The sequence below is a fragment of the Streptomyces sp. NPDC057445 genome (assembly GCF_042802855.1).
GTDB lineage: Bacteria > Actinomycetota > Actinomycetes > Streptomycetales > Streptomycetaceae > Streptomyces.
In genome coordinates, this window is sequence record NZ_JBHVDH010000002.1 from 533,209 (window position 1) to 590,879 (window position 57,671).

46 protein-coding genes, 1 tRNA gene and 4 pseudogenes (1 of these 51 running past the window's edge) are annotated in these 57,671 nt (G+C 71.0%); 26 read left to right on the forward strand and 25 right to left on the reverse strand.

The features are described from left to right. Positions 1-194 precede the first annotated feature (194 nt). Both ACFU5O_RS07195 and ACFU5O_RS07200 read left to right on the forward strand, forming a co-directional pair. Positions 195-338 carry a hypothetical protein gene (locus ACFU5O_RS07195; protein WP_384237410.1) on the forward strand — a complete coding sequence of 48 codons (144 nt, stop codon included), beginning with the start codon at positions 195-197 and terminating at the stop codon, positions 336-338. 5 nt (positions 339-343) lie between these two features. Then, a complete protein-coding gene (locus ACFU5O_RS07200) occupies positions 344-709 on the forward strand; it encodes a hypothetical protein (RefSeq protein ID WP_384237412.1) in 366 nt (121 codons plus the stop codon). 171 nt (positions 710-880) lie between these two features. On the opposite strand, the gene ACFU5O_RS07205 is transcribed toward ACFU5O_RS07200, so the two are convergent. The 3 genes from ACFU5O_RS07205 to ACFU5O_RS07215 form a co-directional block, all read right to left on the reverse strand. Then, a complete protein-coding gene (locus ACFU5O_RS07205) occupies positions 881-2,125 on the reverse strand; it encodes a VWA-like domain-containing protein (protein ID WP_384237415.1) in 1,245 nt (414 codons plus the stop codon). A gap of 131 nt (positions 2,126-2,256) precedes the next feature. Further along, positions 2,257-3,561: an AAA family ATPase gene (locus ACFU5O_RS07210; protein ID WP_384237417.1), complete on the reverse strand. Its 1,305-nt coding sequence runs from the start codon at positions 3,559-3,561 to the stop codon at positions 2,257-2,259. 111 nt (positions 3,562-3,672) lie between these two features. After that, a complete protein-coding gene (locus ACFU5O_RS07215; RefSeq protein WP_384237419.1) occupies positions 3,673-5,169 on the reverse strand; it encodes a hypothetical protein in 1,497 nt (498 codons plus the stop codon). 162 nt (positions 5,170-5,331) lie between these two features. On the opposite strand from ACFU5O_RS07215, the pseudogene ACFU5O_RS07220 reads away from it, so the two are divergent. Beyond that, a pseudogene (locus ACFU5O_RS07220) lies at positions 5,332-5,427 on the forward strand (IS5/IS1182 family transposase); the annotation flags it as partial. A 142-nt stretch (positions 5,428-5,569) separates the two neighbouring features. Next, positions 5,570-6,778: an MFS transporter gene (locus ACFU5O_RS07225; protein WP_384237421.1), complete on the forward strand. Its 1,209-nt coding sequence runs from the start codon at positions 5,570-5,572 to the stop codon at positions 6,776-6,778. Positions 6,779-6,916: 138 nt separating this feature from the next. Here the strand turns inward: ACFU5O_RS07225 and ACFU5O_RS07230 are convergent, their stop codons facing one another. The 3 genes from ACFU5O_RS07230 to ACFU5O_RS07240 form a co-directional block, all read right to left on the reverse strand. Then, positions 6,917-8,176 carry an RNA polymerase sigma factor gene (locus tag ACFU5O_RS07230; protein ID WP_384237797.1) on the reverse strand — a complete coding sequence of 420 codons (1,260 nt, stop codon included), beginning with the start codon at positions 8,174-8,176 and terminating at the stop codon, positions 6,917-6,919. Between the two features lie 3 nt (positions 8,177-8,179). Then, complete coding sequence (locus ACFU5O_RS07235) at positions 8,180-8,584, reverse strand: YciI family protein (RefSeq protein WP_384237423.1); 405 nt, start codon at positions 8,582-8,584, stop codon at positions 8,180-8,182. A 190-nt stretch (positions 8,585-8,774) separates the two neighbouring features. Further along, complete coding sequence (locus ACFU5O_RS07240) at positions 8,775-9,206, reverse strand: SRPBCC domain-containing protein (RefSeq protein ID WP_384237426.1); 432 nt, start codon at positions 9,204-9,206, stop codon at positions 8,775-8,777. Positions 9,207-9,460: 254 nt separating this feature from the next. On the opposite strand from ACFU5O_RS07240, the gene ACFU5O_RS07245 reads away from it, so the two are divergent. The 4 genes and pseudogenes from ACFU5O_RS07245 to ACFU5O_RS07260 all read left to right on the forward strand — a co-directional run bounded on the left by ACFU5O_RS07245 (position 9,461) and on the right by ACFU5O_RS07260 (position 13,797). Continuing rightward, complete coding sequence (locus ACFU5O_RS07245; RefSeq protein WP_384237428.1) at positions 9,461-10,687, forward strand: cytochrome P450; 1,227 nt, start codon at positions 9,461-9,463, stop codon at positions 10,685-10,687. Between the two features lie 24 nt (positions 10,688-10,711). After that, positions 10,712-11,431: a (Fe-S)-binding protein gene (locus ACFU5O_RS07250; RefSeq protein ID WP_384237430.1), complete on the forward strand. Its 720-nt coding sequence runs from the start codon at positions 10,712-10,714 to the stop codon at positions 11,429-11,431. Then, a pseudogene (locus ACFU5O_RS07255) lies at positions 11,428-12,849 on the forward strand (LutB/LldF family L-lactate oxidation iron-sulfur protein); the annotation flags it as partial. The gene ACFU5O_RS07250 and the pseudogene ACFU5O_RS07255, both read left to right, overlap by 4 nt. A 603-nt stretch (positions 12,850-13,452) precedes the next feature. Then, complete coding sequence (locus tag ACFU5O_RS07260; protein WP_384237799.1) at positions 13,453-13,797, forward strand: lactate utilization protein C; 345 nt, start codon at positions 13,453-13,455, stop codon at positions 13,795-13,797. On the opposite strand, the gene ACFU5O_RS07265 is transcribed toward ACFU5O_RS07260, so the two are convergent. Further along, complete coding sequence (locus ACFU5O_RS07265; RefSeq protein ID WP_384237432.1) at positions 13,787-14,275, reverse strand: DUF309 domain-containing protein; 489 nt, start codon at positions 14,273-14,275, stop codon at positions 13,787-13,789. The two genes, ACFU5O_RS07260 and ACFU5O_RS07265, sit on opposite strands and share 11 nt — an antisense overlap. A 108-nt stretch (positions 14,276-14,383) precedes the next feature. Between ACFU5O_RS07265 and ACFU5O_RS07270 the strand changes: the two genes are divergently transcribed. The 6 genes from ACFU5O_RS07270 to ACFU5O_RS07295 all read left to right on the forward strand — a co-directional run bounded on the left by ACFU5O_RS07270 (position 14,384) and on the right by ACFU5O_RS07295 (position 20,816). After that, the gene (locus tag ACFU5O_RS07270) at positions 14,384-17,038 is read left to right on the forward strand and encodes an ATP-binding protein (protein WP_384237434.1); all 2,655 of its coding nucleotides are present in this window, start codon (positions 14,384-14,386) and stop codon (positions 17,036-17,038) included. A 53-nt stretch (positions 17,039-17,091) separates the two neighbouring features. Beyond that, positions 17,092-17,165, forward strand: a tRNA-Pro gene (locus tag ACFU5O_RS07275). A 437-nt stretch (positions 17,166-17,602) separates the two neighbouring features. After that, positions 17,603-17,962, forward strand: a complete 360-nt coding sequence (locus tag ACFU5O_RS07280; protein ID WP_384237437.1) for a hypothetical protein — start codon at positions 17,603-17,605, stop codon at positions 17,960-17,962. A gap of 152 nt (positions 17,963-18,114) precedes the next feature. Then, on the forward strand, positions 18,115-18,765 hold the full coding sequence (locus ACFU5O_RS07285) for a TetR/AcrR family transcriptional regulator (protein WP_384237440.1): 651 nt from the start codon (positions 18,115-18,117) through the stop codon (positions 18,763-18,765). After that, the gene (locus tag ACFU5O_RS07290) at positions 18,755-20,416 is read left to right on the forward strand and encodes an acyl-CoA dehydrogenase family protein (RefSeq protein WP_384237442.1); all 1,662 of its coding nucleotides are present in this window, start codon (positions 18,755-18,757) and stop codon (positions 20,414-20,416) included. The genes ACFU5O_RS07285 and ACFU5O_RS07290 overlap by 11 nt, the downstream gene beginning before the upstream one ends. A gap of 103 nt (positions 20,417-20,519) precedes the next feature. Continuing rightward, positions 20,520-20,816, forward strand: coding sequence for a DUF1876 domain-containing protein (locus ACFU5O_RS07295; protein WP_384237445.1), 297 nt, complete (start codon positions 20,520-20,522; stop codon positions 20,814-20,816). Between the two features lie 105 nt (positions 20,817-20,921). Here the strand turns inward: ACFU5O_RS07295 and ACFU5O_RS07300 are convergent, their stop codons facing one another. The 3 genes from ACFU5O_RS07300 to ACFU5O_RS07310 all read right to left on the reverse strand — a co-directional run bounded on the left by ACFU5O_RS07300 (position 20,922) and on the right by ACFU5O_RS07310 (position 23,418). Beyond that, a complete protein-coding gene (locus tag ACFU5O_RS07300; RefSeq protein WP_384237448.1) occupies positions 20,922-21,383 on the reverse strand; it encodes a Crp/Fnr family transcriptional regulator in 462 nt (153 codons plus the stop codon). 94 nt (positions 21,384-21,477) lie between these two features. Continuing rightward, positions 21,478-22,242 (reverse strand): hypothetical protein, encoded by a 765-nt coding sequence (locus tag ACFU5O_RS07305; protein WP_384237450.1) that lies wholly within the window; start codon positions 22,240-22,242, stop codon positions 21,478-21,480. Between the two features lie 285 nt (positions 22,243-22,527). Further along, entirely contained in the window at positions 22,528-23,418 is an 891-nt protein-coding gene (locus ACFU5O_RS07310; RefSeq protein WP_384237452.1) for a LysR family transcriptional regulator, read from the reverse strand. A 140-nt stretch (positions 23,419-23,558) separates the two neighbouring features. Between ACFU5O_RS07310 and ACFU5O_RS07315 the strand changes: the two genes are divergently transcribed. After that, complete coding sequence (locus tag ACFU5O_RS07315; RefSeq protein ID WP_384237454.1) at positions 23,559-24,500, forward strand: DMT family transporter; 942 nt, start codon at positions 23,559-23,561, stop codon at positions 24,498-24,500. Here ACFU5O_RS07315 and ACFU5O_RS07320 read toward each other — a convergent pair. Continuing rightward, positions 24,478-24,918, reverse strand: coding sequence for a hypothetical protein (locus ACFU5O_RS07320; protein ID WP_384237456.1), 441 nt, complete (start codon positions 24,916-24,918; stop codon positions 24,478-24,480). The genes ACFU5O_RS07315 and ACFU5O_RS07320 overlap by 23 nt on opposite strands. Before the next feature lie 142 nt (positions 24,919-25,060). Between ACFU5O_RS07320 and ACFU5O_RS07325 the strand changes: the two genes are divergently transcribed. The 3 genes from ACFU5O_RS07325 (at position 25,061) to ACFU5O_RS07335 (ending at position 29,153) form a co-directional block, all read left to right on the forward strand. Beyond that, positions 25,061-25,459: an STAS domain-containing protein gene (locus tag ACFU5O_RS07325; RefSeq protein WP_384237457.1), complete on the forward strand. Its 399-nt coding sequence runs from the start codon at positions 25,061-25,063 to the stop codon at positions 25,457-25,459. Between the two features lie 2 nt (positions 25,460-25,461). Continuing rightward, positions 25,462-26,022: an ATP-binding protein gene (locus ACFU5O_RS07330; protein WP_384237460.1), complete on the forward strand. Its 561-nt coding sequence runs from the start codon at positions 25,462-25,464 to the stop codon at positions 26,020-26,022. 107 nt (positions 26,023-26,129) lie between these two features. Then, positions 26,130-29,153 (forward strand): HAMP domain-containing protein, encoded by a 3,024-nt coding sequence (locus ACFU5O_RS07335; RefSeq protein WP_384237462.1) that lies wholly within the window; start codon positions 26,130-26,132, stop codon positions 29,151-29,153. A gap of 14 nt (positions 29,154-29,167) precedes the next feature. On the opposite strand, the gene ACFU5O_RS07340 is transcribed toward ACFU5O_RS07335, so the two are convergent. From ACFU5O_RS07340 to ACFU5O_RS07350, 3 genes are all read right to left on the reverse strand, one after another. Next, positions 29,168-31,447, reverse strand: coding sequence for a SpoIIE family protein phosphatase (locus ACFU5O_RS07340; RefSeq protein ID WP_384237464.1), 2,280 nt, complete (start codon positions 31,445-31,447; stop codon positions 29,168-29,170). 38 nt (positions 31,448-31,485) lie between these two features. Continuing rightward, positions 31,486-31,731: a DUF6381 family protein gene (locus ACFU5O_RS07345; protein ID WP_384237466.1), complete on the reverse strand. Its 246-nt coding sequence runs from the start codon at positions 31,729-31,731 to the stop codon at positions 31,486-31,488. A gap of 90 nt (positions 31,732-31,821) precedes the next feature. Further along, on the reverse strand, positions 31,822-32,031 hold the full coding sequence (locus ACFU5O_RS07350) for a DUF6381 family protein (protein WP_384237468.1): 210 nt from the start codon (positions 32,029-32,031) through the stop codon (positions 31,822-31,824). A gap of 84 nt (positions 32,032-32,115) precedes the next feature. Here ACFU5O_RS07350 and ACFU5O_RS07355 point away from each other — a divergent pair, with 84 nt between their 5' ends. Then, positions 32,116-32,535, forward strand: coding sequence for a CBS domain-containing protein (locus ACFU5O_RS07355; RefSeq protein ID WP_384237470.1), 420 nt, complete (start codon positions 32,116-32,118; stop codon positions 32,533-32,535). Positions 32,536-32,616: 81 nt separating this feature from the next. Here the strand turns inward: ACFU5O_RS07355 and ACFU5O_RS07360 are convergent, their stop codons facing one another. From ACFU5O_RS07360 to ACFU5O_RS07375, 4 genes and pseudogenes are all read right to left on the reverse strand, one after another. Continuing rightward, on the reverse strand, positions 32,617-32,967 hold the full coding sequence (locus tag ACFU5O_RS07360) for a PRC-barrel domain containing protein (RefSeq protein WP_384237473.1): 351 nt from the start codon (positions 32,965-32,967) through the stop codon (positions 32,617-32,619). Between the two features lie 390 nt (positions 32,968-33,357). Then, positions 33,358-34,239, reverse strand: a pseudogene (locus ACFU5O_RS07365) (SigB/SigF/SigG family RNA polymerase sigma factor); the annotation flags it as partial. Positions 34,240-34,377: 138 nt separating this feature from the next. Further along, positions 34,378-34,572, reverse strand: a complete 195-nt coding sequence (locus ACFU5O_RS07370; protein WP_384237474.1) for a hypothetical protein — start codon at positions 34,570-34,572, stop codon at positions 34,378-34,380. 188 nt (positions 34,573-34,760) lie between these two features. Continuing rightward, positions 34,761-35,183, reverse strand: coding sequence for a DUF350 domain-containing protein (locus ACFU5O_RS07375; protein ID WP_384237476.1), 423 nt, complete (start codon positions 35,181-35,183; stop codon positions 34,761-34,763). 190 nt (positions 35,184-35,373) lie between these two features. On the opposite strand from ACFU5O_RS07375, the gene ACFU5O_RS07380 reads away from it, so the two are divergent. Next, entirely contained in the window at positions 35,374-35,901 is a 528-nt protein-coding gene (locus ACFU5O_RS07380) for a DoxX family protein (protein ID WP_384237478.1), read from the forward strand. Between the two features lie 70 nt (positions 35,902-35,971). Here ACFU5O_RS07380 and ACFU5O_RS07385 read toward each other — a convergent pair whose 3' ends face one another. The 6 genes from ACFU5O_RS07385 to ACFU5O_RS07410 all read right to left on the reverse strand — a co-directional run bounded on the left by ACFU5O_RS07385 (position 35,972) and on the right by ACFU5O_RS07410 (position 42,266). After that, positions 35,972-37,216: a PP2C family protein-serine/threonine phosphatase gene (locus ACFU5O_RS07385; RefSeq protein WP_384237479.1), complete on the reverse strand. Its 1,245-nt coding sequence runs from the start codon at positions 37,214-37,216 to the stop codon at positions 35,972-35,974. A gap of 90 nt (positions 37,217-37,306) precedes the next feature. After that, positions 37,307-37,897 (reverse strand): ATP/GTP-binding protein, encoded by a 591-nt coding sequence (locus ACFU5O_RS07390; RefSeq protein WP_384237481.1) that lies wholly within the window; start codon positions 37,895-37,897, stop codon positions 37,307-37,309. Beyond that, positions 37,884-38,156, reverse strand: a complete 273-nt coding sequence (locus ACFU5O_RS07395) for a DUF742 domain-containing protein (RefSeq protein ID WP_384237482.1) — start codon at positions 38,154-38,156, stop codon at positions 37,884-37,886. Before ACFU5O_RS07395 ends, ACFU5O_RS07390 begins: the two co-directional genes overlap by 14 nt. 92 nt (positions 38,157-38,248) lie before the next feature. Beyond that, positions 38,249-38,653, reverse strand: coding sequence for a roadblock/LC7 domain-containing protein (locus tag ACFU5O_RS07400; RefSeq protein WP_384237484.1), 405 nt, complete (start codon positions 38,651-38,653; stop codon positions 38,249-38,251). Next, the gene (locus ACFU5O_RS07405; RefSeq protein WP_384237487.1) at positions 38,650-40,956 is read right to left on the reverse strand and encodes a nitrate- and nitrite sensing domain-containing protein; all 2,307 of its coding nucleotides are present in this window, start codon (positions 40,954-40,956) and stop codon (positions 38,650-38,652) included. The genes ACFU5O_RS07400 and ACFU5O_RS07405 overlap by 4 nt, the downstream gene beginning before the upstream one ends. A 515-nt stretch (positions 40,957-41,471) precedes the next feature. Further along, positions 41,472-42,266, reverse strand: coding sequence for an SDR family NAD(P)-dependent oxidoreductase (locus tag ACFU5O_RS07410; protein ID WP_384237489.1), 795 nt, complete (start codon positions 42,264-42,266; stop codon positions 41,472-41,474). A gap of 444 nt (positions 42,267-42,710) precedes the next feature. Between ACFU5O_RS07410 and ACFU5O_RS07415 the strand changes: the two genes are divergently transcribed. The 6 genes and pseudogenes from ACFU5O_RS07415 to ACFU5O_RS07440 form a co-directional block, all read left to right on the forward strand. After that, the gene (locus ACFU5O_RS07415) at positions 42,711-44,078 is read left to right on the forward strand and encodes a pyridoxal phosphate-dependent decarboxylase family protein (protein ID WP_384237491.1); all 1,368 of its coding nucleotides are present in this window, start codon (positions 42,711-42,713) and stop codon (positions 44,076-44,078) included. Between the two features lie 339 nt (positions 44,079-44,417). Further along, the gene (locus ACFU5O_RS07420; protein WP_384237493.1) at positions 44,418-54,956 is read left to right on the forward strand and encodes a LamG-like jellyroll fold domain-containing protein; all 10,539 of its coding nucleotides are present in this window, start codon (positions 44,418-44,420) and stop codon (positions 54,954-54,956) included. Then, positions 54,953-55,558 (forward strand): SMI1/KNR4 family protein, encoded by a 606-nt coding sequence (locus ACFU5O_RS07425; protein ID WP_384237495.1) that lies wholly within the window; start codon positions 54,953-54,955, stop codon positions 55,556-55,558. Before ACFU5O_RS07420 ends, ACFU5O_RS07425 begins: the two co-directional genes overlap by 4 nt. A gap of 230 nt (positions 55,559-55,788) precedes the next feature. After that, the gene (locus ACFU5O_RS07430; RefSeq protein ID WP_384237496.1) at positions 55,789-55,995 is read left to right on the forward strand and encodes a hypothetical protein; all 207 of its coding nucleotides are present in this window, start codon (positions 55,789-55,791) and stop codon (positions 55,993-55,995) included. Positions 55,996-56,001: 6 nt separating this feature from the next. Then, positions 56,002-56,124 (forward strand): hypothetical protein, encoded by a 123-nt coding sequence (locus ACFU5O_RS07435; protein WP_384237497.1) that lies wholly within the window; start codon positions 56,002-56,004, stop codon positions 56,122-56,124. Positions 56,125-56,262: 138 nt separating this feature from the next. Continuing rightward, positions 56,263-56,493 (forward strand): annotated as a pseudogene (locus ACFU5O_RS07440) (TIGR02679 domain-containing protein); the annotation flags it as partial. A 58-nt stretch (positions 56,494-56,551) separates the two neighbouring features. On the opposite strand, the gene ACFU5O_RS07445 reads toward ACFU5O_RS07440, so the two are convergent. Beyond that, positions 56,552-57,671, reverse strand: partial view of an N-6 DNA methylase gene (locus ACFU5O_RS07445; RefSeq protein ID WP_384237499.1) — the 3' portion only. 866 nt of this gene lie beyond the right edge of the window; 1,120 of the gene's 1,986 nt are visible here — the last part of the coding sequence; its start codon lies beyond the right edge, outside the window; it ends in the stop codon at positions 56,552-56,554.

A 57,671-nucleotide genomic window follows, 5' to 3' on the forward strand; every position in this document is an offset into this window, starting at 1 on the left:
CCGGGGGGCCGGGCCCCCCCGCCCCGCCGCCGCCGGGCGCTCTTACAGCCCCTGCCACCCCGGCTTGTTCGTGTACGTGTGCCAGGGGCGGTGTGCAGCCCGCCCCTGGCGCCTCTGCGTCCCGGCCCGCCGCCGGAGCCAGGTGGTGCGAAAATGCGAAAGGGGGTCATCCGCTTCGGGATCGGGAGGCCACGATGGATGTCCTCGTGCTGATCGGACGCATTCTCTTCGCGCTGATCTTCCTCTTCTCCGGGGTGGGCCATCTCACCCGGAGCAGGGCGATGGGCTCCTACGCCCCGCCAAGGGGATCCCGGCTCCCGTCGCCGCGACCGTTCTGAGCGGGGTGCTGCTGCTGGCCGGAGGCCTCAGCGTCGCGCTGGGCATCTGGGCGGATCTGGGGGCACTGCTGATCGCCGTCTTCTGCTTGCCGACCGCCGTTCTCATGCACGGCTTCTGGAAGGAGACCGACCCGGGGACCCGCCAGACGGAACAGGTCATGTTCCTGAAGGACGTGGCGCTGGGCGGCGCCGCACTCGCGCTGCTCGCGTTCTTCTCGTACGCCGGTCACGACCTCGACCATCACCGGGCCGCTCTTCGGCATCTCCTGACGGCCCTGCGCCTCAAGCGTTCATCCGGGCCCGCACGAGTGCCCCTCCCGCAGCCGTCCGGTAGTACAGCACCGGGCGTCCGGCGAGCCGCCGCGGGATGAGACCTGCTTTGTACTCCACCTTGAGGTGGCGGCCGACGGACGCCAGGCCCTGCCCGGCGAGGGCCACCAGCTGTGTCGTGCTCTTCGGTGTGCCGAGGAGTGGCGACCGGCCAGGTAGCTGGTCGCGCGGGCCGTGTGCGACGGGTGGCGATGGCGCGCCACTGTGCTGTCTCAGCTGATGGTGACGACACGCGCCCAGGGCGGCGGGGTGTCCGGGGCGTAGTCGGGGTTCTCCTCGTTCGCGACGCGGGCGGGACGGGGGAAGAGGCCGACGACGGTGCGGCAGGGCGGCTGCGCGGACGGCCACGGCGTCTGACCGTCCGTCAGGGCGACGATCACATCCGGGCGTGGCCGGGAGCGGAGCGCCCGTTCGAATCCGGAGCGCAGGTCCGTTCCCCCGCCGCCGACCAGTTCGATGTTCTCGGCACGACAGAGCGGGACGGCGACCCCCGCCGCCGCGTCGCAGGAGATCACCGAGACCAGGTCGCGCCGCCCGCCCACCGCCCGCGAGATCGCCGCCACCTCCAGCAGCGCGCTGCCCAGCTCGGCGTCGCTCACCGACCCGGAGGTGTCGATCACGACACAGACCCGGGGCGGCGTACGGCGCAGGCTCGGCAGCAGTACCCCGGGGACACCGGCCGAGCGCCGGGACGGACGACGGTAGCTGTGGTCCTCGCCCAGCCCCGGCGCACCCGCCGCAGAGCGGACCGCCGCCCCCAGCAACTGCCGCCACGGCTGCGGCGGATGGAACGCCTCGTCCGCCCATCGGCGCCACCCCTCCGGCGCGTCGCCCGGTCGGCCCTTGATCCCCTCGGCGACCCTGAATCGGACCGCGTCCCGTTGCTGCCTGCTCAGCCCGTGTGCCCCGTCGGGCCCCAGCTCCCATGGCCGGTTCTGCCCGTCGGCGCCACTGCCGCAGTCCAGCCAGGCCAGGTCCCCGGCGAGCCCGGACATCGACGCCGTCCGCAGGTACTCCTCCATCAGCAGCCCGGCGGGCAGCCGCAACAGCGACGGCAGCACCGCCCCGGCAGGCAGGGGCAGACCGTCACCGTAGATGTCGTCGTTGATCTCGAAGTCGGCGGCGATGTTCCGCCGCAGCCTCCCCCAGCCTTCGGCCGGGGGGACCCCCGTCTCGCCTCGCTCGCCGGGCCCGTGCTTTTCGTGCTCCCGCGCATACCGCTCGCCCCGTCCGTGGTGGTCCCGGAGCAGATGGGAGACCTCGTGCACCCAGACGCCCGCCAGCTCCTCCAGCGGGGTGCGCGCCACGAAGCCGGGGGAGACGTAGCAGCGCCAGTGCGCGTCCACCGCCATCGTCGGCACCGACCGGTCCTCCACCACGTGCAGCGCGAAGAGCGCGCCGGCCAGATAGGGACGTACCTTTACCGCGTGCAGCCGGGCGGCAAGCAACTTCTCCATGTCCAGCGGGAGTCCGGGCCGACCGTCCGGCCCGCCGGAGCCGGCCGGCGGCCTCCGCATGGTGGGTCGCACCCGGCGCGGCGGAGCGGGGCGGGACATCGGGTGCGGCTTCGGCCGCTTCGCGGGGATCGTCATCGGCGTGCCGCCGTCACACGCCCGGCGTCGGCCGCCGCCGCGGCCCGCTCCACCGACCGGTCCGCCCGTCGGGAGAGACCGACCACCCCCGCCAACCGCTCCACCGCCTCCGGAACTTCCCAGTCGTCGCGCCTCAGCGCGGCCAGCGCTGTCGCCGGGGCGACCAGCAGGTCTGGGACGCCCGTCTCCAGCGCCCGGACCAGCACCGCCCAGCCCGCCTCCCACCGTTCCCGCTCCGGCCGTGCCCCGACGGCAGCCACCACCGCCTCCAACGCCGCCTGACGCAGATCGCCCCGCACCGGCAGCTCGGCGGAGGCCGGATCGGCCAGCAGCGACTCCGGGTCGGGCAGCTCCATCCGGTCCAGATGGGCCAGGAGTTCGAGCCCCGGCCCGTCGCCCACCGCGCCCCGAACCAGCAGCGCCAGCACCTCCCGGGAGACGGAGGCCGCCGTGCCGAAGGCCAGCAGGGTCAACGCGGCCTCCCAGCTCCGGGGCGAAGGCCAGGCTCCGCCGCGCCGCGTCTCTGTGCTCGGCAGCCGGTGGATCAGCGTCGGCCGGGCTTCCAGGAAGCCGCAGACCGCGCGCCGGGCGAAAGCCACCGCCTCCGGCAGCCGCTCCGGCACCAGCCGGGGCAGCTCCGCCCGGGGCCAGACCCCGCCCAGCCCGCGCACCACCACCTCCCGGTCGTGCACCCAGTACAGATGCACGAACCGGTTGGCCAGCGGTGGGCTCAGCTCCCACCCGTCCGCCGCCGACGCGCGCGGATTGGCGGCGGCCACGATCCGCACCCCCGCCGGCAGTTGCAGCGCACCGACCCTCCGCTCCAGGACGACCCGGAGCAGTGCGGCCTGGACAGCCGGGGTGGCGGTGGAGAGCTCGTCCAGGAAAAGCAGCCCCCGCCCGGCCCGCACGAGCTCCACAGCCCACTGCGGCGGCGCCATCGGCACCCCCTGCACCGCCGGGTCGTCGCCCACGATGGGCAGCCCGGAGAAGTCGGACGGCTCGTGGACGCTGGCGATCACGGTCGTCAGCGGCAGGTCCAGGGAGGTGGCGAGCTGCGTCAGGGCCGCGGTCTTGCCGATGCCCGGCTCGCCCCAGAGCAGCACGGGGAGGTCGGCCGCGACGGCCAGGGTGAGCGCTTCCAGCTGTTCGTCGGGGCGCGACTCGGTGGTCGTCGTCCGCAGGAGGGACAGGAGGCCGTCGGCCAGGGCGAGGTGGGTGCCGGTCGCGCATGTCCCGGCGGTGGGTGCCGGCGTGCCGGCGGTCGGGGCCGGGGCGGGCAGGAGGGTGTTGGAGGTCATGGGCATCACCTGGGTGGGATAAGGGAACGGGAGGGCCCGTCCGGGATGTCGTGGGTGCCCGCGGCGCGGAATGCGCGGTGCGGGAAAGGGACTTCGGTGTGGGGCAGCCGGTCAGCTGGTCAGGCCGGTGCGGGGCCGGGCACGGCTGCTCCGCTTGCGGCGCACGGCGGGAGGCGTACGGCGGTCGAGCCGGGGACGGTAGCCCGCTTCCGCGTGCCTCACGCCCGGGGCGTTCCCGCCTCCTGCCGCACCGGCACCGGGGTGCGCGGCGACCAGCCCCGAGCGGAAGAGCCCGTGGTCGATGCGCCGCGCCGCGGCCGACTCCAGTTCCTCCCGGAGCGGCCCGTCGCGCAGGACCGCACCGGGACCGAGCAGCCCCACGACCATGGCCAGCGCCCCGGCGAGGTCACCGTGGCCGAGCCGCTCCCGGACCGCAGGCAGTGCCTCCGGGTTGCGGTGCACCGCGTCGATCGCCCGCAGGCAGGGCAGCGCCGGCCCGCCGAGCGCCACCAGCAGCTCCTCCCGGCGCAGTTGGGCCGGGTCGTGATCGATCGCCGTGAGCACCCCGTCCCTCAGCGCGATCCGGTGGACCTCGCCCCGGCACTCCACCCGGTGCGGATCGCCGGGCTCGGGGGCGGGTCCGGCCACCGGTGCCGAGCTGGATGCCGCCAGTGCTACGGCGACGAGCGGATGCAGCCGCTCGGGCGCGACCAGCCCGGCCCGCAGCAGCTCCAGATCCGGAAGGACCCGGGCCGCCGCCTCCGGTAGCACCGGAAGCGCCGCAACCTCCTGCGGCGCCAGCGCGTCTCGCAGCGGCCGGAAAGTCGGGGCATGGCTGTCGTCGGGGGCGACGAGTTCGAGCACGGCGCGGCTCCGTGTACCGAGCCGCACGGTGAAGGCCCCGCGAGGGCGCCCCTCTGCCCGCAACAGCAACTCCGCCTCGGCGGCCCAACTTTTCTCCGCCCACGGGGAATCGTGGACGGTGGGATCGGGCCGATCGGCCCGATCCGGCAGGACCGGCCGACCAGGTGCGTGGGGCCGGTCGGGAGGCGCCATGGACGGTGCCCCGCCCGCACCGCACCGTCGCGCCAGTTCGCCGCTCCGCCCGGAATCCCAGAGATGCCGGTGCAGGTCGAGCCGGAAACGCCGGTCGGGATGCGGGTGCGGGTGGTACCCGGGGGCGCCGTTCCCGGTCTCCCACAGGGCCAGGGACATCCGCTGTCCGGCGTCCGCCCGGGCCGGCGGTGTCCGCACCACCAGCTGCAGCGGCGTGGCGCCGGAACTCCGGTAACGGGCCAGAGAAATGGTGAGGCCAGGCCGGAGCCGCCCGTCAGGGGCGATCCGGGGCATGTGCCAGCGGAGCAGATCTGGCGCCAGCCGGCGCAGATCTGCACGGAGGTGGGTGGCCAGATCGGTGCCGTGGCGGTCGCGCACGGCGCGCAGATCGAGATCAACGTCGATCCGGGCGGCGGCGCAGGCCCCCGCCCAGTCACCGACCGCACGCCGTGCGGTCGCGGTCTCGATCATGGACGGTGGCACGGCGTACTCGCGCACGCGCTGCCACATCAACAGGTGGGCCGGAATCTCGTTCGCGAAGTGATGTGCCATCAGCACTCACCTTGTGCGAACGATTCCCCCGATCCGTACGAGGAGAAGTTCTTCATCTCCAGCATCGTAACCCACCCCGTGGACGATCAGTCAGCCCCTCTGGGCAGTTCGTTCGCCATCAGCTGGCCGTTGGTCAGGGTATGCCGTTGACTGACGCCCGGTGCCTCCCGCGCGATCCGCGAACACCTGCGCAAGCGTGGCATCCGGGCGGTGATCCCGGTCCCGGCGGACCATCAAGGTCACCGGCAGCCCCGGGGAAGCCCGCCTCGGTCTCGGCGAGGGGCGAGAGGGCGAAGCGACTGCCCGCGAGCGTGTCCGCGCTGATCTGCCACCAGCCCATCGTTTCGCCTCCCCGCGAAACAGTGACGCCCTCCGGCGGGAATCTCCGAGACTGCTCGGCATGCGCACCTACCGAGAGCTGTTCCAGGCACCGGAGTTCACCCCGCTCTTCCTCAACACCACGACACAGATAGCCGCTTCGACGGTGAGCGGGCTGGCCATGGGCACGCTGATGTACTCGGCGACCGGCTCGCCCCTGCTCTCCGCCCTGGCCATGTTCGGTCCCTCGCTCGCCCAGGTGGTCGGTGCGACGACACTGCTGTCGGCGGCCGACCGGCTGCCGCCACGCGCCGCGCTGACCGGGATGGCGCTGCTCTTCGCGCTGGGAACCGCTGCTCTGGCCGTTCCCGGACTGCCGGTGTGGGTGTCCTTCGCGATCCTGCTCGGTCTGGGGACGATCGCGGCCGTGGGCGGCGGTGTGCGCGGCGGACTGCTCAACGAGATTCTCAGGACGGACGGCTATTTGCTCGGCCGTTCGGTCCTCAACATGTCCGTCGGCACGATGCAGATTCTCGGATACGGAGCCGGGGGCGTGCTGGTCGGCGTGCTCTCGCCGCGCGGCACACTGCTCACGGGAGCCGCGCTCTACATCGCCGCGGCCGCCGTCGCCCGGTTCGGTCTCCGGCGGCGGCCACCACGGGCCGCCGGACGGCCGTCGGTCGCGGAGACCTGGCGGAACAACGCGCTGCTGTGGTCGTCCGCACCGCGCCGCTACGTCTATCTCGCGCTGTGGCTGCCCAACGGGCTGATCGTCGGCTGCGAGGCGCTCTTCGTCGCGCACGCGCCCGGACACGCGGGGCTGCTGTTCGCCTCGGCGGCGTTCGGCATGCTGATCGGGGACACGCTGGTCGGGCGCTTCGTCCCCCGGCGCCGGCGGGAGCGTCTGGGCGCCCCGCTGCGCCTGATGCTCGCCGCGCCGTATCTGATCTTCGCGCTGCGTCCGGCGCTGCCGCTCGCCGTGGTGGCCGTGGCGCTGGCCTCTATCGGGTACGCGGCCACCCTGTTGCTCCAGGAGCGTCTGATGGCACTGACGCCGCATGAGCTGAGCGGACATGCCCTCGGGCTGCACACCTCCGGCATGCTCGCCATGCAGGGCATCTCCGCGGCGATCGCCGGCGCCGTGGCCCAGTACACCTCGACCGCGACGGCGATGGCGGTGATGGCCGCGGCATCGGTCGCGGTCACACTGGCCCTGGCACCGGGACTGGTCTCCCGCCCCTCAGGCCGTGAAACCCCGGCTCCTTCGTCGCCGCGCTCCACCGCGCACTGAACGCGTCCGACCGGTCCGGTGCCGGTCCGGACCGGTGCGGTGCCGGTGCGGTGCCGGTCCGGTTCGCGTGCCGGTCCGGACATGCCTTCGCGGTGCCGCGCCGTCGGCCGCCGGTGCTCGGCGCTCGGTGCTCACTGCTCAGTGCTCAGTGGCGCCACCGAGCCGGGCCGCACGTATCGTCAGATAGTGCCGTTCCGGAAGGCTCGGCGTACGGTTCGCAGCGGCGCGGTAGTTCTCGGCGGCGGCATCCCGCTCACCGGCCATCTCGAGCAGATGAGCGCGCACCACATACAGCCGATGATGCCCCGTCAGCCGCGGGTCGGCCTCCAGGCTGTCCACCATGCGCAGACCCGCTTCCGGGCCATGGACCATCGCCACCGCGACCGCACGGTTGAGCGAATAGACCGGGTTGTCCGAGAGCTGTTCCAGCACCCCGTACAACGCCAGGATCTGCGGCCAGTCGGTCTCCTCCACGGTGCCGGCCTCGTCGTGCAATGCGGCGACTGCGGCCTGCACCTGATACGGGCCGAGCCTGCCCCGTGGCAGGACTCCCGTGATGAGCGCGATGCCCTCACCGATGGCCTCGGCGTCCCATCTGCTCCGGTCCTGCTCGGCCAGCGGGACCAGCTCGCCGCCCGGGCCGGTACGCGCCGCACTTCTGGCGTGGGTGAGCAGCATCAGCGCGAGCAGGCCGGCCACCTCGCTGTCCTCGGGGAGCATCCGGTGCAGCGCCCTGGCCAGCCGGATCGCCTCCACGGACAGCTCGACGCGCTGAAGCTCCCGGCCGGCCCCGGCCGCGTACCCCTCGCTGAAGATGAGGTAGAGGACGTGCAGCACGGCGTCGAGCCTGCGCCCCCGGTCACCGGCGTCCGGCATCCGGAACGGCACGCCGGAGGACCTGATGCGCTGCTTCGCCCTGCTGATCCGCTGAGCCATGGTGGCGTCCGGCACCATGAAGGCACGGGCGATCTCGGTCGTGGTGAGCCCGCCCACCGATCGCAGGGTGAGGGCGATCGCCGCCGACGGCGTCAGTGCGGGGTGACAGCACATGAACAGCAGGGTGAGCGTGTCGTCCTGACCGCCGGCCTCATCACTGTCGGCGGCGGGCGCCGTCCGCCGGTCCGTGCCCTCGCGCACCGCCGCGAGATCCTCCCGACGCCGCCTGGCCTGCTCGCTGCGCACCTGCTCGGTCATCCGCCGGCTCGCGACCTGGATCAGCCAGCCCCGCGGATTGCGCGGCAGACCCTCCTGCGGCCACTGCCTCGCGGCTGCCAGCAGCGCCTCCTGCACGGCGTCCTCTGCGGTGTCGAAGTCCCCGAAGCGCCGGGTGAGGACGCCGACGACCTGCGGCGCCAGCTCACGCAGCAGGTCCTCGGCGGTCCGGTCGGCCCCGGTCAGTGCTCACACGTCCTCGGTCGGCGCCGACATCACCTGGCGCACCTCGATCGGCATGTTCAGCGGAGCGCCGCCGGGGCCGGGAGCGGCGGAGACGAACGCGGCCAGCTCCACGGCCCGTTCGGGCGTCTCGCAGTCGACGATCCAGTAGCCGGCGAGGAACTCCTTGGTCTCCGGGAACGGTCCCTCGGTGACGACAGGGGCGCCTCCGTCCGCCCCGGCCCGCACGATCCTGGCCGCGTCCGGCATCGCGAGGCCCTGTCCGTCGACCCACTCCCCGGCTTCGGCGATCTTCTTGTTGGCGTCCCCCATGAACGCGATGTGTGCCTGGACCTCCTCGGGAGTCCAGGTGTCGATCCGCGGGAAGTCGACGGTGGTCTCGCTGAACTGCATCAGCAGCATGTACTTCATGGTCCGCTCCTTGTTCCGAGGGCGCCCCGGTGACGCTCTCACGGGTAGGTAGAAGCACGCGCCGCGATCTCGACATCTCCGCCGGAATTCCCGGCAAGATTTTTCCGGCCGCGGAACACGGCCGGTCCGGGCCGCGGCGAACAGGGCCCGGGTCCGCGGGCGTCCTCTGTACGTCCCCCGTACGGGGAGCTCAGCCCCCCACCGGGAAAGCCAGCGGCCGTCCCGTCTCGACCAGGCTCTTCAGGCTGGACAGCAGCATCGGCCAGCCCGGTTTGACGATCTTGAGGAACTCGCCGTCCGGATCCAGCCCGCCGTGCACCACATTGAGCCGCGTGACCTCACCCATCGCCTCGAGCTCGAACGAGACCACGGACTGCCGGCCGCCGTTCAGGTCCGGCTCCCCGGTCTGGCTCCAGTCGTAGACCAGTCGCTGCCCGGGCACCGCCTGCTGCACGCTGCCCTCGCCGTCCGGCGAGCGCGTGGTCAGTACGGAGCCCGCCTGCCAGTCGGTCTCGAACGTCATCCCGAGGCGCCAGCGCGGAACCATCGCCGGATCGGTCAGAGCGGTCCAGACCTCCTGGGGCGTGGCGCGAACGTACACGTCAAAGTCAAGGCTCGTCATCGAGACTCCAGCGGCGGCCTGGGTTGATCGGCGCCCCAGCGTGCCACGGGGACACGCGACCTCCCCCTTCCCCGCGCGGGACATGCCGGAGCGGTCACGCGACCAGAGGGAGCGGGCTGTGCCGTACCGGGGCGCGGCGAGCGGGGGCTCGCCGACGCCGTACGCCCCCGGCGCGGCCTTCCCCCGGCGCGCCGCCTCGGGCACCATGGCCGGACCTGACCGTGCCCCGACCGCCACTGTCCGGGAGGCGCCGCGTGGAGTACCCGTCGACCGACCACGACAGGCTCGACGAACTGCAGCGCGACCCCTATCGCCTCTATGCGCGGGCCCGCGGCGCGGAGGGCCTCCTTTACGTCCCCGAGCTGGCGGCATGGCTGGTCGCTCGCGACGAGGACGTACGGGAAGTGCTGCTCAGGGCGGACGAGTTCTCCTCCGCCCAGGCGCTGCGGCCCGATGTCGTACCGTCGCCCGCGGCCCTGGACATCCTCTCGCGAGGCTTCGGCAAGCGCCCCACTGTCGTCTCCACCGACGGCGCCGCCCACCGCCGCCATCGCGCCCCGCTGAACCGCGGCCTGTCCGCCGCGCGGGTGGCCGCGCTCGTTCCGTACGCCGCCGAGCGCGCCGCCGCACTCGTCGACGGCTTCGCGGCCGACGGCCGGACCGAGCTCATGGAGTCGTACGCGCGCCGACTGCCGGGCGCGGTCGTCGGGAAGCTGATCGGGCTCGATCCGCGGGACGTCCCGGCCGCGGTCCACGGTGGCCATCGGGCAGAGCAACTGCTGTTCCGTCCGATGCCCGAGAGCGAGCAGGTCGCCGCCGCGCAGGACGTCGTGGCGCTTCAGCGCCTGCTCGACCGGTACATACGCGAGCGCCGTGAGAGCCCGCGCGACGACCTCTGCTCCGCGCTCGTCGCCGCGCTCGCCCCCGGCACCGGCGAACTCACGCTCGACGAGCGCCATGAACTCGTCTCGAACTTGCAGAACGTGCTCATCGCGGGCCATCTGACGACGACCGCGCTCATCGGCAGCACCCTTCTCCATCTGCTCCGCCACCGGGCCCGGTGGGAGCTGGTCCGCCGCAGGCCCGAACTGATCCCCGCCGCCGTGGAGGAAGCCGCCCGCTACGACAGCGCGGTGCAGGGCTTCCGACGCACGACGACCCGGCCCGTCACCGTCGCCGGTACCGAGCTGCCGGCCGGTGCCACCGTCTTCGTCGCCTACGGCTCCGCCAACCGCGACGATCAGCGCCATGAACGCGCGTCCGAGTTCGACATCACCCGCGACCCCGCGAGCCGGCACATCGCCTTCGGACACGGTGCCCACGGCTGCCCGGGTTCGCAGCTCGCCCGCGAGCAGCTGCGTCTGACCGTCGAACTGTTCAGCAGCAGGTTCCCCGAGCTGCGGATCGCGGACGACCGGCAGGTCAGGATGCGTCCCTCGCTGATTCACCGCTCTCCCGAGGCGCTTCACCTGGTGTGGTGATCCACCGCGGCATATCCTCCGCCCATGCGCGTCGCCCTCTTCGTCACCTGTGTCAACGACGCCGTGTATCCGTCCACAGGAGTGGCCACCGTCCGCCTCCTGGAACGGTTGGGTGTCGACGTCGACTTCCCGGCCGGACAGACGTGCTGCGGACAGCCCCAGTTCAACACCGGATACCGTCACGATGCGGAACCCCTGGTGCGGCGCACGGCAGACGTCTTCGACGGGTACGAATACGTCGTCACGCCCTCCGGCTCCTGTGCCGCGATGGTCCGCCACCACTATCCACGCCTCGGTGACGCGCGGGCCGCGTCGCTCGCGTCCCGCACGTACGAACTCACCGAGTTCCTCGTCGACGTCCTCGGCGTCACCGACGTCGGCGCGTACTTCCCGCACAGGGTCACCTACCACCCGTCCTGCCACGGACTGCGGCTGCTCGGGCTGGGGGAGCGGCCCAGGCGGCTCCTGGAGGCGGTCAAGGGGCTCGAGCTCGTCGAGCTGCCGGGCGCGGACGAGTGCTGCGGCTTCGGCGGCACCTTCGCCGTCAAGAACGCGGACGTCTCCACCGCGATGGGCCGGGACAAGGTGCAAGGCGCCGTGTCGACCGGGGCCGACGTGCTGTGCGGCGGCGACAATTCCTGTCTGATGCACCTCGGAGGCATCCTGCGCCGCGAGGAGGCACCACTGCGCGCGCTCCACATCGCCGAGATCCTTGCCGGGACGGAAGAGGAGGCGCGGGCATGAGCAGGACCTTCGTCGGCATGCCGTCCTTCCCCGAGGCGGCACGCGAGGCCGTGCACAACGAGACCCTGCGTGCCAACCTGCGGCACGCCACCCACACGATCCGGGACAAGAGAGCCGTCGCGGTCGCCGAACTCTCCGACTGGGCACGGCTGCGCGAGGCCGGCAAGCGGATCAAGGACCTTGCACTTCGTCATCTCGACCGCCATCTGGCGCAGTTGGAGGAGCGGGTCACTGCCGCGGGCGGCACCGTGCACTGGGCGGCCGACGCGGGCGAGGCCAACCGGATCGTCGCGGAGCTGGTGAAGGCCACCGGCGAGCGGGAGGTCGTCAAGGTCAAGTCCATGGCCACACAGGAGATCGGCCTCAACGAAGCGCTGGAGGCCGAGGGCATCCGGGCGTACGAGACCGACCTCGCCGAACTCATCGTGCAGCTCGGCGACGACCGTCCGTCCCACATCCTCGTTCCCGCGATCCACCGCAACCGCGCCGAGATCCGTGACATTTTCCGCGACCGTATGGCCGCCTGGGGCCGTCCCGCTCCGGACGGGCTCACCGACACGCCCGCCGACCTCGCGGAGGCGGCCCGGCTTCATCTCCGCGAGAAGTTCCTGCGCGCCAAGGTCGCCGTCTCCGGCGCCAACTTCATGGTCGCGGAGACCGGCACGCTCGTCGTGTTCGAGTCCGAGGGCAACGGACGGATGTGCCTGACACTGCCCGAGACGCTGATCTCCGTCGTCGGGATCGAGAAGGTCGTGCCCACATGGCGGGACCTGGAGGTCTTCCTCCAGACCCTGCCGCGCTCCTCCACGGCCGAACGGATGAACCCGTACACGAGCATGTGGACAGGGGCATCGGATCCGGCCGCGGCGGACGGCCCCCGCAGCTTCCACCTGGTCCTCCTCGACAACGGCCGCACCCGCGCCCTCGCCGACCAGGTCGGCCGCCAGGCGCTGCGCTGCATCCGCTGCTCGGCCTGTCTCAATGTGTGCCCCGTGTACGAGCGCGCCGGCGGCCATGCGTACGGCTCCGTCTACCCCGGCCCCATCGGCGCGATCCTCAGCCCCCAGCTGCGCGGCACGGCGAGCGACATCGACGCCTCGCTGCCCTACGCCTCGTCGCTGTGCGGCGCCTGCTACGACGTCTGCCCGGTCGCCATCGACATCCCCGAGGTGCTGGTGCATCTGCGCGAGCGCGTCGCGGAACAGGGCGGCAGGGGGCATCGCCTGGAGAAGGCCGCGATCAAGGCGGCGGGCTGGCTCCTGGACCATCCGTCCGCCTTCGCCGCGGGCGAGCGGCTCGCCTCCCGGACCCGCGGCGTCCACCCCGCGAACCCACCGGGCGCCCGGGCCTGGACGGACACGCGTGCCCTTCCCCAACTCCCTGCGGAACCCTTCCGCGACTGGTGGAAGAAGCATCGCCCCACCACCACGACGCCTGCCCGGCCTCCCGGCGAGGGATCCGCCACCGGTACCGCGGCCACGGAGCCCGCCGGACCGGAAACGGGCTCCGTGCCTCGTGGCCCAGGATCCGGACAAGGCACCGAGCCTTCGGCCCGGCCGGGGGCGGCCGGGCCCGGTCCCGCCGGGATCCCGGACGGCGCGGGTGCCGGTCCCGCGCCCGGTGGCGAATCGGCGGTGGACTCGGTCGAGGGTCGGGAGCCCGGACACCCCTCGGGGGCGGTGGACCGGACGGACACGGACCTGCCGGGCGGGGGTACCCACGCGAGCGGCCCCGGCCACGCCTCCCGGCAGCGGATCCTCGCCCGGATCAGGGACGCCCTTTCCGGTGCGCCCGAAGCGCCGGCTGTCCGTCGGGACTATCTTCAGGCCCACACCTCTGACGACCCGGAAGCGTTGCTGGACCTGCTGCACGAGAACCTCGCCGACTACCGCGCTTTCGTTCACCGCACCGCTCCGGACGCACTCCCCGAGCTGCTGGGGCACCTCCTGGCCGTGCGCGGGTCGCGCAGTGTGCTCGTACCGCCGGGGCTGCCGACGCACTGGCTGGAGTCGGCGGACGTCATGCGGGTGGCGGACCGGGCCGGGACGGCACCGGCGGAGCTCGACGCCGTCGACAGCGTGGTCACAGGCTGCGCGCTCGCCATCGCGGAGACCGGCACGATCGTGCTGGACGGCGGCCCGGACCAGGGCCGGCGCCGGATCACGCTCGTCCCCGACCATCACATCTGCGTCGTCCGTGCCCCCGGGCAGGTCGTCGCCTCGGTGCCGCAGGCGTTGCCCCGGCTGGATCCCGTGCGACCGCTGACCTGGATCTCCGGGCCGTCGGCGACGAGCGACATCGAGCTCGACCGGGTCGAGGGCGTCCACGGTCCGCGGACCCTGGAGGTGGTCCTCGTCACCGGCTGACGCCCAGCCGGGGCGCCCGCCCCGCCGCCGGGACCGTCGCTGCGTCCCGCCGCAGCTCCTCGGCCAGCTCCTGCGCCCACCGGGTGAGCCCGCCCACGTCGATGCCGTGCGGTGTCGACGAGGCGTACGTGGCCACCGACTGCGCGCCGCGCGTCAGCAGCGCGGCGCCGCCCGTCGGGTTGCCGCGGGCGGCGTGCGTCAGGCCCACCGCGAGCTGCGCGAGCCCCCGCCACAGCTCGCGCTCGTCGTCGGGCCCGGACTTCCAGGCGTCCTCCAGCACTTCGTGAGCATGGAAGGGCATGCCTGCGTCCAGCAGCCGCTGCGCCTCCACGAGGGTCTCCTCCGGTGTACGGACGACACCTTCCGGCTGCCGGGCGATGCCTTCCTGCCCGTACGGAAGGGGGCGCCCGAGCCCGTCGCGGGGGCGCGCGCTGCGGGCTCTGCCCTCGGTGTCGCGGTCTCTCGGCGTCCTGTTCACGACCCGATTGTCACCCGCCCGGCGGGGACTGTCAGAACGGTGTCCGCCGCCGTCGCCGCAGGACTACTCTCAGCTGCCTGACTTCTCGTGGGGAGGGGAGGGCCGCTCATGCCGTCCCGGGCGGAACATCAGCTGGACGCCATGTTGTTGGAGCGTGAGCCGGAGCTCGCCGCGGCCGCACGCGCCGTCGACGGGCTGTGCTCTGAGCGCGCCGACGGAGGACTGTTGGTCTACAGCGGAGCGGCCGGTCTCGGCAAGACGGCGCTTCTCACCGCGGTGCGGGGCATCGCGACCGCCCGCGGCTGCACGGTCCACACCGCTCGGGGCGCCGCGACCACGACCGCGGTCCCGTTCCATGTCGTTCGGCAGCTGTTGCAGCCCGCGCTCGACGGGATCGCTTCCGAGGAGGCGAGGGAGCTGTTGGGCGCGTGGTACGACATCACCGCACCCGCCCTCGGACTCGCACCGCCGTCCGCCCCGCAGGCCGATCCGCAGGGTGTGCTCGACGGCCTCGACGGGGTCGTCACCGCGCTCGCGGGCCGGCTGCGCGAGCGGCCCCTCGTGCTCGTCATCGACGACGCCCACTGGGCCGACGGCGAATCGCTCGACTGGCTCGCGTCCTTCACGACGCGTCTCGGCGCGCTCCCGCTCCTGGTCGTCCTCGCGCACCGCCCCAGGGAGGCGACCGAGGCGTCGGCAGCCCTCCTCGACACCGCGGGCGCCGCGGCGCGTCTGCGTGTCGTGCTGCACGAGCTCACGCCCGGGGCCGTGGCCGCGCTCGTCCGCGACACCGTCGGCGACGCCGCGGACGACTCGTTCTGCCGCGAGGTCTGGGCAGTGACCAACGGCAATCCGTACGAAGCGGTCGAACTCATCGCGAAGGTGCAGGACCACGCGCTCGAACCCGTCGGGTCCTCCGCCCGGGCGCTGCGCACCCTGGGCGCGACCGCCCGCGGCAGCGGCCTCGTCTCCCGCCTGGAGGGCCTGGGCGCCGACGCCACCAGGTTCGCCTGGGCGGCGGCCGTCCTCGGTACCGAGATCTCGATGGAACTGGCCGCGTCCCTGGCGGGGATGACACCGGACCGGGCCGCCGAGTGCGCGGAGCGGCTGCGTGAGGCACGTATCGTCACCGGACCCGACCCGCTGGAGTTCGTCCACCCGCTCATCGCCACCGCCGTCCACCGTGCGATCCCGCCCGCCATGCGCACCGCCATGCACGGACGCGCCGCCTGGGCCGTCACCCGCGCCGGCCTCGGCCCGTCGGCAGCCTCCCGCCATCTCCTCGAAGTCCACCCCGACGACGACGAGGAAGTGGTCCAGCAACTGCGGGAGGCCGCAGGCGACCATCTCGCCGTCGGCGCACCCGAAGCCGCCCGCCGCTGCCTCGAACGGGCACTGCTGGAGCCGCCGCGCGGCGCGATACGCGCGCAGGTCCTCTATGAACTGGGCTGCGCCACCCTGCTCACCTCACCGCCCACCACGATCCGCCATCTGCGTCAGGCCCTGAAGTTCTCCGGACTCGACAGCGGCCTCCGCGTCGACGCCACCTACCGGCTCGCCCAGGCACTCGCCCACAACAACCAGCTGGGCGAAGCGGCCGCGACTCTCGGCGCCGAAGCGGCCGACACCCCACCCGGCCCGGCCCGGATGCGGCTGCAGGCCGCCCACTTCCTGTGGGAGGGGATGCAGGCGGTCGAGAACGACGGGCCGCTGCGGTCGCACAGGCTCGCCGAGCTCGCCGACGGACTCCGGGGCAGGGACAACGCCGAGCGTGCCCTGCTCACCATCCGGGCCTTCGACGCGATGCTCAGGGGCGAGGACGCGGAACTGGTCGTCGACCTCTGCGACCGGGCCCTGATCGACGGACGTCCCGCCCCCGGTCTTGGCTGGACCGACACGGAATGGGGGTTCGAGCCGCCTGCTCTGGCCGGCATCAGCTATGTCTTCGCCGACCGGCTCGACCGTGCAGAGGCCCTGTTCACCGAGGCGGTGAGGGCCTACGAGATCTCGGGCTGGAGCGGAGCCCATCTCGCGTTCGCGCACACCCTGCTCGGCCTTGTCCAGCGCCGCCGCGGGAATCTCGTGCGGGCCGAGGCATTCCTGCGCGAGGGACTCCGCCTCGCCGACCGCATGGGCCGGGACCTGCCGCTGCACTGGATCTCGGCGTGTCTGCTCATCGACACGCTCCTCGCCCGCGGGGACACCGACGGCGCCGCGGCGACCGCCGAGCGCTACACGTTCCGCCCGCCCTACCCCACTGCCATCGTGATGCCCGACGGCCCGTCCGTACGCGGCCGGCTGCTGCTTGCCACGGGGCGTACCAAGGAGGCCGTCGCCGAACTCGAGGCCACCGGGCGGGCCCTGGAGAGCCGTGGCCGCCACAACGGGATCTGGGCACCCTGGGCCTGTGACCTCGCCCGCGCCGTCGCCGGCGAATCCCCGGCCCGCGCCGCACAACTGACCACGCGCGCCCGCGCCCACGCCGAGCGCTTCGGCACCGGAACAGCCATCGGTGAAGCGCTCCGCTGTGCTGCCTCACTCGCTCCGGAGGCCGAGGCGGTTCCTCTCCTCGCCCGGGCGGTCCGCCATCTTGAGGCATCGCCGTCCGCATACGAACACGCCATGGCCCGCCACGAGTACGGCGTGGCCCTCCGCTCCCCGCAGGAGCTCTCCCGCGCCGTCACCCTCGCCACCACCTGTGGTGCCGACGCACTGGCGGAGCGCGCCCGGCATGCCCGTGCGTCCATCCTGGACGCGGAGTGAGGTAATGTTCTCCTGCGCGCACGGACGGGGCCCGACCCCGACAATACGCGCATCGGGACGTGGCGCAGCTTGGTAGCGCACTTGACTGGGGGTCAAGGGGTCGCAGGTTCAAATCCTGTCGTCCCGACTTTGCGAAGTCGCAGTTCAGGGTCGTGTCAGATTTCTGGCACGACCCTTTGTCCTTCCACAAGCGCTTCCGGGCCGATTCGGGGGCGGCGTCACGGCATGCTCCGGAACTTCACGCGCTGTAGCTCGCGGGAATTTCATTTGGACTCAAAAGTGAGTTTCGCCGTGGTGCCGGGAAATCGGCTCGGCCGGCATGCGCTGCTTGTATCGGCCACGGAAAGCTGTGGGGGTGCCTTCCCCTTGCTGAGGCCCAACCGCGGTGCGAACGCCCGAAATTGACGGTATCGTCCCTCTCTCTTTGACATCGCACCCATTCGGGTGGAGGGTGGAAATGCCCGGAAAGTCCAACTTTCGATAATTGTTCGGGGGTGCATGAAGATGCGCCGCAGGATCGTTGCCGCAGTGTCCGCAGGGGCTGCAGGGCTTGCGCTCGGCGTCATGCCCGTCAGTAGTGCGTTCGCCAACGACAGCAGGGACGACTACAGCTGTTCGGACTTCGGGGATCGGGGGGGCAGTCGCGACTGCGATGACAACTACTACGACTTCAGGAGCTTCTTCGGCGACAACGGTCGTGGTGACAACGGCTACAACGACGGCTTCGGCTATAACGACAACGGCTACAACGACAACGGCTACGGGGGCAATGGCTACAACGACAACGGCTACGGAGGCAACGGCTACGGGGACAACGGCTACGGAGGCAACGGCGACAACGGTCGCGGAGGCGATGGCGGCAACGGCTACGGAGGCGATGGCGGCAACGGCTACGGAGGCAACGGCGGCAACGGGCGCCACTGACTCGCGAACCGGTCGTTCCGGAGTGACTGGCCACGGGCCCGGGTGAACCGGGCCCGTTTCCTGTTTCCGTGCGGGAGGTGAACCGTCAGGCGCAGAAGGTCCACGGCAGCCGCCCTCTGGCGTGAAGGGTTGAACGGTGGTTCACTCCTTCCATGGCCTACAGAAAAACCGCCGCGGTCCATGACCGGCTGACAGCCGCCCGCGAGCGGCTCGTGGACGAGGCGATCGCCGTCGTCGCCGAAGTGGGCTGGGCGCAGGCGTCCGTGACGGCCGTCGCCGCGGCGGCCGGGATGTCGGTGGGCTCGGTGTATCAGCACTTTCCGTCAAAGGCAGCCCTTGCCGTGGAGGTGTTCCGGCGTGCCGCCGGGCGGGAGGCCGATGTGCTGGGCTCTGTGCTGCGGGACAGCGGCGGGGATCCGCTCGAGCGGCTCACACATGCCGTGACCGTCTTCGCCCGACGCGCCCTGGAACGCCGGGGCGTGGCGTACGCGCTGCTCGCCGCGCCGTCCGAACCCGCGGTCGAGGCCGAGCGGCTGGAGTTCCGGCGGCGCTACCGGAGCATGTTCGCCGCGGTGGTCCGGGAGGGCATCGCGGCAGGGCTGCTGCCCGAGCAGGACGCGGAGGTCACCGCGGCGGCGCTCACCGGTGCGATCGGCGAGGTGCTCGTCGATCCGCTGTCGGGACCTGCCGAAGGCGCGGACGGCGACCGGCTGGTCGCCGAGCTGGCCGCCATGTCCCTGCGCTGCGCGGGCGCCCTGCCCGCCACCCCGCCCCGTGAGTTGGAGGACTCCGATGCGCAGTAATCCCGTACGCACCCATGAGGTGACCAACCAGGTGCCGCCGCTCACGGGCCACGACGTGGCCGACGACCCCGTGCTGCTGGAGGGCGTACGGAACGAGGGCGCCGGGTGGTACGAGGAGGACCTGCACCGACTCGGACTGCTCGCGGGCTCGGACGAGGTACGGCGCTGGGGCGAAGAGGCCAACGCCTACGAGCCGGTCCTGCGCACCCATGACCGGTACGGCAACCGCGTCGACGAGGTCGACTTCCACCCCTCGTACCACGCGCTCATGGACGTGGCCATCCGCGAGGGCCTCGGCGGCACGGCCTGGGCGGAGGACAAGCCCGGCGCCCATGTCGCACGTGCGGCCGGACTGATGGTCTGGGGCTTCGCCGACCAGAGCCATCTGTGCCCGGTCTCCATGACATATGCCGTCGTCCCCGCGCTGCGGCACGCCCCGGAGCAGGCGGCGGCGTTCGAGCCGCTGCTCACGGGCAGGGTGTACGACCCGGGGCTGCGTGCCCCCGAGGGCAAGCGCGGGCTGCTCGCCGGGATGGGCATGACCGAGAAGCAGGGCGGCTCTGACGTACGCGCCAACACCACCGCCGCGACCCCGGGGCCCGACGGCACCTGGCGGCTGCGCGGCCACAAGTGGTTCACCAGCGCGCCGATGAACGATCTCTTTCTCGTGCTCGCCCAGGCATCCGGCTCCGACGGACCAGGGGGCCTGTCGTGCTTCCTCGTGCCCCGGGTGCTTCCGGACGGCAGCCGCAACACCTTCCGGATCCAGCGGCTCAAGGACAAGCTCGGCAACCGCGGGAACGCAAGCAGCGAGCCGGAGTTCGACGACACCGTGGCCTGGCTCGTCGGGCCCGAGGGGCGCGGTGTCAGGACGATCATCGAGATGGTCACCATGACCCGGCTGGACTGCATCCTCAGCTCGGCCTCCGGGATGCGCACCGCGCTCACCCTCGCCGCGCATCATGTGCGCCATCGCTCGGCGTTCGGAGCGAAGCTCGTCGACCAGCCGCTGATGCGCAATGTCGTCGCGGATCTGGCCCTCGAGTCCGAGGCCGCAACCACACTGGCCCTGCGTGTGGCCGGCGCGGTCGACCGGGCGCAGCAGGGCGACCGCCAGGAGCAGAGCTTCCTGCGGCTGGCCACGGCCGTGGCCAAGTACTGGGTGTGCAAGCGCCAGCCGACGATGGTCGCGGAGGCCCTGGAGTGCCTGGGCGGCAACGGCTTCGTCGAGGAGTCGGGCATGCCCCGGCTCTACCGGGACGCCCCGCTCAACGGCATCTGGGAGGGCTCCGGAAATGTCAGCGCCCTGGACGTCCTGCGCGCACTGACCCGCGAGCCGGAGTCCCTGGGGGCCTTCGAGGCCGAGATCGCCGCGGCAGCCGGAGGGGACTCCCGGCTCGACGGCGCCTGGCGGCGGCTCCGCGACGAGCTGCGGACGGGGGAGGACGCCCAGCTGCGTGCCCGATGGCTGGTCGAGCGGATGGCGCTGGTGCTCCAGGGCTCGCTCCTCGTCCGTCACGCCCCCGCCTCGGTCGCCGACGCCTTCTGTGCCTCGCGGCTGGGCGGGGAGCACGGGCTCGCCTTCGGGACGCTGCCGACCGGCGTCGACCGGGCGGGGATCCTCGCCCGGGTCCCCGGCGCCGGCGCCTGAGCGGCCTCGGGACGCGGACGGCGCCGCGCGGAGGGATCCTGATGGCAGGGTCCCTCCGCGGCGGCGCACCGTCCCGCGGGGCCCGTGGTCGAGGAGGTACGCCATGACGCGGACGCTGGAGTGGCAGGTCGGCCTGGTCCTCGTCGAGGAGGACGGTACGACGCGGGTCCGGGCCGTCCTGGACACCGGTGACACGACGTACACCGGCCGGGGAGTCGCCCGGTGCAACCCGCAGGACGTCGACGTCCCGGAGATCGGCGACGAACTCGCGGCGAGCCGTGCCATGAAGGACCTCGCGACCCAGCTGATGCGAGTGGCGAACCGTGATCTGGACAGTGTGGGCGCCGGACCGGAGGGCGGGACCGGGGCCCCCTACGGGTGGCCGGAGGCCGCGACGTAGCCGGTCGCAGGGCCGGACGGCGACAATCCGGAAGCCGTCCGTGCCGTCGTACGGTCCGGTCGCCGTCGGTACGGACGGTCCGGTCGCCGTCGTACGGTCCGGTCGTCAGAGCGTGAGGCCGCTGCCGTACGGAGCGTACAGATCCAGCAGCCGGATACGCGCCGCGTGGAGCCGGTGCGCGAGCACTCCGCCCACCCACTGCCCGATCGCGGAACCGAGCGTCGGGTCGGCCTCCATCATCATCCGGACGCTGCGGGCGTCGAACTGCTGGGCGCGTACCGGCGTCATCGCCTGGGCACCCAGCTGCCACACGAACGGCGGGAACAGCCATGACCAGCCCACGAGTTCACCGAAACCCAAGCTCTCTATGACGGCGGGCCGCCGCCCGGGGACAGCCATGTGCAGGGTGATGGTGCCGGACTTGATGATCCAGAAGCGGTCGGCGAGGCGGCCCTCCTCGAAGACGCGCGTCCCCTCGGGGAACTTGACCTCTTCGGCGATCTCCAGCAGCCGGGCGCGGTGCTCTGCCGACAGTGCGGCCGTCATACGGATGGAAGAGCTGCTCATCGCTGGGCCTCCGTTTCGAGCGCCGGCTCACCTCAAGCGTCGCACGTCGGAACGCGTTGTGCGTTGCCCGGACGGGAGGCCGGTACGGGTCGTCTCAGGACGCCCCGGCCGCCCCGCCCCCCGTCAGCCGGACCGTGCCGAGGATCTTCCGTACCGTCTCGTCCGGCACCTCCTCCTTCACGTCCTTCGCGCCGACGAAGGTCCAGGACACGATGTCGCCCTCGGCGTCCTTGAAGGCGAACGTCGTCGCCTTGCCGTCCGTGTCGCACTTGCCCTTCCTCGGCACGCCCGACGACTCGGCGGTCGCCACGCTGCCCCTGAGCCCCGATGCCGTGGTGTATGCCTCCACCGCTCCGGCCGTCACCTTCGCCCTGTCCGGTTGGGCGTATGCGCCGTAGACCCAGAGGGACGCGCTGTCGCGAGCCGCCTCCTCCGTGTTCCCGGCGCCCCGCTCACCGCGTGAGCCCGCGGAGGCGAGGGCCGTGTCCTCCTTGGCGCCGTCCATGTCCTGATCGGACCGGCACCACTGTTCCTTGAGCATCGCGGGGGCCGAGAAACCGATCAGCGGCTTCTCCTCCGGGTCACTGTCGTCCGCGACGAAGCTCGCCCAGTTCACCGACTTCAGCGCCCACTCGGGCGGCACGTCGAAGGAGATGCCGCGCTTGGGATTCGTCACGGTCTTCCAGCCGGGCACCGTCGGGTGCCTCCCGTCGCCCGAAGCGCGTGCGTCCTCAGCGGCGTTGGGCGAGCCGGTGGGAGCCGGTGGTGCCACCGTGTCGTTCCTGTCGCCACCGAGGACGAGGAATCCCGTCACACCCGCGGCGACGACGAGGGCGGTGGCCGCGGCGACGGCGACCACCGCGGCGGTTCCGTGGCCCTCACGCCGTGCCGGCGACGCCGCCGTGGCGCCTGCCGGTGCCTGCCGGTGCCTGCCAGGGGGGTGTCCCGGAGGCCCCGGCTGCGGCGGACGCACGGACGGCTGGGGCTGCTGACAGGGACCCGGTTGCCGGTACGGATTCGCCTGCGGTTCCTGAGGGTTGTTCTGTTCCGGCCACATGCGAAGCCACACTAGGTGGGTGCATTTCCGGCGCGAGAACGGGGTACGGCGGCCCGCCGCTCCGCCACTCGGGCGTGCACCCGTCGCCTACCGGGCGGCCGCGTCCTTGAGTGCTTCGAGCAGTACGCGCAGCGCGGGCCGGGCCGGCGCGCTCTCCCGTACGGCCGCGTGGATGGCACGTACCGGCTCCGGCCGTCGCACTTTGCGGACGATCACGCCCGGATGCTGGGTCCGAAGCCCGATCAGCGGGATCAGGGCGATGCCGAGACCGGCCGCCACGAAGCCCTGTGCGGTGGCGTAGTCCTCGCTGTCCACCACGAACTGCGGGCTGAAGCCGGCGGCGGCGCACGCGTCGAGCACGGCGTCGAGACACGGCCCCGGCCGTTCGCTGCCGACCCAGCGCTCGTCGGCGAGTTCGCTCAGGTCGAGGTTCCGTCTCGCGGCCAGCGGGTGTCCCTTGGGCAGGACGGCGCGATACGGGTCGTCCAGCAGATGCTCCAGGCGTACACCGCCGCCGGGCGGGCCGTGCGGGCGGACGACGAGGGCCACATCGGCCCTGCCCTCCTCGACCTCCGGCAGGGGATCGTCGGGGTCGATCAGCTTCAGGTCCACCTGGACGCCGGGGTGGTCGCGGCGCAGGCCGGCGAGCGCCGGGGCCACGAGGGGGGCGCCGACCGTGGCGAAATAGCGGACCGACAGCCGTCCCGTACGCCCTTCCCGCAGATCGGCCAGCGCCGTCTCGGCCTCGTTCACCTGGCGGCTGATGGCGGCGGCGTGCTCGGTGAGCAGCAGCCCGGCCGCCGTGGGCCGTACGCCCCGGCCGACGCGTTCGAGCAGCGCCGTGCCCGCCTCCTTCTCCAGGGCAGCCACCTGCTGACTGATGGCCGACGGCGTGTACCCGAGCCGGCCGGCAGCCGCTGTCACCGAGCCGGTGGTGACGACCGCCCGCAGAACCTGCATGCGCCTCACATCAAGCATGTAGTTCAGCTTAATCGTTCGTGCAGAACTTTTCGCTTGTCCTGTCGAATTTCGTGGGTGACCGTTGGCGATACGAGTACGACGACAAGAGGGCGGGGAGTGATCACATGCACAGCGGTGGCCGGGGAACATGGGGAAGGATGGGGGTACTCGCCCTGCTCTGGGGATCGGGCTTCCTCTGGATCAAACTGGCCCTGAGCCACGGTCTGACACCGCAGCAGATCACGGTGGTCCGCTGCGTTCTCGGTGCCGCCGTCCTGCTGGCGCTCGCGTGGTGGGGCGGCCAGCGGCTGCCGCGCGACCTGGCGATCTGGGGCCGGCTCGTCGTGGCCGCCTTCTTCTGCAACGCCCTGCCGTTCCTGCTCTTCGGCATCGGCGAGCAGACCGTCGACTCGGGCGTCGCGGGCGTGCTCAACGCGACAACTCCGCTGTGGTCGCTGGTCATCGGCGCAGTGCTCGGCACGGAACGCGGCGACGCGCTCCACCCCGTCCGCCTCGGCGGTCTTCTGCTCGGCTTCGGCGGCACCGTGCTGATCTTCGCCCCCTGGGAGCAGACCGGACTGCTCACCGGGGGCGCCGTCGCGCTCCTGGCGGCTGCCGTCAGCTACGCCGTCGCCTTCGCCTACATGGACCGGGCACTCACCGGCAGCGGCACCCCGCCGGTCGCGCTGTCCGCCGCCCAGCTCATGACCGCGAGCGCCCTGAGCGCGCTCGCCCTGCCCGTCGGCGGAGGACCGGCACCGGTACATGTCGACGCGACCGCCCTGATCGCCGTCACCGTCCTGGGGATCCTCGGCACCGGAGTGACGTTCCACCTCAACTACCGCCTGATCGCCGACGAGGGAGCCACGAGCGCCGCCACCGTCGGCTATCTCCTGCCGGTCGTCTCGGTCGCGCTCGGGGCCCTCGTACTCGACGAACGGATCGGCCTGCGGGGACTGGCGGGCATAGTGGCCGTCCTCGTCGGCGTCGCCATGACGCGCAAGCACGGGTCACGGAGCGGAAGGGGCCGGCCGGGCCCGGGACGCCAGGACGGCGGGACACGGCGGTCCCGGCATGTCAGTGCGGCCAGTCCTTCGTGATCTCGAGGGTGTACGTCACCCGGCCGAGCTCCCGGCCGTCCCCGTCGACGAAGGTGCCGGTGCAGACGTACATGTCCCGGGCCAGATGCCCGGTCGCCAGGTGCACCGGCGGCAGGACGACCTCGTACGGGCCGCCGTACCGGTAGTCGCCCAGATGGGTCTCCGTGTGCACCACGGTCACGCCCTGCCGCATGTGTTCGTCGATGAACTTGAGCCCCTGGACATCGTTCCTGGACGGAACACGGAACATCAGCCGCAACCGGAACTCCGCGCCCTCCTTGAGGCTCACCGGTGTGAGCGGGACCGGGCCCTCGTCCGGATCCTCCAGGTCGCCGGGCGGCACCGTCACGGCGATGTCCGGTCGTCCCTCCACCTGGATCGTCACAGCCAGCAGCTCGAACTCGCGGGGTGCATTCATCTGGTACGCCAGCTTTCGCCGCTCATGGGAAGGAAGGGCAGGTGATTCAGCCTAGTCACCGGGTCCTGCCGGAAGCGGGGAGCGGGACCCGGTGTCATAGTCGGGGGTGTCACCGGGGGCCGGAGGGAGCAGGAGACCGGGCATGGGGTCAGCACGGGACGGATGGCCGGGGCACACCGGCGGAGACGAGCGGCTGGGCGTCGAGGTACGGCCGGGGCCCGAGCCCGGCATCGTGGTGGTCGCCGTCAGCGGCGAGCTCGACCACGACACGGCCGAGCCGCTGCGCACGGCCCTCGACGAGGGCATCACCGGCGGTGCGCGACGGATCCTGGTCGACTGCTCCGATCTGCTGTTCTGCGACTCCACCGGTCTGAACGTGCTGCTGCGCGCCCGCCTCGCGGCGCAGGACACCGACGCCCGGGTCGAGCTGGCGGCGCTGCGGCCCCAGGTCGCCCGGATGTTCGCCATCACGGGCGCCGAGGCGGTCTTCCCCCGGTACGCGAGCCTCGCTGAGGCCCTCGCGGAGCCACGGCGGGAATAGTCGTGAGCGCGGCCCTTCCGGCAGGGGGTCAGACCCGCCGGCTCCTGCTCTCCGCCTCCAGAGGCGTCGTCGGGCGCTGCCGTGACTTCAGTCGCGCGGCGCTCGCGGACTGGGGGTGGCTGCCCGACAGCGGACCGCACGAGGATCCGTACGTCTGGAGCGGCCCCGCGGGCGAGCCCGCGGACCTCGAGCAGGCCGACGACCTCGAGCAGCTCGCCGACTTCGGCGGGATCGGCGGCGACGACGAGGCCGACGAGCGGCTGGCTGTCTCCGAGGACGTCCTCATGGTGGTCTCCGAGTTGGTCACCAACGCCTGTCTGCACGCGGAGGGGCCGCAGGAACTGGTTCTGCACTGCACGGCGGAGCGGCTCCGTATCGAAGTCAGCGATCCCAGCCCCGTACCGCCCCGCCCGCGGCCCCATGCCGATCCGGCGAAACCCGGCGGCCACGGTCTCGTCGTGCTCGGACGTCTCGCCCGTTCCTGGGGCTCGGAGCCGCGCGGCACCGGCAAGACCGTCTGGGCGGAGATCGCGGCGCCGCGCCACCCCCACGAGGGGGCCTGACGGCTCGGGGACGCCGTAGGCGACGCCATCCGGGGTGTCGCCCGGGAGAGCCCGTGCGAGAGTCGAGAGTGAACAGAAGACGCCGAACGAGCGACACGAGGTCGGCGATGGACGCATCCGGTCACTCACGGGACCATCCGGACCACCCGGACCCCTCGCTGGCGCACCCCCCGGCAGAGGTCCGGGAACGCGCCGCGGCAGACGCCCGGCCACCGGCCGAACTGAGCGAAGAAGGCCTCAGAAAGCTGCTGGCGGGGCTCACGGCCGTGCGCGACGGAGACTTCTCCGCACGGCTCCCGGACGACGCCGGGGGCATCATGGGCGAGATCGCGGGGGTCTACAACGGCATGGTCGACCAGCTCTCCCTCGTGACCTCGGAAGTCACCAGGGTCGCCAGGGAGGTCGGCGCAGAGGGCCGGCTCGGCGGCCACGCCCGGGTCAAGGGCGTCGGCGGCGTCTGGCAGGAGCTCACCACCGGCGTGAACACCATGGCCGACAACCTCACCTCCCAGGTGCGGTCGATCTCCCAGGTCGCATCGGCCGTCGCCCGCGGTGACCTCACCCAGAAGATCCGGGTGGACGCCCGCGGCGAGATCCAGGAGCTCAAGGAAACCATCAACACGATGGTGGAACGGCTCTCCTCCTTCGCCGAGGAGGTCACCCGGGTCGCCCGTGAGGTCGGCACCGAGGGAAACCTCGGCGGCCAGGCCACCGTACGAGGCGTGTCGGGCACCTGGAAGGACCTGACCGACAACGTCAACTCCATGGCCACCAACCTCACCAACCAGGTCCGCAACATCGCCCAGGTCACCACCGCCGTGGCCAAGGGCGATCTCACCCGCAAGATCGACGTGGACGCGCGTGGCGAGATCCTCGAACTCAAGACCACCATCAACACGATGGTCGAGCAGTTGTCGTCGTTCGCCGCCGAGGTCACCCGGGTCGCGAGGGAGGTCGGCAGCGAGGGCCGGCTCGGGGGCCAGGCGGAGGTCGAAGGCGTCTCGGGCACCTGGAAACGGCTCACCCAGAACGTCAACGAGCTCGCCGGCAACCTCACCCGGCAGGTCCGCGCCATCGCGGAGGTGACCAGCGCCGTGGCCGAGGGCGATCTGACCCGGTCCATCGCCGTCGAGGCCCCGGGCGAGGTCGGCGACCTCAAGGACAACATCAACTCGATGGTCGAGTCGCTGCGCGCCACCACCCGCGCCAACGAGGAGCAGGACTGGCTCAAGACCAACCTCGCCCGGATCTCCGGACTGATGCAGTCCAGCAATGACCTCACCGAGGTCGCCTCGGTCATCATGAACGAGGTGCCACCGCTGGTCTCGGCCCAGTACGGGGCCTTCTTCCTCACCGAGGAGGCGGCCGACGGCAGCGGACCCGAACTCGTCATGACCGCCGCCTACGGCATCCCCGCCCAGCCGTCGGACCGCGGCCCCGCCCGCTTCCGCCTCGGGGAGTCCCTGGTCGGTCAGGCCGCGCTCAGCCGCCGCACCGTCGCGGTCGACGATCTGCCTCCCGGATTCGTCACGGTCTCCTCCGGCATCGGATCCACCGATCCGGAGGCCCTGATCGTGCTGCCGATCGTGGTCGAGGACCAGGTGCTCGGCGCCGTGGAGCTCGCGGCGCTGCGCCCCTTCACCTCTATTCACCGGGACTTCCTCGACCAGTTCATCGAGACGGTGGGCGTCAACGTCAGCTCGCTCATCGCCCATGCCCGTACCGACGAACTGCTGGACCAGTCCCAGCGGCTCACCGCCGAACTCCGCGCCCGGTCGCAGGAGTTGCAGGCCCGCCAGGAGGAGCTTCAGCGCTCCAACGCCGAACTGGCCGAGAAGGCGGCCCTGCTCGCCGACCGCAACCGTGACATCGAGCGGAAGAACCTGGAGATCGAGCAGGGCAGACAGGAGCTGGAGGAGCGGGCGAAGCAGCTATCCCGCACCTCGATGTACAAGTCCGAGTTCCTCGCCAACATGAGCCACGAGCTGCGTACCCCGCTCAACAGCCTGCTCATCCTGGCGCAGCTGCTGGCCCAGAACCCCGAAGGCAACCTCAGCGAGAAACAGGTCGACTACGCCGAGGTGATCCACTCCGCCGGCTCCGACCTGCTCCAGCTGATCAACGACATCCTCGATCTCTCCAAGGTCGAGGCGGGCAAGATGGATGTCCACCGGGAGCCGTTCCCGCTGGCCCGGCTGCTCGAGTACGTCGAGATGACCTTCCGGCCGCTCGCGAGCGAGCAGAACCTGGACTTCGGCGTCGTCACGGCGCCCGACGTGCCCGCCGACATCACCACCGACGAGACCAGGCTGCGGCAGGTCCTGCGCAACCTGCTCTCCAACGCCCTGAAGTTCACCGAGCACGGCAGTGTCGAACTGCGTGTCGAGCACGCCACCGACGACGAACTCCCCGCGCCGCTGCGCGGACTGCCGGTGGTCGCCTTCCGGGTCCGTGACACCGGCGTCGGCATCGCGCCGGAGTATCTGGACTCCATCTTCGGGGCGTTCCAGCAGGGCGCGGTCACCACCGGCCGCCGCTACGGCGGTACCGGCCTCGGGCTTTCCATCAGCCGTGAACTCGCCCAGCTCCTCAGCGGTGTGATCGTCGCCGAGAGCCAGCCCGGTGAGGGCAGCGTGTTCACCTTCTACGTACCCGTCGGCGGCGAACTGCCCGAGCAGCCGCCCCCGGGACTCGCCACGCGCGGGTCCGTCGGCACTGCGCCCCGCACGGAGCAACGGCCCGCCCACGACAGGACACTCGCCGGTCGCACGGTGCTGATCATCGACGACGACGTCAGGAACGTGTACGCGCTCACCGAGATCCTGGAGGCCGAGGGGATGCGGGTACTCACCGCGGACGACGGCCGCTCCGGGATCGATCTGCTCACCGAGCACGAGGACGTGGACGTGATCGTGATGGACGTGATGATGTCCGGGATGGACGGCTACAGCGCCACGGCGGCCATCAGGGAGCTGCCGCGGTTCGCCTCTGTGCCCGTCATCGTGGTCACCGCCAAGGCGATGCCGGGGGACCGGGCCAAGAGCCTCGCCGCCGGGGCCAACGACTACGTCACCAAACCGGTCGACGCGTACGACCTCGTGGCGCGGGTACGCAAATGGCTCCAGCGCTGAACGCTCGCCGGTGATCAGGTCACCTGTACGACCACCAGGCTGGTGTCGTCGTCCGTGTCGCCGGTGGCGGATGCAAGCAGCCTGTCCGTGCGCTCGTCCAGGCCACCCGGGCCGAGCCGCTCGGCCGCGCGCCGCAGACCGGCCAGGCTCTCGTCGAGCCCGGTGTGGCGGCGCTCGACGAGACCGTCCGTGTACAGCATCAGGGAGTCACCGGGCTCGAGCGCCGTCACCTCCTCCGAGTACTCCGCGGAGGACATCGCCCCGAGCAGGATGTTGCGCGGAGGTTCGAGGAAGCTAGCCCGGCCGTCGCGGACCAGCAGCAGCGGAAGATGGCCCGCACTGGCCCATCGCAGCGAGCGGTTCGACGGGTCGTACAGGGCGCACACAGCCGTGGCCGTCGGACGCCCGTGCGTCTGCAGGGTGACCTCGTTGAGCCAGGCCATCAGCCGTGCCGGCGGATGACCCGTGAACGCGAGCCCGCGCAGCGCGTTGCGCAGCGCGACCATGCCCGTCACGGAGTCGATGCCGTGCCCCGCGATGTCGCCGACGGCCACCAGCACCTGTCCGCTCGGCAGCGGCAGTACGTCGTACCAGTCGCCGCCCACCCGGTACTCCTCGGCCGCGGGCCGGTAGCGGGCCGCGACCTGCAGCCCCGGCAGGCGCTGGAGGACCGGCACTTCTGGCACGATCGCCTGCTGCAGCTGGAGCACCAGCTGGTGGCGCAGCGCCGCCTCCGTCTGCGCGGCGGTGAGCCGGTCGAAGGTGGCGCTCAGCGCGATCTCGGTGTGGTGCTGGGCCGAGACGTCCTGGTACACCCCCGTGATCCCGGTGAGCACACCGCCCGTCAGCAACGGCTCGGCCGCGATCCGGACATGACGCAGACCGCCGTCCTCCCGGACCACGCGGACCACCGTGTGCGCGCCCTGGTGCCGTTCTGTCACCTCGGCCAGCAGGGCGTCGAGTTTGTCGGCCTCGTCCCGGTGCAGCTGCGGCGCCAGCCGGCGCAGCGGTACCGGGGGAGTGGCCGGGTCGAGGCCGAAGATCCGGTACGCCTGCTCGCTCCAGCGGGCCGTACCGGCAATCAGGTCGTCCTCGAACGCGGCCAGATTCTCGAGCCTGCCCAGCACCCTGCTGACCGACATCGCGGGGTCGGTGGCGCTGTGCCAGAGCACGACGGTCCTGCCGGGGCCGACGGGCAGCACCCGGACGTCGTGGAGCGGGTCAGAGGCACCGGGTCGGTGCAGGACGGGCAGCCGGGCCGCGCGCTGAGGCGCCGCCGACTCGCGTGCCGCGCGGGCCAGTCGTACGACATCCGCTTCCACCGCCGGGAACACCTGCGCCAGCGGCCGGCCGGAGGCCCCCGGCACATGACCCGCCCAGTCGAGCGCCGGCCGGTTGAGGTGCTCGATGTGCAGCGCTCCCGTCGACGGTTCTGCGCGCAGGGCCATCGCCGGATGCGTCAGCAGATCGAGGAGCGGGGCGAGCACGGCTGCCTCCGCGTGCCCGGCCGCCCCCGCGTCCAGGATGCGCGCGGCCGGGACCGCCAGTCCTGTGAGCGCCCGCTGCACCGGCTCGCCCAGCTCGCGGGGGCCCGGCCAGTCGGCGACGGCCAGACCCGTGACCGTTCCGCGCTGCCGCAGTGGCAGTACGGCACGTGCGGCGTCCGGTGCGGATCCCGGCAGCCGCTCGCCCTCTGGCGGACCGCCCGGGAACCATGCGGGCGCCGCATCCATGAGAGCCCGGTGCAAAGGGCCGCCGGCCGACGGAGGAACCCACTGCCAATGGACGGCCTCCAGCGGGTTCACCCCGGCCTGTCCTGCCAGCTCCAGGCAGTCCGTCTCCGTACGCCTGAACAGCCACAGTCCTCGCACGCCGAGCGGGCGAAGCCCACCCTCCAGCAGGGTCTCGGCGACCTCGTCCACCGTGCCGCCGGTCTTCACGCCGGTCTCCGTGGCGGCCTCCGTGATGCGCGTCTTGCGCGCCTGCGCCGTGTCTCGGTCCGAGTCCTCGCCGACCCCGCCGGGCAGGCCGGCCGATCCCGACGCACCGTTGACGACGTCCGCGGCGAAATCCTCCTGTGTGACACCCGTGGTCTCGGCCAGCTGGGCCAGATGGTCCACGGCATCGGCCGGAGTGAGGGAGAGCTGCGCGACCAGGACGCCCGACGCGAGGTCGACGAGGTGACGGCGTGCGAGATCGCGGTGCAGGTCCGCGAGTTCGGCGGTGAGCTGCGTGACCGCGGCGGCAAGCTCGTCGGGCCCCGGTTCGTCCCGCCCTTGATCGGGCATCGTCATGTGTTCTCCAGCGTGACGAACCGGAGTTTACTCGCGCGTCAGGCGCCGCGCTTCCGGTCGGGCCGCCGGTCCCCGGCGCCTTTCGGGCCGCGGCCCGGCCGGTCGTTCGCGGAGGTGCCCGGCGCGCGGGCGCTTTCGCGGCTGCGGTCGCGCAGCTCCTGCGCCCTGCGGCGCAGGCGCGCCCTGTGCTCGGGATCGTTGCATCGTTCGGCTCCGCGGAACAGCTCCTCGGCCATCACCCGAAGCTCCTCCGGCGTCCCGACCGGTTCACCCGGTATCGTCATGGCTCCTCCTTCCGGGGCCATGAGCCAGGCAAACACGGCAGGGTCACCCCCGCACGCTGTGTCCGTCACCCCCTGTGACGAAGAGCCCTTCTAGCTGGGGTAATCCTCCTGAAAGTCGCCGTGTGTCTCGTCGGGGCCGAGCCGCAGCTCATGCTCGCCGCGCTCCCGCAACTCCTGTGCACGCAGGCGGAGCCGCTCACGTTGTCCGGGGTCGTCGGAGCGTTCCGCCCTGCTCGCCAGCTGGTCGGCCTTCTCCTGCAGGGCTTCCGCACGTATCCGTGGGTCTCGTTGGCTGTCCATATGGTGGGGCTTCCCGGAGCCGTCCGGGATAACCGGCATCAACGGGGGCAGAAGCGGTACGTCGGCGAAAGGGGAGTGAATGCCATGCTGGTGAAGGACGTGATGACGACCGGCGTGCTGATGCTGTCTCCCGAGGCATCTCTTGTCGAGGCCGCGCGGCTGATGCGGGACGAGGACATCGGGAATGTGATGGTCGCCGAAGGGGACCGGCTTCTCGGTGTGCTGACGGACCGTGACATCGCCGTGCGGTCGGTCGCCATGGGGCATGACCCGCGTGTCATGCCGGTCCGGTCCGTGTGCACCCCGGATGTCCTGACCATCCGGCCGGACGCCGAGGCGGCGCAGGCCGTGAGCATGATGCGGGCCCACATGGTGCGGCGGCTCGCGGTCGTCGAGGACGGTCACCCCAGGGGTGTCGTCACGCTCGGGGACCTCGCGAGGGCGTGCGATCCGCGTTCCGTCCTCGCCGGCATCAGCTCCGGTCCGCCGAACAGCGGCGCCTGAGCACGACGCGGAGGCGCCTCGGGCACCGGACCGGTATCGCCCTCGACAGCTGTGTCCGGACCTCACGGACTCGCGCAGACCTCACATGTGCCCCTTCGAGTAGTACTGCTCGATGAGGTGGATCTCCGTCATACTCTTGTCGTCCCGTCCCCTCTCGAAGTCCGGCGACTCCTTGATCTCGCCCTTCGTGGCGGCCACGTGCACGGTGTGGTTCTCGTGGTCGATGCGCGAGACGACCCCGGCCGGCACCAGGACCCGGTGGCCGAAGATCCACGGCCCGGTGTCCACCACGATGTACGACCGGCCGACTTCCTCGGAGTGCTTGTCGATCCTGCCGATGGTGCCGTCGGCCGCCTCGACCTTGTACCCCACGAGCTGCGCCCCCGGTGCGTAGCCCGCAGACTCGGGGAACCCCCAGACACCTGCACCCATGGCGGTCTCCTTTCCTCCTCCGGTGCTGGTACCCCCGGTTCCGGTGCCGGTACCCCGGGCGACCCGCGCCGATCGTCCCGGCGGGGCAAGCGGTACCAGGCCCACAGCGCGACGGCCCCGACCGCCGTCCCGGCCGTGAGGCAGTCCGAGCGCCACAACTTCGAGGTCCGGCCCCGGGCTCGGACGCGTGGCGAACAATGCCGTCGTGCCACTGCGAAGCCTGCACTCGGGTCACATCGACTGCACGTGTTGGCTCGCGGTGGGAGTCGCGGTTCTCACGGCCCTGGTGGGGGGCCGGACACCGCAGAAGCAAGACGTCGCCGCGTACTCAAGGGCGTCGTCGCGTAATAAGGGGGGCGCCGATAACCGGCGCGACTCCTCCAGGACGCCGTCGTCCGCCAGCAGCCCCTCGCGCAGCTTCGTCAGGACACGCGCGAGCAGCCGGGACACATGCATCTGGGAGATCCCGAGCCGCTCACCGATCTCCGACTGGGTCAGCTCGTCGCCGAACCGGAGGGACAGGATCGTGCGTTCCCGCTCGGGCAGAGCGGCGATCAGCGGCTTCAGGCACTCCAGACACTCGACGACGTCCAGCGCGGGATCCTCGACACCCAGGCGACGGGTGAGCGGGCTTATCGCGTCGGCGTCCTCGAGGGGCTCGATCGACCGTGCCACATAGCCGTTGGCGGCCCGTTGGCCCTCGACCACTTCCGCCTCGGTGACACCGAGGCGGACCGCGAGTTCCGCCGCGGTGGGTGCGTGCTCCAGATCCTGCTCCAGGACGTCGTACGCCTTGGCGAGGTCCAGGCGCAGTTCCTGGAGCCGCCGTGGCACCCGGACGGCCCAGCTGGTGTCGCGGAAGAAACGCTTGATCTCGCCGACGATGGTGGGCAGCGCGAAGGAGGTGAACTCGACCTCGCGTTCCACGTCGAAGCGGTTGATCGCCTTGATCAGGCCGACCGTGCCGACCTGGACGATGTCCTCCATGGGTTCGCTGCGGTCACGGAACCGGCCTGCCGCGAACCTGACGAGGCTGAGATTGAGCTCCACCAGCGTGTTACGGACGTACGAGTACTCGGCCGACCCCTCGTCGAGGGTGCGCAGCCGCCGGAACAGGGTCACGGACAACGTCCTGGCGTCCACCGTGCTGATCGTTCGTGGGTCCGGGATCTCCGGCAGGTCGTCGATCTTCAGAAGGCCGTCCGGTGCCGCCGACCCCTCCGGCCGCGCGGCACGGACGCCGGTATCTCGGGTGAGCAGGAAGCTGGACATGAGACTCCTTCGAGTCGAGCTCCACACTGCTGATACCCGTTTGTCCTGCTTTGATGCTTTTCATTCTCCACGGCGCGACTCTCGCGTCCGCGTTGCGTGGTGGATGTCAACCGTGCGTGTTCGTCCGGCGCTGCCCCGTCAGGGCAGGTAGCGCTCCAGCGCCGCGGCGCCTTTCTCCGCGATCTCCTTACGGGCGCGCTCGATGCGCCCGGGTGTGACGTCACGCCCGGACGCCATCACCAGATCCTCGGGGTCGAAGGGGCGTTCCGATCCGGTCCAGAGCCGGATCGGCCCCCCTGTGCGCTCCGGCTCTTCGCTCTTGTCCTGGGTCATGTCGTGCCTCCGGGCGAGTCCCGTCTCGAATGGCTGAGTACCAGCATCACGCCGTATCGCCAGAAACGCAGCCCGGACGTATGTACGGATACGGTGCGTGCCCGGACGGCGACGGGCCGGGTATCGCCGTATCGCGACACTCCGGCCCGTCGTCCCGGGGCGGCCCGTGCGAGCGGTCCCCCGTCAGCTCAGGCAATCGATGCCGAGACGATCGCCGCCACGGCGAGATTGCACGACGCGGTCACCCACACCGCCGGGTGCGGCTCCGCCTCGACCAGCGTCGCGCCCAGCTTGCCCGGGGTGACGAGGTCCACGATCAGGAAGGCCACGGCCATGAGTACCAGGCCCAGCACACCGAACGCGGCAGTCGACGCAAGGCCCTTGCCGAAGTCGTCGTACGTGGTCCAGATCGAAGTGAAGACGATTCCGCCGATACCGAGCAGCGCCGAGCTCAGCAGCACCGAGGCGTTGCGGTTGCGCTCCTCCCAGATCTGCCGGCCGAGCTTGCCGGGGGTCAGCAGGTCCACCAGGACGATGCCGAGGATCAGCAGGACCACACCGAGGGCACCGTAGGCGGTGGCCCGGCCAAGGCCGTTGACTATGTCGGTCATTGGGAAGCCAGTCTCCGTGTCTGAAATTGATCGTGGTCAAGGCGCGGCAAAATGTATCGCACGGCAGCGGCGCGACCCACGGCGATCCTCGCCCCGCCGTGTCACCCGGATGGCCCAGCAGCGCTGCGGGGCTGCCGCACATGGCGCGGAGAGTGGAGGTGAACCAGCCTCCCACCTACTGGAGTCTCCGATGGCATGCCTCAACCGACGTGATCTCGGCCTGCTCGCCCTGCGTGTGGGTACCGGAGCGGTCCTCGCGGCTCACGGCACCCAGAAGCTCTTCGGCTGGTTCGGGGGAGGTGGCGTCGAAGGAACCTCCAAGGCCATGGAGGCCATGGGGTACCGGCCCGGGAAACACAGCGCCGTCGCCGCCGGGCTCGGCGAAGCGGGCGGCGGAGCACTGCTCGCCCTCGGGCTCGCCACTCCGGCGGCCGGAGCCGCGGCGGCGGGCGCGATGGCCGGGGCGGTGGCCGTGCACCTCCCGGCCGGATTCTGGGCCACCGCGGGCGGCTTCGAGTACCCCGCCTTCCTCGGTTACACCGCGGCGGCCCTGGGGGTCACAGGACCGGGCCGCTACTCCCTCGACCATGTCACCGGGCACCGGCTGAACCAGGGGTGGACGGTCGCTGCGGCATTCATCGGCAGCGCACTCGCCGCGGCCGCGGTTCTCAGCAGGCGCGCCGCCGGTTCGCAGAACGAGGAACCCGAAGAGGCATAGCCGAACGGCTCGAGGCGCACCGGCCCCACCACATGTCGGAGGGTCGAACGCACCTGCATCGGGGACCACTTCAGTCCTGGCCAGGAGGAGGGTGACCAGGAGGCGGGTACGGAGCACCTCCGGGATCCGCCCCGTGCGCGGCGTGGGGCATGCCGTTCAAGTGGACGATCCTCATGAGGTGGTGGCCGGGCAGGAGCTTGCGCGAGCGCTGGATCACCACCATGGCCGCGTCGTCTCCCAGGCGTCCGCCGACGTGCGCGACGAGGTCGTCACGGATGTGGTGCAGCAGTGCCTCGGGACCGCTGCCGGCCCACCGGACGACGCGTTCGGCGAGCGGATAGAAGGAGCCGTCGGTGGCCCGGGCCTCGATCACTCCGTCGGTGTAGAGCAGGAGCGTGTCGTCGTCCTCGAAGTCGAACGCGTCGAGGGTGCGGCCGGGCCTCGGCAGATCGCACATGCCCAGCGGGGGGCCGGGGTGGCGGGTATGCAGGATCGTCACACGGCCTTTGTGCAGCAACAGGGGTGGAGGATGGCCGCAGTTGCCCATCTGCGCCTTGGAGTCCTCGTCGGCGATGTCGAGCATCAGGGCGGTGACGAAGTGCTCGTCGAAGTCGTCGTCAGCCTCGGGGCGATGGTGCTCGGCGTGCTCCGCCAGATGCCTGCAGATGCTGTCCTCCAGACGATCGGCGAGTTCGAGGAGGGTGGCGCACCGGTGGGCGGCTTCCCGGAAAGCGCCCATCAGTACAGAGGCGTCACTGATGGAGGGGAGGCCTTTGCCCCGGACGTCGCCGATGATCAGTCGGGCGCCGTTCTTGGTACGCGTCGCCGCGTAAAGATCACCGCCGATCTGTGCCTCGTCCTCGGCGGCCAGGTACAGGGAGGCGATCCGCAGGGGACCCATCCGGTGGGGCAGCGGTCGCAGTACCACCCGCTGTGTGGCCTCGGACACCGACCGCACCTGGTCCAGCTCACGGATGCGGCGCTCCCGCGCACGGCAGAAGTACACCAGCACCACCGAGATGACCGCCAGGGCGGCGATCTGCACCTGGTGATTGGTGGTGAACCCACCGCGCAGCACGGCGATGACCGTCTGTGCGATCACGGCCAGTGCGCCGATCAGCGCGGTGAGTCGTGAACCGGCGAACGACGGCGTGATGGCGGGGGCGACGACCAGCAGAGGGCCGAGATGGATGTGGCGCGGGGCCAGAACATCCACGAGTGTGATCGCGACGATCAGCGCGAGGGGAATCGCTACCAGTGCACGACTCGACTGCCATGGCTGCCACAGATCCGCAACGCGCCGCCTGAGGCCCATGTGTCCACTCTGCACCCTCTGTGCGGGGCGAGCAGCGCCCGTGATGAAGCAGGGGAGTCTCCTCCGTGTCCGGGGAGGAGACGGTCCGCTTTACACGGGCGCCGTGGTCCGGGCCTTTTCGATGAGCATGTCGAGGAGCGAGAGGAGGGCGTCGCGGACATCACCCCGGGTGCGGGCGTCGAGCATGAGGATGGGCGTGTTCGGGTCGCGCAGATGCAGCGCAGCCCTGATCTCCTCGGCCGTGTACGGCTGTTCGCCGTGGAAGCAGTTGGCGCCGACGACGAACGGGAGGCCGCGGTTCTCGAAGAAGTCGACGGCCGGGAAGCTGCGGTCCAGACGGCGGGTGTCGACGAGCACGATCGCCCCGAGAGCGCCGTTCAACAGGTCGTCCCACATGAACCAGAAGCGTTCCTGGCCAGGTGTACCGAAGAGGTAGAGGACGACCCCGGCGTCGGTGAGGGTGATACGGCCGAAGTCCATCGCCACGGTGGTCACCGTCTTGGACTCGATGCCGTCGAGGTCGTCGACGCCGACACCCGCGGCCGTCAGCCGCTCCTCCGTGCGCAGCGGCTCGATCTCGGAGATCGTCTCGACCAGGGTCGTCTTGCCGACGCCGAATCCGCCGGCGATCAGGATCTTGACGGGGGCCGCTTCCTGGGCAGGGGTCTCATATCCGGGCAAGGCTGTCCCTGATTCTCATGAGCAGGTGGACATTCGTTGTTTCCGACTCCTCCAGCGGCGGCCGGTGGTGGATCAGCCCGCGGTCCGCGAGCTCGCCGAGAAGGACCGTCATCGGAGTGAGGCGCATGTGCATCCGGGCCGCGATCTCGGCGACCGCCTGCCCGTTCGGAGGCGAGCACATGGAGAGGATCGCCTGCCACTCGGTGGGCAGGCCGCCGAGATCGTCCGCGGAGACCGCCGCCGTGATGGTGGTGTCCATGGTCAGGACGGTGTGCGGCACCGCTGTACGGCCATCTGTCAGGGCGTACAGCCGTGGCCGGCGACGGCCTCCTCGCTGTGGGTCGTCCGGCATTACGACGTGGGCACCTGGGTGCGCTCAGGCGTGCCCAGCCACTCACCGAGCGCCTGCGCCGTCCGCACCGCCTCTCCGCCCAGCTCTCCGAGCCGGGCCTTGCGGGAGGTCACGACGATGAGCGTGCTGCCCTCGCCGCACCCCACGATGCACAGATACCTGTCGTCCATCTCGACCAGCTGGCGGATCACCCGGCCGCCACCGACCTCCCGGGATATCGCCTTCATCGTGGCCGCGATCCCGGAGGACGCAGCGGCCATGCGCTCCGCCTGGGGCCGTTCCAGCAGATAGGCGCTGAGCTTGATCCCGTCGTTGGACAGGAGAACGGCACCCTCGATGCCGGCGATCCTGCTCAGGTTGTTGTCCAGGATGCTGTAGATCATGTCGTTCGATGACGTCGTCATGGCTGATCCTGTCGGAGCTCGTCTTCCACTGTCTGTGTTCCGTGTTCGTAGTCCGCCCAGGCGTCGGCCACCTCTTCGGGTGTCGACGCGTCGCGGGCGACCTCTGTCTCCGGTGCTCGTGGCTCGCGGAGCTGTCGGCTCATATGGGTCTGCGGGACGCGCTCGGGCAGGGCCGGACGCGAGTCCCCGTCCCGCGTCAGGGTGTGAACCGGCTGCGCACTCTCCTCCGCTCGTCCTTGCTTCTGACGCGTCGGCAGCCCGGACCGTACATGCAGGACGAGCTCGGGCTTACGAGTGCCGGGTCGGCGCGGCGCGGCTGCGGGGGTTTCCGGGGATTCGAGGGATTCGGGGGATTCGAGGGACTGCGGGGCGGGCTTCTCCGGGACGGACGGCGCCGACGCACCGGCGGGCTCCCGCTCGGTCGGTACCAGCACCGCCTTGGGGACGATGACCACGGCCGACGTCCCGCCGAACACCGAGCGGCGCAACGTCACCTTGGCCCGAAGTTGTTCGGCGAGATGGCCGACCACGAAGAGACCGAGCCGGTGAGCGTTCTCCGCCAGGACGGCATAAGGCGGGGCCGAGTTCAGTCGCCCGTTCATCTCCTCGTAGCTCGCGGCGGTCACCCGTGGACCCCGGTCCTCGATCTCGACGGACAGCCCGTCGGCCACCAGCTCGGCCCGGATGACGACCTTCGACCTCGGCGGGGAGAACCGGGTGGCGTTGTCCAGCAGTTCTGCCAGGAGGTGGCTGATCTGGCTGACCACGCCCGGTTCCACGCTGATCTCGTCCAGGGCCTGCCGCTCGATCCGCCGGAAGTCCTCGACCTCCGCGGCGGCCTCGCGCAGCAGGTCGGCGACGCGCATGGGCTCGGTGTGCGGGTCAGGGATCTCACCACCTGCCAGGATGAGCAGGTTCTCGATCTGCCGCCGCATGCCGACCGTCAGCTGGTCGGACCTCATCAGCTGGGCGAGGAGCGCTTCGTCGTGGCCGAAGGTGTCCTGGAGGTCCTCGGTGAGGCTCAACTGGCGGCTGACCAGGTTTCCTGTGCGTGAGGCGATGCCCGCGGCGAACATCCCGAAGCCGTGACGCTCGTCCGCGAGCTGCCTGTGCCCCTCGACGGACACGGCGACGACCCGGGCGAACGCGTCACTGATGCGTCCGACCTCGTCCTGCTCTCCGCGGACCGTCGGCAGCGCGCCGTCGTCGACGGACTGCCCACGCTGCAGCCGGTCGACGACGTCAGGCAGCGTGTCCTCTGCGAGGGTCACGGTGCGTTCGTGCAGACGGCGCAGGCGCCGCATCACCGTGCGTGTCGTGAACACGACGACGCCGGCGACGAACAGCAGCGCGCCGAAGCTTCCCACGATCAGCCAGGTGACCTCTGTCTCGAGCTCGGCCGCCTTTTCCGCGGCACCGGCGAGCAGCCCCCGGGACCGCTCGGCGTTCATCTTGCCCAACAGCGGACCCCATGCCTCGTGAGCCGGCTTCCAGCCTCCGATCTCCTGGGGCAGCTTCACGCCTGACTTGACGTCGGAGTGGTCGGAGAGCACCGCGTTCTCGATACGGGACTTGGCCTGCCACGCGTCCGAGCCGCGTATCTGCGCGTAGAGGTCGTGCTCCGCGTCCGGCAGATACGGCACGATCCAGATGTCGTACAGGTGCCGCTGGGCCCCGACGGCGTTGACGAAGTCGGCGAACCTCGAGGCGGTCAGCTCCCTGGACGGCCCGGCCTGCGCGAGGATCGTGTCCTCCTGCGCCACCATCTCGGACGCCGAGAACATGGCGACGACCACGCGGCTCTCCTGGGTGAGCCCGACGTCTTCGGTGTGGCTGAGCTCGTCCTGGTAGAAGCGGATCATCTGGCTGATCATGCTGGTGTAGAAGGCGACCGTGCTGTTGGGGTTGCCGGCGCGGACGTCCGCGCGCTCGCGGTAGGCGTCCAGGTCGTCGAGGCCTGCCACGACCTCCTGGAGGCGGAGGTACGCCAGCTCCGACACCGGACGCACGGTGGCCGACGACCGCCGGAACTCGGCCGCGACCCGGTCCGTGGCTGCGCGGCGTTCGAGGATCTCGTTCTCGGGTACGGAAGGGTCCGCCCAACGCGCGGCAGTCGCCGTCCGCTCGGCCTGCATCTCGACCATCAGTCTGTACAGGGGTACGCCGAGCCGCTCACCGGAAGCCACATCTGCGCGCAGGTGACTCGACTGCTCCAGCAACCGGTCGGCGGTCACGACGACTTGGGCACCCATCGCCAGCATGGGTACGACCGCCAGCCAGACGAGCAGGGTACGCAGGCGCACGGGACGCCGACGACGGGCCGGCGACGGTGCTCGTGTGCCTGCGGGTTCTGTGGGAGACATCAGTCCTCGGGCGGGTTGGCGGGGACAGGCCGGCGGCCGGGCCCGGCCGCGGGCTTGGGGTGGGGACACAAGGACGGCCGGTCCGGCTTCGGGGACGTGGGGGAGGCCGATCATAACCAGACACGCCGAGAAAGCGAGAGGTTGTGTCAGTGATCACTGCGTGGTAAAGGCATGACAGGGCGTTACGGGACCGAGACCACATCGGCGTTCGGCGGGTGCGGTCTCCGGGCGCAAAGGTGACAAAGCATCACGGCACAGATCTGCCGCACCTCACGGTCATCCGGTGCGACTGCCACTTGCCGCGGGCTGCGCCGGCTCCGCTCCGCGCAGGGCGCCGTTCACTCCCCGGTGGGCGTCCGTCCGGCACTCCCGATGCCGGGCATACGGGAAGGAGTGGGACTCATCCCGGAACCAGCCGGTACGCGCGGCCGTCCGCGCCCCGACGGGAGACCGGGTCACGTGGTCTTGATCTGGCCGCCGTCGATGGTGAATTCGGCGCCGGTGATGTTGCCGGCACGCGGGGAGGCGAGGAAGAGGGCCAGATCGGCGACCTCGCGGGCCTCGGTGACCCGGCCCGTGGAGATCCCCATGCTCTGGGGCACGACCACGTCGATGGCTTCCTGCGCGGTGGTGCCGGCCGCAGCGGCCGTGGCGTCGGCGAAGGCGCCTGGGGCGGTCCAGAAGGGAGTACGGACCGGGCCCGGGGCGATCGCGTTGACCCGTACGCCGCGTGGTGCGAACTCCTCCGACAGGGACTTGGTCAGGCTTGTCAGTCCCGCCTTGGCCGCCGAGTAGTCCATGACCATGGGGAACGGCAGTCGCGCGTTGACGGAGCTGATGTTGATGATGGAGCCGCCCTCGGCGTCGAGCAGATGGGGGAGCGCCGCGCGGCTGGCCCGGACCGCGCTGAACAGGGTCATGTTGAAGATCCGCTGCCACTCGGCGTCGTCGACGTCCAGGAAGCTCGCACGGCCGGTCGCGCTGCCCAGGTTGTTGACCAGGATGTCGACCCTGCCGTACTGGTCCATGGCATGCCGGACGAGTGTGTCCGGTCCGTCCGCGGTGGACAGATCGACCGTGACGATGCCGACGCCGTACTTCTCGTGGAGGGCGTCGAGCTCGGGAGTGGTGCTCCGGCTCCCGGCGACGACGTGCGCACCTTCGCGGCCGAACGCCTCGGCGACGGCCAGACCGATGCCCTTGCTGCCTCCGGTGACGACGGCGACCTTGCCCTTGAGCTGGAGATCCATGGCAGGTCCTTCGGTGGATTGATCTTTCCCTCACCGACGGTAAGGGAAAGGAGCCGTGTGCGCCTGCGGGCCGCCGGGTACCGGCGGCCCGCAGGCGCAGCCCGGGTTCCCCCCGCGGCCCGGATCGCCGGCCGGACCCCGGCGAACGCGCCGGAGGTGGTCAGGTCTCGGCACGTGGGCTCGCCGATGCGGCGCGGGCGGTAGGAGTGCGTGTCAGGGTGGACGTGGAGGGCGGTTGGCCTCGTCCGTACGTGGTCGCGCCCCCTCAGGTGCGCACCGACGGCAGCAGACCCTGCGGGAGCGCGACACGATCGTCTCCCGCCGTGGGGACTCCGGCCGCCGGCTCGCCTGCACGAACACCTGTCACCGGCTCCGGCGACCTGACGCGGAGCGGCTGCAGGGGTTCTGTTGCGAGGCCCCGCCCGCAGGTCCATAGTCCGAAACATGGACGCGCGCGAGGCAGCGCTGCAGCGGGCACACGACCATGCCGTCCGCTGGCTGGCGAGCCTGTCCGATCGCCCGGTTCCGGCGCGTGCCTCGGTCGACGAGGTCGTGCGCGCGCTCGGCCCCGACCTGCCGGACGACCCCAGCTCGCCGGCGGACGTCGTGGAACTGCTGGCCACGGCCTGCGAGCCGGGTCTCACCGCGTTCCCCGGCGGACGCTTCTACGGTTTCGTGGTCGGCGGCGGCTTGCCGGCCGCACTGGCCGCCGACTGGCTGGTCGGCGCCTGGGACCAGAACTGCGCGATGCGCCTGGTCACGCCCGCGCACAGCGCGGTGGAGGACATCGCCGGGGCGTGGCTGCTGGAACTGCTGGGTCTGCCCCCGCGAAGCGCCGTCGGTTTCACCACCGGCGCCACGACGGCGAACTTCACCTGCCTCGCCGCCGCGCGTGACACGGTCCTGCGGCGGGCGGGCTGGAACGCCGCCCGCGACGGGCTCACGGGCGGCCCCCCAGTACGGGTCCTCGCCGGCGAGGGCCGCCACATGGCGATCGACCTGGCGCTGCGCTATCTCGGACTCGGCGAGCCCGAACCGGTGGCCGCGGACGATCAATGGCGTATCGACCCGCGCGCGCTGCAGCACGCCCTGACCACAGGGAACGCACGGCCGACGATCGTGGCCCTGCAGGCGGGAGAGATCCACTCCGGTGCCTTCGACTCCTTCGGCGACACCGTGGAGGCCGCCCACAGCGCCGGCGCGTGGGTGCACGTCGACGGCGCGTTCGGACTGTGGGCCGCCGCGTCCCCCGCGTACGCACATCTGACGACGGGCTGCGGGCAGGCGGACTCCTGGGCCACCGACGCCCACAAGACCCTCAACGTCCCCTATGACTGCGGCCTCGCCGTCGTGCGGGACCCGTCGACGGTCCGGGCCTCGATGGGGCACCGCGGCGACTACCTCATCCATGACGAACGGGGCGACCCCTTCGAGACGGTCCCCGAGTTGTCCCGGCGCGGCCGGGCCTTCACCGTCTGGGCCGCGCTCAGATCCCTCGGCCGGTCCGGCGTCGCCGCGCTCGTCGAGCGCCTGTGCCGGCATGCCTCGGCGTTCGCCTCCGGAATCGAGGGCGTGGACGGTGCGAAAGTGCTGAACGACGTCGTCTTCACCCAGGTCTGCGCCGCGTTCGGCGACAACACGCGGACGGAGCGGGTGCTCGCCCGGCTGCTCGACGACGGCACGGCCTGGATCAGCGGCTCGACCTGGCACGGCCGCCGCGTCATGCGGATCTCGGTCAGCAACTGGTCCACCACCGACGACGACGTGAGCCGGGCGCTGGACGCCATCCGCCGCGCGGCGGCAGCTGCTTGACCCGGGCGCGGTAGTCGTCGTGATCACAGACAGTCGGTAGGGAAACCGCTCTTGACCCGCAAGAACGCGGGCGGGGAGCCAAGTTCCTGGAGTGCCTCGAGTCCGGAATGAGGTGGCGTGACTTCGGTCACGGCGTTGCTGCTCGCCGGTGGTGAGTTTGATAAGTCCATCATGACATGAGTGATATGACCACCTCCCTGCCCGAGATCCGGTTCGTCAGATCCTGTGCGGAGTTTGTGCGTTCCCTGTGAATCCGGATAGGACTACCCCCACTGATCATTTTCGTGGGGGCTTCAGGTGCGTATCACGCGTCCACTCGTCATACTCATGGCGTTCATCATGGCCGTGCTTGCAGGCACGGAACAGACAGCCCTGGCGGTCAACCGCTGGGGCGAGGCGAGATCCGGCCCGGAGGCCGGCGAACTACCCGAACAGAATTGGGGATCGGCCCGCGGGCGTGGCCACAAGGCGTCCGGTGACGCCACGGACGCGGCTGCGGCCGGCGGCCGCAGCGGCGCCCTGAGGGCGCCCGGCGAACTCGCGCCCGACTCAGGCACCACCCGTCTGAAGCTGGGCAACGTGCCCAAGACGGCCGTGCCTTCCTACCGCAAGGTGCCCGCGCCGCGCCGGGCCGCGCCCAAGGGCTTCGACGCCAAGGCCAGTTCCGAAGTCACCGGCAAGCGTGCCGAGAAGGCGCGTACGTTCGCCAACCCGGACGGTACCTTCACGACCCGCTTCTACAACGAGCAGGTCAACTTCCGCGGCGACGACGGCAAGTGGAAGGTGATCGACACCCGGCTGGGGAAGGCCTCCGCGGGATCGGGGACCGAGCCCGTCCCGGGATCCGGCTGGCAGGCCCGGTCGACCGAGGACAAGGTCTACTTCTCCGAATTCGCGGATGCGCAGACCCTGGTGCGTCTCGGTGTCGGCGACACCGCCGCGATCGGCTACTCGATCAAGGGCGCGTCCCACTCGCAGGGGCGCGTGAACGGCAGTGTGATCACGTATCCGGAGGTCCGCCCTTCGACGGACGTGGAACTGATCGCCGGCAGTGACTCCGTGAAGGAGACGCTGATCCTCAAGGACAAGGGCGCGCCGACCGAGTGGCGCTTCCCGCTGACCCTGAAGGGGCTGACGGCGAAGCTCGACGGGCACGGCGGTGTCTCCTTCGTCGACCGGACGGGTCGTCAGCAGGGCTGGATGCCGGCGGGCTGGATGGAGGACTCGAAGAAGGCGCCGAACTCCGACGAGGGCGTCATCTCCTCCGGTGTCACGTACGACATCGTGCGGGAGGGCTCCCGCCAGGTCCTGGTCGTGAAGCTGGACCGCAAGTGGCTGTCGGATCCCGAGCGGGTCTTCCCCGTGAAGGTCGACCCCTCTGCGAACGGTCTGGAGGCGGCCTCCGGCACGTATGTCGAGTCGCCGTACAACCAGAACTTCTCCGGCTCCAACGAACTCAAGGTCGGCACGTACGACAACGGCGGCCACAAGGCGGCCTCGTTCCTGAAGTTCAACGGCCTGGACACCACGCTCAAGAACGCATTCGTCATCAACGCGAACCTGAGCCTCTTCAACACCTTCTCGTACTCGTGCACCGCACGGCCGGTGACGGTCCACGAGATCACCTCGAACTGGTCCGAGGGCAGCACGTCCAGCTACCCCGGTCCCGCCACCGGCGGCGCCCTGGGCTCCAAGTCCTTCGCGCACGCCTGGCGCCCGGAAGGCTCGACCAGCTGGCCCTGCGGGGCCGGGACGTGGGAGTCGATCCCGCTCGGCGATTCGGGCCGCAAGCTGGTCGACGACTGGACGCACGGCCGCAAGGCAAACTACGGCCTGGCCGTGAAGGCGGCCACGGACGACTCCAGGACCTGGAAGAAGTTCGGCTCCGACAACTACCCCGGCGGCAAGCCCAGCCTCGACGTCACCTGGTCGAAGTACGGGGCCACGTACGAGCTGGGCGGCTTCGTCCAGCCTCCGACGGCCACCACCGAGGGCACCTTCAAGGTCACCGTCACCAACCAGGGTCAGCAGACCTGGGGCGCGACCAGCAACTACAAGCTGCGCTACGACCTGTTCGACGCCAACGGCAACAAGGTCGGCGGTGACTACTGGAGCAAGATCCGGTGGACGCCGATGCCGTACGACATCGCGCCGGGCGGCACGGTCACCCTCGACGCCAAGATCGCCCCGCTGGAGCCCGGAACGTACACGCTCCAGTGGACCATGGACGAGTTCCAGGTGCGGAGCTTCGTCGACGACGGCGTCCCTGGTCCCACCGTGCGCTTCGACGCGGTCAACGCGCCGCCGTACCTGACGGGTGCGGCTCCGCCGAGCGGTACGGTCGTCGACACCCTGACCCCGACGCTGTGGGCGACGGCCACCGACCGGGACAAGTCCCCGGGTGCGCTGACGTACCAGTTCGAGATGTGCGAGGTCGAGGGCAAGGACGTCCGGAAGAACTGCCGGGGCAACACGCATGCGGCTTCCGAGAGCTGGACGGTTCCGTCCGGCTGGCTCAACTGGGCGAAGACGTATGCCTGGTACGCCTACGCGAACGACGGCAAGGACCAGTCTTCGCGCACCGCGCCGTCGATCCTGACCACGCAGGTCCCGCAGCCCGTCATCACCTCCCACCTGGGCGGCGCGGACAGCGGTCGGAGCTTCGGTGAGCGGGCCGGAAACTACGCCACCGCCGCCACCGACGCCGCCGTACCGAGCGTGGGCCCGGAGCTCGCGGTCACGCGTACGTACAACTCGCAGGACCCGCGGCAGGCGAACGCCTTCGGTGCCGGCTGGGCGACCCGCTGGGACATGCGGGCCGTCGCCGAGCCCGACGGCAGTGTCGTCATCACCCTCGACAGCGGCAGCCAGGTCCGCTTCGGCCGCAACGCCGACGGTACGTACAGTGCGCCGTCCGGTTCGGTGGGCGTGCTCACCGAGGTCGCCGGAGGCGGCTGGACGCTGCGCGATGCGGCGGCCGCGGTCCACACCTTCGACGCGTCGGGCCGCCTGACCAAGGTCAAGGACGGTCACGGTCGTGAGCAGATCCTCACGTACACGGCCGGCAAGCTGACGAAGGCCACGGACGCGCTGTCGAAGCGCGCGCTGTCCTTCACGTGGTCGGGCGCGCACGTCGCCTCGGTGTCCACGGACGCCGTCGGTCCGATCGCCCCGGCTCTCACCTGGTCGTACACGTACGACGGCGACCGCCTGGTGAAGGTGTGCCCGCCGTCGTCGGCCACGGCGTGCTCCACGTACGAGTACACCGCGGGTTCGTACTACCGGGGCATGGTGCAGGACGCGGGCCCGGTCGGGTACTGGCGGCTGAACGAGGCCGAGGGCGAGTCCGCGGCCAGTGAGGCGGTCTCCCGTACGGGCATGAACGCCGGCCACTACCGCGATGTGACCCTCGGGTCCGCGGGTGCGCTGGGCGCGACCGGCAACAAGGCCGCTTCGTTCAACGGCACCAACTCCTCCGTGGAGCTGCCGGGAACCGCCCTGTCAGCCTCGACCGTGCTGTCGGTCGAACTGTGGTTCAAGACGGACAAGCCGGGGACGCTCGTCGGCTTCCAGGACAAGCAGCTGTCGGAGGGCCAACCGAACCGGTGGAACCCGGTCCTGGGCATCAACCAGGCGGGCAAGCTGCACGGCGGTTTCGAGCTCAAGGGCATGGGGACCACCCCCGTCACCTCGCCCGGCACGGTCACCGACAACGCGTGGCACCACGCCGTCCTGACCACCACGGGCACCGAGCAGATCCTCTACCTCGACGGCACTCGCCTGGGCTCCATTCCCGGCGTGGTCGACCACTTCGGCAAGACGTTCACCTACCTGGGCGCCGGCTACTCCAACCCCGGCTGGGACGGCGGACCCGCAGGGGTACGCCGCTTCACCGGTTCCATGGACGAGGTCGCGGTCTACCACCGCGCGCTCGACGCCGGCGCGATCAAGGCCCGCTTCGAGGCCCGTACGGGAGCGTCGAAGCTGACCAAGTCCACCCTGCCGTCCGGCCGGGTGAGCGCACTGGTCGAGTACGACGGTGACACCGGCCGCGCGACGAAGGTCACCGACGAGAACGGCGGCCTCTGGCAGATCTCCGAGCCGCGCTACGCGGCCGGCTCGCAGGCCTACGGCGATGCGGTGCGCGCGTCGGGTCCGGTCAACTACTGGCGTTTCGGTGACAGCGGCGGCGCGTCGGCGGCGGACGAGATATCCGGCGGAGGCAACGGCTCGTACCGCGACGGTGTCGCACTCGGCGGCGTCGGGGCGTTCCTCGACGGCGACGACGGCGCGATCACCCTCGACGGCTCCAAGGGCGTCGTCGAAGTACCGTCCGAAACGATCAGCGACGCCACCTCCCTCTCCGTGGAGCTGTGGTTCAGGACGGACAAGCCCAGCGGTGTCCTGCTGGGTCTGCAGAACACCGAGCTCGGCACCACCCCCACGATGTGGAACGCGAGTCTCCTCGTCGACGGTGAGGGCAAGCTGCGCGGTCACCTGTGGGACGGTCCGTCCGCGGGCTGGCCGGTCATGGGGGGCGCCAAGGTCACCGACAACAAGTGGCACCACGTCGTGATCACCGGCGGTTCCGCCGGTCAGTCGCTCTACCTCGACGGCGCGAAGATCGGTTCCAAGTCCGGTGTGGTCAAGCCGGAGACCCTGGTCCACGCCTACCTCGGCGCCGGCTACTCCAGCGAGGAGTGGGACGGGCAGGCCCGTGCGACCCGCCACTTCAACGGTCAGCTCGACGAGGCCGCCTTCTACACGAAGGAGCTGGACGCCCGGACCGTCGCGGACCACTTCAAGGCCCGCAACCGCCTGGTCTCCGGCAACGGGAACCAGTACCAGGGCGTCGTGATGGCGGACGCCCCGGCCGGTTACTGGCAGCTGAACGAGACCGGCGGCACGACCGTCCTGAACAAGGTCGCCGCCGCCGGTGCCAACGGCACCTACACCAAGGCGACGCTGGGCAAGCCCGGCGCGTTCGGGACGGGCGACGGTTCCGCCGCCGAGTTCTCGGGTGACGGGTGGGCCGAGCTCACCGGCGGGCACCTGCCGAACACCGACCTGTCGGCCGAGCTGTGGTTCAGGACCACCAAGCCGGGCGTGCTCTTCAGCGACCAGGAGAAACCCCTCCCGGACGCCGTCGCGTACGCCCCGGTCCTGTACGTCGGCTCGGACAACAAGCTCCACGGCCAGTACTTCACCCGCGGCGTCGGCGCGACCAACACCTCGCCGAACACGGTCACGGACAACGAGTGGCACCACGCCGTGGTGACAGCGCAGGGGTCCACCCACACGCTGTACCTCGACGGCGCGCAGGTCGCGCAGACCACCACCGTGCCGGTCACCCACGAGACCAACCAGCTCGCGTACATCGGTGCCGGCTACACCAAGTGGTGGCCCGCGTCCCCGGGCGACGGCGTGCAGTACTTCACCGGCCAGATCGACGAGGTCGCGGTCTACCCGCGCACCCTCACCGCCGACCAGGTCGCCCGGCACTACGGGGCCCGTACCTACGCGTCGGGCTCTTCCCTCACCGCGACGGTGACGGTCACCGACCCGACGGGCGCGAAGACCAGCAGTACTTTCGACGCGGTCCGCGGCCAGCGCCGTACGGCCTCGACGAACGCGGACGGCGGTGTCACCACGTACGCGTACGACACCGGCGGCTTCCTGCACACGGTCACCGACCCCAACGGCCACGCGACCATCACCGGTCACGACGAGCGCGGCAACACCGTCTCGACCACGACCTGCCGGGACGCCAACTCCTGCTGGACCTCCTTCGCGGAGTACTACGACAACCCCGCGGACAAGCTGGACCTGCGCAACGGCAAGCAGATCGCGCTCCGCGACGGCCGTTCCTCGGGACCTGCGGACAACCGCTACCGGACGACGACCTCGTACACAGCGCTCGGCATGGTCGACACGGTCACCTCGGTCGACGGCCGTACGGCGACGACCACCTACACCACGGGCACCGAGCCCGCGGTGGGCGGCGGACCGACCCCGGCCGGGCTGGTCGCCGCCAAGAAGAGCACCGGCGGCGTCACGGTCTCGTACGCGTACTTCGCGAGCGGTGACCTGGCCAGGACGACGGCGCCCTCGGGCGTGGTGACGACGTACACCTACGACGGCATCGGCCGGAAGGCCACCGAGACCCAGGTCTCCGACGCCACCCCTGCCGGTGTCACCACCACCTACGCCTACAACGCCATGTCCCGCGTTACCGCGGAGACCGGGCCGGGCGTCAAGAACGAAATCACCGGTGTCACCCACACCGCCCGGATCAGCCGCACGTACGACGCGGACGGCCATCTGCTCACCGAATCCACGGAGGACACCACCGGCGGCGACGCCACCCGCACCACCACCTACCGCTACAACACGCGCGGTCTCAACGACAGCGTGACGGACGCGGCCGGCAACGAGTCGACGTACAACCACGACGCCCTGGGCCGCGTGATCAGTACGACGGACCCCGCGGGCAACGTCGTCACGACCACGTACACCAAGCGCGGCCAGGTGGCCGAGTCGGTCCTGAAGAACTGGACCGGCGATCCGTCCGGCCAGACCCGCGACCTGGTCCTCGGCTCCAAGGCGTACGACCCCGCGGGCCGGCTTGCCACGGTCACCGACGCGATGGGTGCCACGACCGCCTTCACCTACTACGACGACGGCCTCAAGGCCACGACGACGGCGAAGCAGGTCACCCAGGCCGACGGCTCCAAGAAGGACATCCTCCTCGGGTCGACGGTCTACGACGGCGCGGGCAACGCGGTCTCGGCCACCGCGAACGGCGGGGCCACCACCGTGAACACGATCGACGCCCTGGGCCGCACCACCCGCTCGGTGTTCGACCCCAACGGGCTGAACCGGGTCTCCACCTTCGCGTACGACGCCGAGGACCGGCTCACCGAGCAGACCCAGTCCATCGACGGCACCGGCAAGAAGGTGACCTCGACCACCGAGTACGACGCGGTGGGCAACCCGAAGAAGACGACCGTCACCGACGGCACCACGACCCGGGTCTCCTCCGCCACCTTCGACCAGCGGGGCCTCCCGCTGACCCGGACCAGCCCGCGCGGCATCACCAGCGCGGGCCGGTTCGACGAGCTGGGCCGCCTGGTCGAGACGACCGCGCCGCAGGTGCAGGCAGAGGAGAACGGCGGTGCGGCCGCGGCCGTCACCCCCAAGACCCTCGTCGGCTACAACACCTTCGGCGAGGCCACCGAGTCGCGTGACGCGCGCGGCCTGGTGACCCGTACGGAGACCGACAAGCTGGGCCGCCCCGTCGCGGTCACGCTGCCCGGCTACACGCCGCCGGGCGCGACCGCGGCCATCACGGCCGTCTCGCGCACGACGTACGACGCCCTCGGCAACACGGCCTCCACGACCGACCCGCTGGGCCTCGCCACGTACTACGCGTACGACCAGTTGGGCAACCTCGTCCGCAAGACGGACCCGCTCGTCAGCACCGGAGCGACGCTGCAGGCGCCCGGATCCACCACCTTCAACAAGACCTCGACCGACCTGTCCGGCCGCGGAGTCTCCACCTACACCTGGACCCCGACCGGTCAGCCGCTCTCCGCGACCGACCCGACAGGAGCGCGCACCGAGTCCACCTACGACGAACTGGGCCGCAAGCTCACCGCCACCACGGTCGAGCGCAAGCCCGCCCTCCAGAACCTCGTCTCCCGCTTCACCTGGGACGACGCGGGCAACCAGGTCTCCTCGACCACGCCCGGCGGGCGGGTCACCAGCGCGACCTACGACAAGGCCGGCCAGACCCTGACGGTCACCGACCCGGCCGGCGGCGTCAGCAGTGCCGTCCACGACGGCCTCGGCCGCACGATCGAGAGCACGGACGCGACCGGCCGCAAGACGGTCACCGCGTACGACCTCATGGGCAAGCCGCTGTCCGTGGCGGACTACGGCACGGGTACGACGGCCCTGCGCACGACCAACACCGAGTACGACGCCGACGGAAACGTCACTGCATCCGTCTCGGCGACCGGCGCGCGCCGCACGTACACGTACGACGCACTCGGCCGGCTCACCAAGCAGGTCGAACCGGTCACGGGCACCGACTCGATCACGACGACCTTCGGCTACGACGCGGCGGGCCACCGCACGCGCCTGACCGACGGACGCGGCAAGGTCACGTACTACACGTTCAACACGTGGGGCCTGCCCGAGTCCACGATCGAACCCAGCACGACCCTCCACCCGGGCCTGACCAACCGCACGTGGACCAACGTCTACGACGCGGCCGGCCGGCTCGTCACCGAGCTGCTCCCCGGCAACGTCAAGCGTCAGAAGACCTACGACGACCTGGACCGCCTCACCGGTGAGACCGGCTCCGGCACCGCCGTGGCCACCCGTCCGCGCTCGCTCTCCTACGACCTCGCCGGCCGTCTGACCGGCGTCGGCGGCGACGGAGTGCTCGCGGGCAACAGGTACACCTACAACGACCGCGGCCAGCTGCTGTCCACCGACGGCCCGGGCGGCACCTCGTCCTACGCGTACGACGCGGACGGCATGATGACCTCCCGCACGGACGCGGCGGGCTCCACGGCCTTCACCTACGACCAGGCCGGCCGCCTCGACACCACGACCGACCCGCTCACCGGCACCCAGGTGCGCAGCGACTACGACGCGGCCGGACGACCGACCGCCGACGAGTACGCACGCCCCGCCGCCGGCGGGACCTGGACGGTCGGCGCGAAGCGCTCGTACACCTACGACGCCCTCGGCCGGGTGGCCGACGACAGCGTCAAGAAGACCGGTGGAGGCGCCCAGGTCCAGGGCACGGCCTACGAGTACGACCTCGACAACCGCCTCGTCAAGAAGACCGCGACGGGCACGGCCGGAGCGGGTGCCGAGACGTACTCCTACGACCTCGCCGGCCGCATGACCTCCGAGACCGGCGGAGGCACCACCACCGCCTACGAGTGGGACAAGGCCGGCAACCTGACCAAGAAGGGGGACATCGCCGGCACGTACGACTCCCGCAACCGGGTCCAGACCTGGGGCACGCAGACCTTCGACTACTCCGCCCGCGGAACGGTCAAGGGCATCACCGACACCGCCGGACCCGCCCGCACCATCAACTCGGACGCCTTCGAGCGCACCGTGTCGAACGGCACGAGCACCTTCACGTACGACTCGCTCGACCGGGTCATGACCCACAACGGCACCGCCTTCAGCTACGACGGCGGCTCCAACAACCTCGTCAAGGACGGCACTTCCACCTACAGCCGCACCCCCGGCGGCACGCTGCTCGCCAGCGCCACCACCGGGACCGCGGACTCGGCCCGCCTGGCCGTCACCGACGGCCACACGGACCTGGTCGCCAGCCTGTCCCCGGACGGCACCACGGTCACCTCCTCCCGCGCCTACGACGCCTCCGGCAAGGTGACCGCGAGCAACGGCACCACCCCGTCGGTCGGCTACCAGTCGGGCTGGACGGACTCGTCCACCGGCGAGGTCAACATGGCCGCCCGCTGGTACCAGCCCGGCACCGGCGGCTTCACCAGCCGCGACACCTGGCAGCTCGACCCGGACCCCTCCGTCCAGGCCAACCGCTACACGTACGCCAACGCGAGCCCGATGAACGGGACCGACCCTTCGGGTCACTCCGTCATCGACTGCTTCAAGCCTTGGCGGACGAAGCTCGGGTGGCTCAGGCTGGGCGCCAGCCCGTGGTGTGTCGGATGGGAAGCCTGGAACGAGGGCAGCGACAGCGGTGGCAAGAGCGGCTCCGGCTGCGAGTCGACCCCTGCCGAGAGAGCGGCCTGCGCTGCAACACGCAACTTCGGCAAGGCGTGCAACCACTGGATGTGCGGCAGCGGCTCGGCCCCGCAGCGGATGGATTCCGTTTCACCGTCACGCGGCGACTACTCGGGAGGCAATCGAAGCCGGGGCGGCAACAACTACAACAAGGGAGGCGGAGGTCGTGGAGGCACCTCCACCCTGACGCGCCCGAAGCGGCCGACCGCACCCCCCAAGCCGAAGGTCCCGCAGAACCCCTACAGCGGCCCGAACCCGATTCCGGCCCCGAAGCACATCCCCAAGCCGGACTGGAACCCGACCCAGGCCGTCTGGGGCGCCACCAAGGCCGTCGACATGGTCGTCAGCGGCGCCAACCTCCTCGCCATGCTCGCCGGCGAGGACACCCTCACCCCGGACCAGGTCCCGGACACGCACGGAGCGCCGGGCGCCGACCCGGGCCCGGGCGCAGGCACCGACACCGACGACGAACCGCGTGACTGCAGGGAGAACGGCAGGGGCTGGACCCGCCTCGGTGACCCCGACGCCGCAAACGGGAACCGGGCGACCAAGGCGGAGGCCTGCCTCGACCCGGAGGAGGTCGAGGGCGGAACCGGGACGGAGAAGGGGATCAAGCCGCCGGGCTACTCCTGGGCCCGCTCGACGGCCCTGTACCTGGGACTCAAGCCCAGGAGCAGCATCAACGCCTGCCACCTGATCGGAGCCGACCTCGGCGGTTCCGGAACCGACCTCGCGAACCTCGCGACCTGTTCCCGCCAGGCCAATGCAGAGGTCAAGGGCCCAGGGCACATGACGGACCACATGCGCAGCATCGAGAAGCAAGTGCGCGAGGCAGTCGATGACGGCCAGATCGTGCGGTACACCGTCGAGCCCCACTACTCCGGGAACCGAACGGTACCCACGTCCTTCACGATCGAGGCATCGGGATGGTACGAGGACGGCCGGCCCGGACTTCGGATCAAGGGGAAGGCCGGCATCGTGCCGAACTCCATCTACAGTCCTAGGTTCAATCAATGGCGCAACCTCGGGACTTGGAACGAGCCCGGAACGACCAATCCCATACCCACTGGAGCCACCCCGTGAGTACCGATCCCAGTGCATCCGGCAGCGAACACCCCGCCATCGCATCACTCCGCCGGCTCATGCCGTCGGACCGCGGACAGAACGAGCAGGTGGACTGGCCGGCGATCGAAGCCGCGTGGGGCACCGCCTTCCCTTCCGACTACGTCGCCTTCATGGCGGAGTACGGATCGGGCGCCATCAGTGACTCCTTCGAGGTGATCCAGCCCAACACGCCGGTCCTGGACGGCACGAGCGGCATGGGGCAGGAGACCGCCAACGCCCTCGGGGACTGGCCGGCCTCCGGCATCCCCTCCGAGCCGAGCGATCTCAGACCGCCCGTCATTGCCTGGGGCGTCACCGTCGTCGGAGACATCGCCTGTTGGCGCACTTCGGCGGCGAAGCCGGACGACTGGACGGTGGCCGTTTTCAAGAACCGAAAGCGGGATCCCTGGAGGGAATACGACTGCGGTATGGCGGAGTTCCTTCGCCGGACGTTTGCCGGCGAGTGGGACGAGAATCCCTTCGGTGACGAGACGCTCTGGAACGAAATCCCCCAGGAATTCGTCCATTGGCGCGAGGAGGCCGATCTCTTCGACGAAGACAATCCGTGGGCCGGTCTGTAGCCCCGGTCCCGCATGAATGACAGCGCGTCCCGCGTCGGATCCACCGTCGCGGGACGCGCTGTTTCGTATCTGCGGAAACGCCCGCACCAGCGCACCCCGATGGTTGTCACCGCAGGGGAGCTGGTGCGGGCGATGCTCACGATGGAGGCGCTGCTGGCCAACCCGCAAGCCTGCCGTGAAGTGGGCGTACGAGCCGCCCGGCCGACGTCGCGCCCGCGCTCGCCCGCGCCGTGCAGATCGCCGACACCCCCGCCCGCGGTCCGGTGTTCCTCTCCCTCCCCATGGACGACATGGACGCCGAGCTGACCGACGCCGAGGACCGGGCGGCCCGCGCAGCCGCGTCCCGCCGGATCAGCCGCGCGGCCCCGCCCGCCGCCGAGGTCCTCGAAAACAGGCGGACCAGGCGCGGGCCCGAGCGGACCGGCGCCGACAGGTAACCGCGCGTGAGTCGGAGGCATACGCCCTCGCGGCCAAGCGTCCAGGACTACGCCGAGCCGCTCGGCCGCCTGGAGGCCGCCCGCCGAACCGTCCAGGCCATGGAACAGGCCCTCGGAGCCACGGAGTAGGAGATCCTCGCCCGCGAGGCCGCGGCGACGTGCCGCCTGGACGCCGTGGGACACCAACTCCCGCACACGCGAAGGGACCTGACCGAGGTACACGACCCTGACGGAGCCCTGAAGGCCCCGGACCCCGTCCACCACGACATGAGGGAACGCATCGCAGCGCTGCGTCTGTTGGCGGATGCCGTACGTCGCCGTCTGGACGCCCAACGCCGTGACATCTCTGACACCACCCAGTCACGTCGCTGGGCCCAGCCCTGGACGGCACAGTGGTTGGAGGAGATACGACGCGGCGGCACACTCGCCCGCCAGGACCCGAAGACCGCGGCGACCGTTATCACCCAGGCCGTCCAGATCCTGGCGATGCTCTTCCCCGGCACGGCGGCCCCACAGGGGGAGCCGGAACGCTGTGTGCCGCCCCGGCGGGAGAAGGTCAAGCGGTTAGCCCGCCTGCCGCAAGTCGATCACTCATGTCGCTCACCAACCCCTTGCCCGAACTGTCAGCTGAGGCGAGCAACCCTTCGAACGTCCGAAGACGACGGAACGTCTCGGCGTACACCGTCTGCTTCTCCAGGGGAAGCTGGAGCACCTGGAGGCGCCGGATGTCGACCCTCGACGAACTGGAGGCGTGGGTGCCTGCCTGGCGCCCGTTGGCCGGTGCGCGCAGACAGCCGGCGAGGAAGTGGGCTTCCAGCTTCTGCGCATCGACCCGCAGGATGTAGAGCTGAGGGCCCAGGGCGATCGGTGGTCCTTCGTGGACCCACGCCTTGAAGGCTCGAGCCACTCCGGCGATCACGACGTCGCCCTCCTCGGCGATGGCTGGGGCCGAGCCGCTGGGGACCACCCCGCTGGGAGTGCCGTCGTGAAGAAGGTCGGCGATGGTGAGCAGTGGAAGGGCGGCCCCGCGAGCCGTTGTAGTTGATTCCAGCGGCTGCTGGCCGGCGCGCAGTGTCAGTGCCCCGGCTTTGACGAGGTCCCCCACCGTCGTGGTGGTCTGTGAAGTCTCGGCCTCGAAGTCGAGTGCGGACAGTCGCTGAGCATGATCTGCCAGATCGGTCAGCACCGACCCGAACTCGTCCCACTTCCCGGCGAGTTCCTTACGGGAGGGCTCGGCCGTAGCCGCGGTGTATCGCCCCGGAGTGACGTCCACCTCGTCGTCGAGAAGGTCGAGCAGGGGGACACGCACGGCGCTCTTCGGCGGTTCCTGGTCCACTCGGTCGAGGGTCGCCATCGCGGTGAGTACGAACGAACCGAGGCTGTCCCAGTCGGGGCTGGGCTCGCGCGTTCCCGCCCTCGCGAAACGTGTGGCGTCTACCAGGAGGGCGTCCTGGTTCGGGGGAGTGACCGCAGGGCCGTCCGTTGCCGCGCGGAGGATCCACAACTGTAGTGACACGCTGTGCGGTTGTGCGCTGCCGGGAGGCAGGGAGACGACCGCGCGGAGCGCTCCGGTGCGGAGCAGCGAGCCGCGGATACGGCGGCCCGCCTTGCGTGACGCGACGGCCGGGGGAAGGACGACCACGGCGGCTCCGCCCGGCTTGAGGTGGGAGAGCAGA

Coding starts and splice junctions, on each gene's coding strand:
- ACFU5O_RS07375 (WP_384237476.1), bottom strand. CDS start 35,183: ATGACCGACATAGTCAACGGCCTTGGCCGGGCCACCGCCTACGGTGCC.
- ACFU5O_RS07300 (WP_384237448.1), bottom strand. CDS start 21,383: ATGAGCAGCTCTTCCATCCGTATGACGGCCGCACTGTCGGCAGAGCAC.
- ACFU5O_RS07420 (WP_384237493.1), top strand. CDS start 44,418: ATGGCCGTGCTTGCAGGCACGGAACAGACAGCCCTGGCGGTCAACCGC.
- ACFU5O_RS07205 (WP_384237415.1), bottom strand. CDS start 2,125: ATGGAGAAGTTGCTTGCCGCCCGGCTGCACGCGGTAAAGGTACGTCCC.
- ACFU5O_RS07235 (WP_384237423.1), bottom strand. CDS start 8,584: ATGAAGTACATGCTGCTGATGCAGTTCAGCGAGACCACCGTCGACTTC.
- ACFU5O_RS07325 (WP_384237457.1), top strand. CDS start 25,061: ATGGGGTCAGCACGGGACGGATGGCCGGGGCACACCGGCGGAGACGAG.
- ACFU5O_RS07210 (WP_384237417.1), bottom strand. CDS start 3,561: ATGACCTCCAACACCCTCCTGCCCGCCCCGGCCCCGACCGCCGGCACG.
- ACFU5O_RS07315 (WP_384237454.1), top strand. CDS start 23,559: ATGGGGGTACTCGCCCTGCTCTGGGGATCGGGCTTCCTCTGGATCAAA.
- ACFU5O_RS07415 (WP_384237491.1), top strand. CDS start 42,711: ATGGACGCGCGCGAGGCAGCGCTGCAGCGGGCACACGACCATGCCGTC.
- ACFU5O_RS07355 (WP_384237470.1), top strand. CDS start 32,116: ATGCTGGTGAAGGACGTGATGACGACCGGCGTGCTGATGCTGTCTCCC.
- ACFU5O_RS07285 (WP_384237440.1), top strand. CDS start 18,115: ATGGCCTACAGAAAAACCGCCGCGGTCCATGACCGGCTGACAGCCGCC.
- ACFU5O_RS07400 (WP_384237484.1), bottom strand. CDS start 38,653: ATGACGACGTCATCGAACGACATGATCTACAGCATCCTGGACAACAAC.
- ACFU5O_RS07250 (WP_384237430.1), top strand. CDS start 10,712: ATGCGCGTCGCCCTCTTCGTCACCTGTGTCAACGACGCCGTGTATCCG.
- ACFU5O_RS07410 (WP_384237489.1), bottom strand. CDS start 42,266: ATGGATCTCCAGCTCAAGGGCAAGGTCGCCGTCGTCACCGGAGGCAGC.
- ACFU5O_RS07310 (WP_384237452.1), bottom strand. CDS start 23,418: ATGCTTGATGTGAGGCGCATGCAGGTTCTGCGGGCGGTCGTCACCACC.
- ACFU5O_RS07380 (WP_384237478.1), top strand. CDS start 35,374: ATGGCATGCCTCAACCGACGTGATCTCGGCCTGCTCGCCCTGCGTGTG.
- ACFU5O_RS07295 (WP_384237445.1), top strand. CDS start 20,520: ATGACGCGGACGCTGGAGTGGCAGGTCGGCCTGGTCCTCGTCGAGGAG.
- ACFU5O_RS07360 (WP_384237473.1), bottom strand. CDS start 32,967: ATGGGTGCAGGTGTCTGGGGGTTCCCCGAGTCTGCGGGCTACGCACCG.
- ACFU5O_RS07290 (WP_384237442.1), top strand. CDS start 18,755: ATGCGCAGTAATCCCGTACGCACCCATGAGGTGACCAACCAGGTGCCG.
- ACFU5O_RS07215 (WP_384237419.1), bottom strand. CDS start 5,169: ATGGCACATCACTTCGCGAACGAGATTCCGGCCCACCTGTTGATGTGG.
- ACFU5O_RS07350 (WP_384237468.1), bottom strand. CDS start 32,031: ATGGACAGCCAACGAGACCCACGGATACGTGCGGAAGCCCTGCAGGAG.
- ACFU5O_RS07385 (WP_384237479.1), bottom strand. CDS start 37,216: ATGGGCCTCAGGCGGCGCGTTGCGGATCTGTGGCAGCCATGGCAGTCG.
- ACFU5O_RS07340 (WP_384237464.1), bottom strand. CDS start 31,447: ATGACGATGCCCGATCAAGGGCGGGACGAACCGGGGCCCGACGAGCTT.
- ACFU5O_RS07195 (WP_384237410.1), top strand. CDS start 195: ATGGATGTCCTCGTGCTGATCGGACGCATTCTCTTCGCGCTGATCTTC.
- ACFU5O_RS07240 (WP_384237426.1), bottom strand. CDS start 9,206: ATGACGAGCCTTGACTTTGACGTGTACGTTCGCGCCACGCCCCAGGAG.
- ACFU5O_RS07260 (WP_384237799.1), top strand. CDS start 13,453: ATGCGGGTGGCGGACCGGGCCGGGACGGCACCGGCGGAGCTCGACGCC.
- ACFU5O_RS07335 (WP_384237462.1), top strand. CDS start 26,130: ATGGACGCATCCGGTCACTCACGGGACCATCCGGACCACCCGGACCCC.
- ACFU5O_RS07225 (WP_384237421.1), top strand. CDS start 5,570: ATGCGCACCTACCGAGAGCTGTTCCAGGCACCGGAGTTCACCCCGCTC.
- ACFU5O_RS07270 (WP_384237434.1), top strand. CDS start 14,384: ATGCCGTCCCGGGCGGAACATCAGCTGGACGCCATGTTGTTGGAGCGT.
- ACFU5O_RS07370 (WP_384237474.1), bottom strand. CDS start 34,572: ATGACCCAGGACAAGAGCGAAGAGCCGGAGCGCACAGGGGGGCCGATC.
- ACFU5O_RS07395 (WP_384237482.1), bottom strand. CDS start 38,156: ATGGACACCACCATCACGGCGGCGGTCTCCGCGGACGATCTCGGCGGC.
- ACFU5O_RS07280 (WP_384237437.1), top strand. CDS start 17,603: ATGCCCGTCAGTAGTGCGTTCGCCAACGACAGCAGGGACGACTACAGC.
- ACFU5O_RS07345 (WP_384237466.1), bottom strand. CDS start 31,731: ATGACGATACCGGGTGAACCGGTCGGGACGCCGGAGGAGCTTCGGGTG.
- ACFU5O_RS07320 (WP_384237456.1), bottom strand. CDS start 24,918: ATGAATGCACCCCGCGAGTTCGAGCTGCTGGCTGTGACGATCCAGGTG.